The sequence below is a fragment of the Virgisporangium ochraceum genome (assembly GCF_016863655.1).
Lineage (GTDB): Bacteria > Actinomycetota > Actinomycetes > Mycobacteriales > Micromonosporaceae > Virgisporangium > Virgisporangium ochraceum.
The window spans coordinates 1-56,716 of the sequence record NZ_BOPH01000146.1 but is presented as its reverse complement, the minus strand read 5'-3'; the positions used below and the strand labels follow the sequence as shown (position 1 = coordinate 56,716).

General features: G+C 71.1%; 56 protein-coding genes, 1 pseudogene and 1 riboswitch (1 of these 58 cut by a window edge). Of the genes and pseudogenes, 21 read left to right on the top strand and 36 right to left on the bottom strand.

Features of this window, described 5'->3' with window-relative positions:
* Both Voc01_RS49430 and Voc01_RS49425 read left to right on the top strand, forming a co-directional pair.
* Positions 1-552, top strand: partial view of a CHAD domain-containing protein gene (locus tag Voc01_RS49430; protein WP_203934754.1) — the 3' portion only. The gene continues 318 nt to the left of window position 1, outside the view; the window shows 552 of its 870 coding nt (coding positions 319-870); its start codon lies off the left edge, out of view; it ends in the stop codon at positions 550-552.
* Positions 553-574: 22 nt separating this feature from the next.
* Entirely contained in the window at positions 575-1,330 is a 756-nt protein-coding gene (locus Voc01_RS49425; protein WP_203934753.1) for an SDR family oxidoreductase, read from the top strand.
* Here Voc01_RS49425 and Voc01_RS49420 read toward each other — a convergent pair.
* From Voc01_RS49420 to Voc01_RS49405, 4 genes are all read right to left on the bottom strand, one after another.
* Positions 1,295-3,229: an ABC transporter ATP-binding protein gene (locus tag Voc01_RS49420; RefSeq protein WP_203934752.1), complete on the bottom strand. Its 1,935-nt coding sequence runs from the start codon at positions 3,227-3,229 to the stop codon at positions 1,295-1,297. The genes Voc01_RS49425 and Voc01_RS49420 overlap by 36 nt on opposite strands.
* 64 nt (positions 3,230-3,293) lie before the next feature.
* Positions 3,294-4,058, bottom strand: coding sequence for an enoyl-CoA hydratase/isomerase family protein (locus Voc01_RS49415; RefSeq protein ID WP_203934751.1), 765 nt, complete (start codon positions 4,056-4,058; stop codon positions 3,294-3,296).
* A 20-nt stretch (positions 4,059-4,078) separates the two neighbouring features.
* On the bottom strand, positions 4,079-4,303 hold the full coding sequence (locus Voc01_RS49410; protein ID WP_203934750.1) for a helix-turn-helix domain-containing protein: 225 nt from the start codon (positions 4,301-4,303) through the stop codon (positions 4,079-4,081).
* A gap of 260 nt (positions 4,304-4,563) precedes the next feature.
* Positions 4,564-6,168 carry an ABC-F family ATP-binding cassette domain-containing protein gene (locus tag Voc01_RS49405; protein ID WP_203934749.1) on the bottom strand — a complete coding sequence of 535 codons (1,605 nt, stop codon included), beginning with the start codon at positions 6,166-6,168 and terminating at the stop codon, positions 4,564-4,566.
* A 238-nt stretch (positions 6,169-6,406) separates the two neighbouring features.
* On the opposite strand from Voc01_RS49405, the gene ypfJ reads away from it, so the two are divergent.
* A complete protein-coding gene (gene ypfJ, locus Voc01_RS49400; protein WP_203934748.1) occupies positions 6,407-7,342 on the top strand; it encodes a KPN_02809 family neutral zinc metallopeptidase in 936 nt (311 codons plus the stop codon).
* On the opposite strand, the gene Voc01_RS49395 is transcribed toward ypfJ, so the two are convergent.
* Positions 7,339-8,025: a DNA alkylation repair protein gene (locus Voc01_RS49395; protein ID WP_239161051.1), complete on the bottom strand. Its 687-nt coding sequence runs from the start codon at positions 8,023-8,025 to the stop codon at positions 7,339-7,341. The two genes, ypfJ and Voc01_RS49395, sit on opposite strands and share 4 nt — an antisense overlap.
* Before the next feature lie 141 nt (positions 8,026-8,166).
* Positions 8,167-8,277: riboswitch (TPP riboswitch) on the top strand.
* On the opposite strand from Voc01_RS49395, the gene thiE reads away from it, so the two are divergent.
* The 6 genes from thiE to thiD all read left to right on the top strand — a co-directional run bounded on the left by thiE (position 8,272) and on the right by thiD (position 12,227).
* The gene (gene thiE / locus Voc01_RS49390) at positions 8,272-8,892 is read left to right on the top strand and encodes a thiamine phosphate synthase (protein WP_203934747.1); all 621 of its coding nucleotides are present in this window, start codon (positions 8,272-8,274) and stop codon (positions 8,890-8,892) included. It overlaps the preceding riboswitch by 6 nt.
* Before the next feature lie 34 nt (positions 8,893-8,926).
* Entirely contained in the window at positions 8,927-9,964 is a 1,038-nt protein-coding gene (gene thiO, locus Voc01_RS49385; protein WP_203934746.1) for a glycine oxidase ThiO, read from the top strand.
* Positions 9,961-10,164 (top strand): sulfur carrier protein ThiS, encoded by a 204-nt coding sequence (gene thiS, locus Voc01_RS49380; RefSeq protein WP_203934745.1) that lies wholly within the window; start codon positions 9,961-9,963, stop codon positions 10,162-10,164. The genes thiO and thiS overlap by 4 nt, the downstream gene beginning before the upstream one ends.
* The gene (locus Voc01_RS49375) at positions 10,157-10,927 is read left to right on the top strand and encodes a thiazole synthase (RefSeq protein ID WP_203934744.1); all 771 of its coding nucleotides are present in this window, start codon (positions 10,157-10,159) and stop codon (positions 10,925-10,927) included. Before thiS ends, Voc01_RS49375 begins: the two co-directional genes overlap by 8 nt.
* Positions 10,921-11,466, top strand: coding sequence for a thiamine phosphate synthase (locus Voc01_RS49370; RefSeq protein WP_203934743.1), 546 nt, complete (start codon positions 10,921-10,923; stop codon positions 11,464-11,466). Before Voc01_RS49375 ends, Voc01_RS49370 begins: the two co-directional genes overlap by 7 nt.
* Positions 11,442-12,227 (top strand): bifunctional hydroxymethylpyrimidine kinase/phosphomethylpyrimidine kinase, encoded by a 786-nt coding sequence (gene thiD / locus Voc01_RS49365; protein WP_203934742.1) that lies wholly within the window; start codon positions 11,442-11,444, stop codon positions 12,225-12,227. Before Voc01_RS49370 ends, thiD begins: the two co-directional genes overlap by 25 nt.
* A gap of 77 nt (positions 12,228-12,304) precedes the next feature.
* Here thiD and Voc01_RS49360 read toward each other — a convergent pair whose 3' ends face one another.
* The 3 genes from Voc01_RS49360 to Voc01_RS49350 form a co-directional block, all read right to left on the bottom strand.
* Positions 12,305-13,198 carry a diacylglycerol/lipid kinase family protein gene (locus Voc01_RS49360; RefSeq protein ID WP_239161057.1) on the bottom strand — a complete coding sequence of 298 codons (894 nt, stop codon included), beginning with the start codon at positions 13,196-13,198 and terminating at the stop codon, positions 12,305-12,307.
* Positions 13,199-13,292: 94 nt separating this feature from the next.
* Positions 13,293-14,297, bottom strand: a complete 1,005-nt coding sequence (locus Voc01_RS49355) for a phosphatase domain-containing protein (protein ID WP_203934740.1) — start codon at positions 14,295-14,297, stop codon at positions 13,293-13,295.
* Between the two features lie 156 nt (positions 14,298-14,453).
* On the bottom strand, positions 14,454-16,505 hold the full coding sequence (locus Voc01_RS49350; protein ID WP_203934739.1) for a glycerophosphodiester phosphodiesterase family protein: 2,052 nt from the start codon (positions 16,503-16,505) through the stop codon (positions 14,454-14,456).
* Between the two features lie 113 nt (positions 16,506-16,618).
* On the opposite strand from Voc01_RS49350, the gene Voc01_RS49345 reads away from it, so the two are divergent.
* Positions 16,619-17,011, top strand: a complete 393-nt coding sequence (locus Voc01_RS49345) for an ArsR/SmtB family transcription factor (protein ID WP_203934738.1) — start codon at positions 16,619-16,621, stop codon at positions 17,009-17,011.
* Positions 17,001-17,423: an SRPBCC family protein gene (locus Voc01_RS49340; RefSeq protein WP_203934737.1), complete on the top strand. Its 423-nt coding sequence runs from the start codon at positions 17,001-17,003 to the stop codon at positions 17,421-17,423. Before Voc01_RS49345 ends, Voc01_RS49340 begins: the two co-directional genes overlap by 11 nt.
* Here Voc01_RS49340 and Voc01_RS49335 read toward each other — a convergent pair.
* From Voc01_RS49335 to Voc01_RS49300, 8 genes are read right to left on the bottom strand one after another with little or no spacing between them, the layout of a single operon-like run.
* The gene (locus Voc01_RS49335) at positions 17,413-17,805 is read right to left on the bottom strand and encodes a metal-sulfur cluster assembly factor (RefSeq protein WP_373873975.1); all 393 of its coding nucleotides are present in this window, start codon (positions 17,803-17,805) and stop codon (positions 17,413-17,415) included. The two genes, Voc01_RS49340 and Voc01_RS49335, sit on opposite strands and share 11 nt — an antisense overlap.
* Entirely contained in the window at positions 17,748-18,197 is a 450-nt protein-coding gene (sufU, locus tag Voc01_RS49330; RefSeq protein WP_203934735.1) for a Fe-S cluster assembly sulfur transfer protein SufU, read from the bottom strand. The genes Voc01_RS49335 and sufU overlap by 58 nt, the downstream gene beginning before the upstream one ends.
* Positions 18,197-19,435, bottom strand: coding sequence for a cysteine desulfurase (locus tag Voc01_RS49325; protein WP_203934734.1), 1,239 nt, complete (start codon positions 19,433-19,435; stop codon positions 18,197-18,199). Before Voc01_RS49325 ends, sufU begins: the two co-directional genes overlap by 1 nt.
* A gap of 5 nt (positions 19,436-19,440) precedes the next feature.
* Positions 19,441-20,214 (bottom strand): Fe-S cluster assembly ATPase SufC, encoded by a 774-nt coding sequence (sufC, locus tag Voc01_RS49320; protein ID WP_203934733.1) that lies wholly within the window; start codon positions 20,212-20,214, stop codon positions 19,441-19,443.
* A complete protein-coding gene (locus tag Voc01_RS49315; RefSeq protein ID WP_203934732.1) occupies positions 20,211-20,546 on the bottom strand; it encodes a non-heme iron oxygenase ferredoxin subunit in 336 nt (111 codons plus the stop codon). The genes sufC and Voc01_RS49315 overlap by 4 nt, the downstream gene beginning before the upstream one ends.
* Complete coding sequence (sufD, locus tag Voc01_RS49310; RefSeq protein WP_203934731.1) at positions 20,547-21,680, bottom strand: Fe-S cluster assembly protein SufD; 1,134 nt, start codon at positions 21,678-21,680, stop codon at positions 20,547-20,549. It lies immediately after the preceding gene.
* Positions 21,680-23,104 carry a Fe-S cluster assembly protein SufB gene (gene sufB / locus Voc01_RS49305; protein ID WP_203934730.1) on the bottom strand — a complete coding sequence of 475 codons (1,425 nt, stop codon included), beginning with the start codon at positions 23,102-23,104 and terminating at the stop codon, positions 21,680-21,682. Before sufB ends, sufD begins: the two co-directional genes overlap by 1 nt.
* On the bottom strand, positions 23,101-23,835 hold the full coding sequence (locus Voc01_RS49300; RefSeq protein WP_203934729.1) for a helix-turn-helix transcriptional regulator: 735 nt from the start codon (positions 23,833-23,835) through the stop codon (positions 23,101-23,103). Before Voc01_RS49300 ends, sufB begins: the two co-directional genes overlap by 4 nt.
* A 91-nt stretch (positions 23,836-23,926) precedes the next feature.
* On the opposite strand from Voc01_RS49300, the gene Voc01_RS49295 reads away from it, so the two are divergent.
* Complete coding sequence (locus Voc01_RS49295) at positions 23,927-24,946, top strand: COX15/CtaA family protein (protein WP_203934728.1); 1,020 nt, start codon at positions 23,927-23,929, stop codon at positions 24,944-24,946.
* A complete protein-coding gene (locus Voc01_RS49290) occupies positions 24,943-25,875 on the top strand; it encodes a ribose-phosphate diphosphokinase (RefSeq protein ID WP_203934727.1) in 933 nt (310 codons plus the stop codon). Before Voc01_RS49295 ends, Voc01_RS49290 begins: the two co-directional genes overlap by 4 nt.
* On the opposite strand, the gene Voc01_RS49285 is transcribed toward Voc01_RS49290, so the two are convergent.
* From Voc01_RS49285 to Voc01_RS49270, 4 genes are all read right to left on the bottom strand, one after another.
* Positions 25,856-26,659 (bottom strand): hypothetical protein, encoded by an 804-nt coding sequence (locus tag Voc01_RS49285; RefSeq protein WP_203934726.1) that lies wholly within the window; start codon positions 26,657-26,659, stop codon positions 25,856-25,858. The genes Voc01_RS49290 and Voc01_RS49285 overlap by 20 nt on opposite strands.
* An 8-nt stretch (positions 26,660-26,667) precedes the next feature.
* A complete protein-coding gene (locus tag Voc01_RS49280) occupies positions 26,668-27,582 on the bottom strand; it encodes an ATP-grasp domain-containing protein (protein WP_373873974.1) in 915 nt (304 codons plus the stop codon).
* Positions 27,566-27,889, bottom strand: a complete 324-nt coding sequence (locus tag Voc01_RS49275) for a hypothetical protein (RefSeq protein WP_203934725.1) — start codon at positions 27,887-27,889, stop codon at positions 27,566-27,568. The genes Voc01_RS49280 and Voc01_RS49275 overlap by 17 nt, the downstream gene beginning before the upstream one ends.
* A gap of 253 nt (positions 27,890-28,142) precedes the next feature.
* Positions 28,143-29,081 carry a heme o synthase gene (locus Voc01_RS49270; protein WP_373873976.1) on the bottom strand — a complete coding sequence of 313 codons (939 nt, stop codon included), beginning with the start codon at positions 29,079-29,081 and terminating at the stop codon, positions 28,143-28,145.
* A gap of 376 nt (positions 29,082-29,457) precedes the next feature.
* Here Voc01_RS49270 and tkt point away from each other — a divergent pair, with 376 nt between their 5' ends.
* From tkt to pgl, 6 genes are read left to right on the top strand one after another with little or no spacing between them, the layout of a single operon-like run.
* Positions 29,458-31,584 (top strand): transketolase, encoded by a 2,127-nt coding sequence (tkt, locus tag Voc01_RS49265; RefSeq protein ID WP_203934768.1) that lies wholly within the window; start codon positions 29,458-29,460, stop codon positions 31,582-31,584.
* Positions 31,585-31,600: 16 nt separating this feature from the next.
* A complete protein-coding gene (tal, locus tag Voc01_RS49260; protein ID WP_203934723.1) occupies positions 31,601-32,734 on the top strand; it encodes a transaldolase in 1,134 nt (377 codons plus the stop codon).
* Complete coding sequence (locus tag Voc01_RS49255; RefSeq protein WP_203934722.1) at positions 32,731-34,350, top strand: phosphoglucose isomerase-related protein; 1,620 nt, start codon at positions 32,731-32,733, stop codon at positions 34,348-34,350. The genes tal and Voc01_RS49255 overlap by 4 nt, the downstream gene beginning before the upstream one ends.
* 4 nt (positions 34,351-34,354) lie before the next feature.
* Complete coding sequence (gene zwf, locus Voc01_RS49250) at positions 34,355-35,881, top strand: glucose-6-phosphate dehydrogenase (RefSeq protein ID WP_203934721.1); 1,527 nt, start codon at positions 34,355-34,357, stop codon at positions 35,879-35,881.
* On the top strand, positions 35,878-36,864 hold the full coding sequence (locus tag Voc01_RS49245) for a glucose-6-phosphate dehydrogenase assembly protein OpcA (protein WP_203934720.1): 987 nt from the start codon (positions 35,878-35,880) through the stop codon (positions 36,862-36,864). Before zwf ends, Voc01_RS49245 begins: the two co-directional genes overlap by 4 nt.
* Positions 36,861-37,637, top strand: coding sequence for a 6-phosphogluconolactonase (pgl, locus tag Voc01_RS49240; protein WP_203934719.1), 777 nt, complete (start codon positions 36,861-36,863; stop codon positions 37,635-37,637). Before Voc01_RS49245 ends, pgl begins: the two co-directional genes overlap by 4 nt.
* Before the next feature lie 452 nt (positions 37,638-38,089).
* Here pgl and Voc01_RS49235 read toward each other — a convergent pair whose 3' ends face one another.
* The 12 genes and pseudogenes from Voc01_RS49235 to rsgA all read right to left on the bottom strand — a co-directional run bounded on the left by Voc01_RS49235 (position 38,090) and on the right by rsgA (position 52,604).
* The gene (locus Voc01_RS49235; RefSeq protein WP_203934718.1) at positions 38,090-38,428 is read right to left on the bottom strand and encodes an RNA polymerase-binding protein RbpA; all 339 of its coding nucleotides are present in this window, start codon (positions 38,426-38,428) and stop codon (positions 38,090-38,092) included.
* Positions 38,429-38,528: 100 nt separating this feature from the next.
* Positions 38,529-38,789, bottom strand: a complete 261-nt coding sequence (secG, locus tag Voc01_RS49230) for a preprotein translocase subunit SecG (protein WP_203934717.1) — start codon at positions 38,787-38,789, stop codon at positions 38,529-38,531.
* Positions 38,790-38,904: 115 nt separating this feature from the next.
* Entirely contained in the window at positions 38,905-39,684 is a 780-nt protein-coding gene (gene tpiA, locus Voc01_RS49225; protein ID WP_203934716.1) for a triose-phosphate isomerase, read from the bottom strand.
* A complete protein-coding gene (locus Voc01_RS49220) occupies positions 39,677-40,882 on the bottom strand; it encodes a phosphoglycerate kinase (protein ID WP_203934715.1) in 1,206 nt (401 codons plus the stop codon). Before Voc01_RS49220 ends, tpiA begins: the two co-directional genes overlap by 8 nt.
* Positions 40,882-41,886, bottom strand: a complete 1,005-nt coding sequence (gene gap / locus Voc01_RS49215; protein ID WP_203934714.1) for a type I glyceraldehyde-3-phosphate dehydrogenase — start codon at positions 41,884-41,886, stop codon at positions 40,882-40,884. The genes Voc01_RS49220 and gap overlap by 1 nt, the downstream gene beginning before the upstream one ends.
* Before the next feature lie 116 nt (positions 41,887-42,002).
* Positions 42,003-42,992, bottom strand: a complete 990-nt coding sequence (whiA, locus tag Voc01_RS49210; protein WP_203934713.1) for a DNA-binding protein WhiA — start codon at positions 42,990-42,992, stop codon at positions 42,003-42,005.
* Between the two features lie 75 nt (positions 42,993-43,067).
* Positions 43,068-44,033, bottom strand: coding sequence for a gluconeogenesis factor YvcK family protein (locus Voc01_RS49205; RefSeq protein ID WP_203934712.1), 966 nt, complete (start codon positions 44,031-44,033; stop codon positions 43,068-43,070).
* Positions 44,030-44,953 (bottom strand): RNase adapter RapZ, encoded by a 924-nt coding sequence (gene rapZ / locus Voc01_RS49200; protein WP_203934767.1) that lies wholly within the window; start codon positions 44,951-44,953, stop codon positions 44,030-44,032. The genes Voc01_RS49205 and rapZ overlap by 4 nt, the downstream gene beginning before the upstream one ends.
* A 33-nt stretch (positions 44,954-44,986) precedes the next feature.
* Positions 44,987-46,918: an excinuclease ABC subunit UvrC gene (uvrC, locus tag Voc01_RS49195; protein WP_203934711.1), complete on the bottom strand. Its 1,932-nt coding sequence runs from the start codon at positions 46,916-46,918 to the stop codon at positions 44,987-44,989.
* A gap of 75 nt (positions 46,919-46,993) precedes the next feature.
* Positions 46,994-47,452 carry a Rieske (2Fe-2S) protein gene (locus tag Voc01_RS49190; RefSeq protein WP_203934710.1) on the bottom strand — a complete coding sequence of 153 codons (459 nt, stop codon included), beginning with the start codon at positions 47,450-47,452 and terminating at the stop codon, positions 46,994-46,996.
* 1,037 nt (positions 47,453-48,489) lie between these two features.
* Positions 48,490-51,417 (bottom strand): annotated as a pseudogene (gene uvrA / locus Voc01_RS49185) (excinuclease ABC subunit UvrA); the annotation flags it as partial.
* A 128-nt stretch (positions 51,418-51,545) separates the two neighbouring features.
* Positions 51,546-52,604 carry a ribosome small subunit-dependent GTPase A gene (gene rsgA / locus Voc01_RS49180; RefSeq protein ID WP_203934709.1) on the bottom strand — a complete coding sequence of 353 codons (1,059 nt, stop codon included), beginning with the start codon at positions 52,602-52,604 and terminating at the stop codon, positions 51,546-51,548.
* Positions 52,605-52,779: 175 nt separating this feature from the next.
* Here rsgA and Voc01_RS49175 point away from each other — a divergent pair, with 175 nt between their 5' ends.
* Together Voc01_RS49175 and Voc01_RS49170 are read left to right on the top strand one after the other, a co-directional pair.
* Entirely contained in the window at positions 52,780-53,484 is a 705-nt protein-coding gene (locus Voc01_RS49175; protein ID WP_203934708.1) for a maleylpyruvate isomerase family mycothiol-dependent enzyme, read from the top strand.
* 10 nt (positions 53,485-53,494) lie between these two features.
* Positions 53,495-54,148: an MBL fold metallo-hydrolase gene (locus Voc01_RS49170; RefSeq protein ID WP_203934707.1), complete on the top strand. Its 654-nt coding sequence runs from the start codon at positions 53,495-53,497 to the stop codon at positions 54,146-54,148.
* A 39-nt stretch (positions 54,149-54,187) separates the two neighbouring features.
* On the opposite strand, the gene Voc01_RS49165 is transcribed toward Voc01_RS49170, so the two are convergent.
* The 4 genes from Voc01_RS49165 to Voc01_RS49150 all read right to left on the bottom strand — a co-directional run bounded on the left by Voc01_RS49165 (position 54,188) and on the right by Voc01_RS49150 (position 56,659).
* Positions 54,188-55,195 (bottom strand): HNH endonuclease, encoded by a 1,008-nt coding sequence (locus tag Voc01_RS49165; RefSeq protein WP_203934706.1) that lies wholly within the window; start codon positions 55,193-55,195, stop codon positions 54,188-54,190.
* A gap of 60 nt (positions 55,196-55,255) precedes the next feature.
* On the bottom strand, positions 55,256-55,714 hold the full coding sequence (locus tag Voc01_RS49160) for an excalibur calcium-binding domain-containing protein (RefSeq protein WP_203934705.1): 459 nt from the start codon (positions 55,712-55,714) through the stop codon (positions 55,256-55,258).
* Between the two features lie 157 nt (positions 55,715-55,871).
* The gene (locus Voc01_RS49155) at positions 55,872-56,339 is read right to left on the bottom strand and encodes an SRPBCC family protein (protein ID WP_203934704.1); all 468 of its coding nucleotides are present in this window, start codon (positions 56,337-56,339) and stop codon (positions 55,872-55,874) included.
* Positions 56,336-56,659 carry an ArsR/SmtB family transcription factor gene (locus Voc01_RS49150; protein ID WP_203934703.1) on the bottom strand — a complete coding sequence of 108 codons (324 nt, stop codon included), beginning with the start codon at positions 56,657-56,659 and terminating at the stop codon, positions 56,336-56,338. The genes Voc01_RS49155 and Voc01_RS49150 overlap by 4 nt, the downstream gene beginning before the upstream one ends.
* Between the last annotated feature and the right edge of the window lie 57 nt (positions 56,660-56,716).

The window sequence follows — 56,716 nt, the reverse complement described above, 5'->3', positions numbered from 1 at the left end:
ATCGGCCGGGTACGCAACCGCCTCCGGCTCACCCCCGGCCTCGCCCGGGCCCGCCACGCCCTGGTCGGCACGCTCGACTCGCCCCGCTACGGGAAGCTCCTCGCCGCCCTCGACGACCTGGTGGCGACCGGCCCGTCGCGCACCCTCGGCAAGCGCGCGCTGCGCAAGGCGGCCCGCAGGGACCTGCGCCGCGCCGACAAGCGGCTCGACCGGGCCCGCCGCTCGAACCGCGACGGGGACCTGCACGACGCCCGCAAGGCCTACAAGCGGGCCCGGTACGCCGTCGAGGTGCTCCGCCCGGTCGACGGCCGGCCCGCGCAACGGTTGCGCAGGCGCCTCGGCGACCTGCAGGACGCGCTCGGCGCCCACCAGGACGCGGTGGTGACCGCCGACCTGCTGCGCCGGCAGGCGATGCGCGCCTACACCGACGGCGAGAACACGTTCACGTACGGGCTGCTCGCGGCCCGCCAGCAGCAGGCCGCGGCACGCAGCCGCACCCGGGTCGACCGGGTGCGCAGGGCCGCCCGCAAGCCCCGTCGCTGGCTCGGCTGATCCGGATTTGTAGGGTCGGACCATGGAACTGGGGCTCAGCGACCGGGTGTACGTGCTCACCGGGGCAACCAAGGGGCTGGGGTTCGCCACCGCCCGTTGCCTCGTCGCCGACGGTGCACGGGTCGTGGTGTCGTCACGAAGTCGGGAGTCGGTCGACCGGGCCGTCGCCGAACTCGGGTCGAACGCCACGGGCATCGTCGCCGACCTCGCCGACCCCGGGACCCCCGATGCCCTCGTCGCCGCGGCCCGCGACCGCTTCGGCCGCCTCGACGGCGCGCTGGTCTCGGTGGGCGGCCCGCCCGGCGGTGGACCGCTCGACGGCACCGACGAGCAGTGGACCGAGTCGTTCCGGTCGGTCTTCCTCGGCACCGTGCGCACGACCCGCACGATCGCCGGCCAGCTCGGCGAGGGCGGCGTGATCGCCCTGGTGCTGTCGACCTCGGTCCGCACCCCGCTGAGCGGCCTGTCCATCTCCAACGGCCTGCGCCCCGGCCTGGCCATGTGGGCCAAGGACCTGGCCGACGCCGTGGGCCCGCGCGGCGTGCGCGTCGTGAGCCTGCTGCCCGGCAGCATCCTCACCGACCGCGGCCGGGACCTGCTCGCCCGCAACCCCGACCCCGAGCAGGCCAGGGCCGACACCGAGGCCCGCATCCCGCTGCGCCGGATGGGCCAGCCCGCCGAGTTCGGCCGGGTGGCGGCGTTCGTCCTCTCCCCGGCCGCGAGCTACCTGACCGGCATCGCCCTACCGGTCGACGGCGGAATCCTTCGGGCGCTCTAGCGGCTCCCGCGGCGGGAGCGGCGAGTCGGCGAACTGGGTGCGGTACAGCTCCGCGTACAGCCCCGCCGCCGTCACGAGCTCTTCGTGGGTGCCGCGCTCGACGATGCGGCCCTCGTCGAGCACCAGGATCTGGTCGGCGTCGCGCACCGTCGACAGGCGGTGGGCGATCACCAGGGCCGTGCGGCCGCTCAGCGCCTCGGCGAGCGCCCGCTGCACGGCGGCCTCGGACTCGGAGTCGAGGTGCGCGGTGGCCTCGTCCATGATGACGATCGACGGCGCCTTCAGCAGCAGCCGGGCGATCGCGATGCGCTGCTTCTCGCCGCCGGAGAACCGGTAGCCGCGCTCGCCGACCACCGTGTCGAGCCCGTCGGGAAGGCTGCGCACGAGGTCGCCGATCTGGGCACGGTCGAGGGCGGCCCAGATCTCGTCGTCGGTGGCGTCGGGACGCGCGTAGCGCAGGTTCTCGAGGATCGTCTCGTGGAACAGGTGCGAGTCCTGCGAGACGACGCCGATCGTGTCACGCAGGCTCTGCAGGGACGCCTCCCGCACGTCGACGTCGCCGACGAGCACCGCCCCACCGGTGACGTCGTAGATCCGGGGCAGCAGCATCGCGGTGGTCGACTTCCCCGCGCCGGACGGGCCGACCAGCGCCACCATCTGTCCAGGGTGGACGGTGAACGAGACCCCGCGGAGCACCTCGGCCGACACGGTGCGGTCGAGCGTCGCGACGTCCTCCAGCGACGCCAGCGACACCTCGGCCGCGCTCGGGTACCGGAACCGCACGTCGCGGAACTCGACCCGGCCGGTGCCCGGTGGCACCCGCCTCGGGTCCGCCGGCTCGGCGATCGACGGCCGCAGGTCGAGGACCTCGAAGACCCGCTCGAACGACACCAGCGCGCTCATCACGTCGACCCGCACGTTCGACAGTGCGGTCAGCGGGCCGTAGAGCCGGGTGAGCAGCAGCGCCAACGTGACGACCGTGCCGGCGCTGATGGAGCCGCGCACCGCGAACCACCCGCCCAGCCCGTACGTCAACGCCTGTGCGAGCGACGCGACGAGCAGCATCGCCACGAAGAACGTGCGCGAGTACATCGCCGACTGGACGCCGATGTCACGCACCCGCTCGGCGCGCTCGCTGAACCGTTGCGCCTCCTTCTCGGGACGCGCGAACAGCTTCACCAGCATCGCGCCGGAGACGCCGAACCGCTCGGTCATCGTGGCGTTCATCTTCGCGTCGAGCCCGTACGCCTCCCGGGTGATGTCGGCCAGCCGGCGGCCCACCCGGCGCGCCGGCAGGATGAACACCGGCAGCAGCACCAGCGACAGCGCGGTGATCTGCCACGACAACGTGAGCATCACCGCCGCGGTGAGCACGAGCTGGATGACGTTGCTGACGACCCCGCTGAGCGTGCTCGTGAACGCCCGCTGCGCACCCAGCACGTCGTTGTTCAACCGGCTCACCAGCGCACCGGTCTGCGTGCGGGTGAAGAACTGCACCGGCATGCGCTGCACGTGGTCGTAGACCCTCGTGCGGAGGTCGAAGATGATGCCCTCGCCGATGCGGGCGGAGTACCACCGCTGGACGAGCGACAGCAGCGCGTCGGCCACGGCCAGCCCGGCGATGAACAACGCGATGCGCACCACCGTGCCGCCCGCCTCGGGCCCGCCCCTGGTGATGGCGTTGATGACGTCGCCGGCGAGCACCGGGGTGGCCACCCCGATGACGGCACCGACGACGACGGTGAGCAGGAACACGGCGATGGCGCGGCGGTACGGACGGGCGAACGCGGCCACCCGCTTCGCCGTGGCCCAGCCGACGCGTCTGTCGCCGAGTTCGCCCTCGCGGCGCAGCGAACTCAGCATCGACCAGTTACCGCCGCCCCCGGAATGGAGACTCATGAACAGTTACCTAACCCCGACGGTGTGACACTTCCTGGCCGGATCAACCGCCGGGCGTCAGGAATTATTCGCCGAGACCCGCCAGGTCGCGCAGACGACGCAGCTGCGCCTCGCGCTCGTACCTCCGCTGGGTGTCGAGGTCGCGACCGCCGGCACCGGCGACGAGCGCCTTGGTCTCGACGACAGCGTCGCGGTTACCGGCGACGATGGCCGCCGCCAGGTCCGCCACGGCGGCATCGAGCTCGGCCGCCGGCACGAGCCGGTTCACGAGGCCCATCCGCTCGGCCTCGGCCGCGCCCACGCGGCGACCGGTGACGCACAGCTCGAGGGCGCGGGCCGGACCGACGAGGTCGTACAGGGGTTTCGTGCCACCGAGATCGGGCACGAGACCGAGCGAGATCTCGGCCATGGAGAACTTCGCATCATCAGCAACAACACGCAGATCACACGCGAGGGCGAGCTGGAACCCCGCACCGATCGCGTGACCGTGAACCGCCGCGATCGACACGAGGTCGGGCCGCCGGAGCCACGTGAACGCCTCCTGATAGCCCTCGATGCGGGCCAGGGCGACCTCGTCGGCGGAGCTGGCGAGCAGGTGGAACTCGCCATCCCCGGCAACCTTGAGATCGATACCCGCCGAGAACGAGCGGCCCTCGCCACGCACGACGACCACCCGGACGTCTCCGGACAGCTCCTTGCCGAACCGGCGCAGCGCGTCCCACATCTGGGGGGTCTGTGCGTTCAGCACTTCGGGCCGGGACAACGAGATCGTTGCCACCGGCCCGTCGCGGTGTAGCTGAACCCCCGGGTCGTTCTCGGTTGTGCTCATTGTGCTCACGGTCGCGGCGCTCAGGCCTTCTTGCGCCGCCGAGCGCCGCCGCGCTGCCGGAGCTGGACCCCGGACTCGGTGAGCACCCGGTGGACGAACCCGTAGGAGCGACCCGTCGAAGCGGCGAGAGCACGGATGCTCTCTCCACCCGTGTACCGCTTCACAAGGTCCTTCGCGAGCGTCTGCCGTTCCGCTCCGACGATGCGGCGGCCCTTCTCCGTGCTGGTGGTGGCGGTGGCTGCCATGCTGATCCCTCACGTCCCAGGCTGGCGGTGATGGTGCGGTCCTCACTCATTAGACCGTCTAGTTGGATCATGCGCTAGATATCGACCGGGCGCCAACCGACACGCAGTGCATTGTCATCAACCCGATACCGTCACCATCACGAGGGATGGAAGCGTTTCTACGGGCGGATGAATCCGGGCAATGTACGAATTGTCTTTTATTGCACTCCGTGCATGATCGGCAACAAGTCCTATGTGGACACCCCGTGGGAGGCGGGGGCTCAGGCCAGCTCGACCAACTCGAGAAGGTCGTCGCTCCACGCGTCCTCGACACCATCGGGCAACAGGATCGCCCGATCGGGCTTGAGCGCCGCCACCGCGCCCGGGTCGTGGGTCACGAGCACGATCGCGCCCGGGTAGCGGGCGATCGCGTCGAGCACCTGCTCGCGACTCACCGGATCGAGGTTGTTCGTCGGCTCGTCGAGCAGCAGCACGTTGGCTCCCGAACACACCAGGGTCGCCAACGCGAGCCGGGTCTTCTCGCCACCCGACAGCACGCCCGCCGGCTTGCTCACGTCGTCTCCGGAGAAGAGAAACGCTCCGAGAATGCGCCGCAGGTCGCCGTCGGTCTGGTCGGGCGCGGCCGATCGCATGTGCTCGAGCACCGTGCGGTCGACGTCGAGCGTCTCGTGCTCCTGGGCGTAGTAGCCGAGCCGCAGCCCGTGCCCGGGAACGACCTCACCGGTGTCGGACGGCAGGATGCCGGCGAGGACGCGGAGCAGTGTCGTCTTTCCGGCTCCGTTGAGACCCAGCACCGCGACGCGCGAGCCGCGGTCGACCGCCACGTCGACGTCCACGAAAATTTCGAGGGATCCGTAGGACTTGCTCAGCTCGCGCGCGGTGAGCGGGGTCTTTCCGCAGGGGGCCGGCGCGGGGAAGCGCACCTTCGCCACCCTGTCGCCGCTGCGCTCGGCTTCGAGACCCGACAGCAGCCGCTCGGCCCGCTTCGCCATGTTCTGGGCGGCAACCGCCTTGGTGGCCTTCGCGCGCATCTTGTCGGCCTGCGCGAGGAGTGCGCCGGCCTTCTTCTCGGCGTTGGCCCGCTCGCGGCGGCGGCGGCGCTCGTCGGCCTCACGCTGTTCGAGGTACTTCGCCCAGCCGACGTTGTAGGTGTCGACCGTGGCCCGGTTCGCGTCGAGGTACCAGACCTTGTTGACGGTGGCCTCGAGCAGCCCGGCGTCGTGGCTGATGACGATGAGACCGCCCTTGTGCCCGCCGAGGAACCCGCGGAGCCAGCCGATCGAGTCGGCGTCGAGGTGGTTGGTCGGCTCGTCGAGCAGGAGCGTGCCGCCGCCCTGCGCCGCCGCGTCGGCGAACAGGATGCGGGCCAGCTCGATCCGGCGCCGCTGGCCGCCGGACAGGGTGCCGATCTGCTGGGCGAGCACCCGGTCGGGCAGGCCCAGGTTGGAGCAGATGCGGGCGGCCTCGGCCTCGGCGGCGTAGCCGCCCAGCGCAGCGAAGCGCTCCTCGACCTGGCCGTAGCGACGCACCAGCCGGTCGTCTCCCCCGCTCTGCAGCTCGACCTCGAGCTTGGCCATCTCGGCCAGCAGGCTGTCGAGGCCGCGCGCGGAGAGCACCCGGTCGCGGGCGGTGACGTGCAGGTCGCCGGTGCGCGGGTCCTGCGGGAGGTAGCCGACGGCGCCGCGCCGCTCGACGTGACCCGCGAACGGCTGGCCTTCGCCCGCCATGACCTTGAGCGTGGTGGTCTTGCCGGCGCCGTTGCGGCCGACGAGGCCGATGCGGTCGCCGGGCTGGACCCGGAGGTTGATGTCCGAGAGGAGGATGCGTGATCCGGCGCGCAGTTCCAGGCCGGTGACGGAGATCATCTAAAGGGCTCGCTTCCGAGTTTCAAGGGGCGCTGATGGCATGAAGAAGCACCGGCGACCCGTCATTCGAGCTGGATAATCAGCCGGGTGGCCGGTGCGGCGAGCCATTCAGGCACAGCGTGCGAGCACGTGGACCATGATACCCGCCGCCGACCGGCACCCGCGACGCGATTACCTGTCAAGATCATCGGGTATCGAACGCGGGCAGGCGTCTTCACCAAGGCAGGAGTACCCCGGGATGGAGCTCAACGAGAACGCCAACCTCGACACCAGCCAGGTGGAGGACCTGCGCGGGTCGGGAGGAGGCGGCGGCGGTCGCGGCGGCGGGATCCCGATCCCCCTCCCGAGCGGCGGTGGCGGCTGGGTTGGTCTCGTGCTCACCGCGATCGTCGTGATCGGCGGTGCGATCTTCGGCGGCGTCAACGTCCTCGGCGGCGACGGCGGCGGCAGCCAGACCGGCGACAACACCAACCTCGAGCAGAAGTGCGCCACCTCGAACCCCAACCGGTTCCAGGAGGTCGACTGCCGGAACCTGCTCTACGTCAACTCGGTGCAGGCCTACTGGCGGGTGGCCCTGCCGCAGGTCTTCGGCAAGCAGTACCAGGCGGCCGAGACCAACTTCTTCTCCGGCCAGGTGAGCACCGGCTGCGGCGCGGCCGACTCCGGTGTGGGTCCGTTCTACTGCCCTCCCGACCGTGAGGTCTACATCGACCTGACCTTCTACCAGGAGCTGGCCAACCGCTTCGGCGCCGAGGGCGAGTTCGCCGCCCCGTACGTGGTCGCCCACGAGTACGGCCACCACGTGCAGACCCTGCTGGGCACGTCCGACCAGGTCAACCGCCAGCAGCAGCGCGACCCGAACAACGCCAACCGGTACTCGGTGATGCTGGAGCTGCAGGCCGACTGCTACGCCGGCAGCTGGGCCAAGTTCGCCACGACCACCACCGACGCCGGCGGGCAGGCCCTCTTCACGAGCATCACCGACGCCGACATCGAGCAGGCCGTCGAGACCGCGGAAGCCATCGGCGACGACGCCATCCAGAAGAAGGCCGGTGGCGGCGTCAACCCGGACAGCTTCACCCACGGCACGTCGGCCCAGCGCAAGCAGTGGTTCCTGACCGGCTACCAGTCCGGCGACCCGAAACGCTGCGACACGTTCTCCGCCGGCATCTAGAGGTGCTTCGTCGCCTCGCGGACCGACAGGCGTGACAGCGCCGGCGTCTGCGCCACGTACGCCCGCACGGCCTCCGGGTCGGTGCGGGCGTACTGCCGTAGTGCCCAGCCGATCGCCTTGCGGATGAAGAAGTCGGTGTTCCCGGCGAGCGCCGTGCAGTAACCGAACAGCCGCGTGGTGTCGGTGTTCTCCTTGTAGTGCAACTGGTGCAGCACCGCGGTGCGGGCGAGCCACAGGTTGTCGTCGGCGGCCCATTTGTCCATTGTGGACACGGCGGCCGGGTGGTTGGTGACGATCGCGCCGACCACCCGGGTCGCGAGCGGGTCGACCGTGTCCCACCACGACCGGGTGGTCACCAGGGTCTCGACCGTGGGGAGGAAGCCCGGCCCGGGCCGGGCGGCGTGCCTGACCAACCAGTCGACCGCGAAGTACTGGTACTCCCGGGCCGGCTGCGCCCAGCAGGCCAGCGCCACCGCCCTGAGGTCGGCCTCCACCGGCGCCGGCAGGCCGCGCAGGATCTGCCTGGCCAGCTCGCGCCGGCGGGGCGTCTTGATGCCGAGGAACGGGAACGCGTCGCGCATGTAGGCGCGCATCGGACCGGCGTCGACCGGATCGGCGGCGCCGCCGTAGACCAGCACCAGCCGGTCGAGCACCGTGCGGGACAGCGGGGTGTCGGACGCCACCAACCCAGCCTACGGTCGCCGGGAAGGGCCGGGCCCGGCCCGCCGGGAAGGGCCGGGCCCGGCCGTCGGGCGGCGGGCCGGGGCTCCCGCGGCGTGGGCAGGCCTGGCGATCCCCGGCGGCGCGGCGTTAGGGTCGTCGGGAACCCAACCCGCGGGAGTCCGGTGCACCGGGCTGAGAGGGGGGCTGTGAGCCCCCGACCGCTGAACCTGATCCGGGTCATGCCGGCGCAGGAAGAGGAGTGTCTGATGCCTCGAATCGGCCGGCTGCACCTCGTCACCGACGCCACCGCGGGCCGCGACGTGCCCGGCACGGTGGCCGCCGCCCTGGCCGGCGGCGTCGACACGGTCCAGGTGCGGGTGGGGTCCGCGGTCAGCGACCGCGAGGCGTTCGAGCTGGCCGGGGTCGTGCTCGGGCTGTGCCGCGCGGCCGGGGCGACGTGCCTGGTCAACGACCGGCTCCACGTCGCCCTCGCGGTCGGCGCCGACGGTGGGCACGTGGGCGGCACCGACCTGCCGGTGGAGGCGGCCCGCCGGGTCCTCGGTCCGCGCGCCGTGCTCGGCGCGACCGCCCGCGACCCCGACGCCGCCCGCCTGGCCGTGGCCGCCGGCGCCGACTACCTCGGCACCGGTCCCGCGTACGTGAGCACCACGAAGACCACGCTGCCACCGCCGATCGGGCCCGCCGGGGTCGCGGCGGTCGCGGACGCGGTGGAGGTCCCGGTGATCGCGATCGGCGGCGTCACGGAGGAGACCGCCGGAGCGCTGCTCGCCGCTGGTGCGCACGGGGTGGCGGTGGTGGCCGCGATCTGCTCGGCCGACGACCCGAGGGGGGCCGCCGCCCGGCTCGCGACGCTGGTGGCGGGATGAGACGCGGGCACGGCACCACGCCGGGCGGTGCGCCGTGAGCCGGGTCGCGGTCGTCGGTGGCGGCGTGATCGGGCTCGCGATCGCGTGGCGGTGCGCGGAACGCGGTCACGAGGTGCGGGTGTACGACCCGGCACCGGGCAGCGGCGCCACCGGGGTGGCCGCCGGCATGCTCGCGCCCACCGGTGAGGCCCGCTTCGGGGAAGAGCCGCTGCACCGGCTGCTGCTCGCCGCCGCGGCCCGATGGCCCGCGTTCGCGGCGGAGCTCGCATCCGCGTCCCGTATCGATCTTTCCTACCGCAACGACGGCACGGTGCTGGTGGCCGGCACCGACGACGACCTCCGCGCCGTGCGGCGGCTGGTCGACTTCCACCGGCGCAGCGGGCTGCCGGTGCGACCGCTCACCGCGGCGGAGGTGCGTGACCGGGAGCCGCTGCTGTCGCCGCGCGTGCGCGGGGGCGCGTTCCTGCCCGGCGACGGGCAGGTCGATCCGCGGCGGGTGGCCCGTGCGCTGCTCGCCGCCCTGCCGGAGGGAACGGTTGTCACCGGAGGCGAATGGCCGGCCGACCTCACCGTGCTCGCCGCCGGCCACGCCACCGCCGACCTCGTGCCCGGCCTGCCGGTGCGGCCGGTGAAGGGTCAGATCGCCCGGCTCCGGGGCGACGGCCTCACCCACGTCATCCGCGGCCAGGTCGCCAACCGCTCGGTCTACATCGTGCCGCGCGCCGACGGCGAGGTCGTCGTCGGCGCCACCGAGGAGGAGCGCGGCACCGACACCACGGTGACCGCCGGCGGCGTGCTCGACCTGCTGCGTCCGGCCGTCGCGCTCGTACCCGCGCTCGCCGAGTACGAACTGGTGGAGACCTCGGCCGGGCTGCGGCCGGGTACGCCCGACAACGCGCCGCTGGTCGGCGAGGTCGCGCCCGGCACCGTCGTCGCGACCGGGCACTACCGCGACGGGGTGCTGCTGGCGCCGGTGACCGCCGACGCGATCGTCACGCTGCTCGACACCGGCGAGCTGCCCGAGCTGTTCCGACCATTCAGCCCCGACCGGTTCGCGGAGGTCGCCCCATGAACCTGACCGTCAATGGAAAAGCCAGCGAGGCCCCCGCCGGGTCCACTGTGGACGATGTGGTCCGGCAGCTGGCGCCCGACACCGACCGGGGGCTGGCGGTGGCGGTCAACAGCGAGGTGGTGCCGCGGTACCGGTGGCCGGTGACCCCGCTGCGCGACGGCGACGCGATCGAGATACTCACGGCGGTGCAAGGTGGATGACGCATTTCTCATCGGCGGCGACGAGCTGCCGTCACGGCTGATCCTGGGCACCGGCGGGGCGTCCAGCCACACGGCGCTGGCCGACGCGATCAGGGCCAGCGGCACCGCGCTCGTCACGGTGGCGTTGCGGCGCCTCGATCCCGCGGCCAAGGGCTCGGTGCTCGACGTCATCGAGCGGTGCGGGGTGCGGGTGCTGCCGAACACCGCCGGCTGCTACACCGCCACCGAGGCGGTGAAGCTCGCACACCTGGCCCGCGAGGCGTTCGACACCACGTGGGTCAAGCTCGAGGTGATCGGCGACGAGGGGACCCTGCTGCCCGACCCGGTCGAAACCCTTGCGGCGGCACGGCTCCTGGTCGACGACGGGTTCACCGTGCTGCCCTACACCAACGACGACCCGATCCTCGCCCGCCGCCTGGCCGACGCGGGCTGCGCGGCCGTGATGCCGCTCGGCGCGCCGATCGGGTCGGGCCTGGGCATCCGCAACCCGCACAACATCACGCTGATCCGGCAGGCGGTCAGCGTCCCGGTCATCCTCGACGCCGGCATCGGTACGGCGTCCGACGCCGCGTTGGCGATGGAACTGGGCTGCGACGGCGTGCTGCTCGCCACCGCTGTGACGCGTGCGGAGCACCCGGCGCGCATGGCGGCCGCGATGCGGCTCGCGGTCGAGGCCGGCCGGCTCGCGTACGGCGCCGGCCGCATCCCGCGGGCCGAGTACGCCACCGCCTCGAGCCCGTTGGACGGCCTGCCGCAGTGGTGATCGTCTACACCGACCGGACGCTCTCCGGCCCGCGGCCGTTGGCCACCGTCGCGGCCGAGGCGGTCGCGGGCGGCGCCGACCGCGTCGTGCTCCGGGAGAAGGACCTGCCACCGGACGCGCGCGGCGCGCTCGCCGGTGAGCTGAGCGAACGGATCGGTGACCGGCTGCTGGTGTCCGATGTGGACGGTGCGCACCGCGACGCGCTCGGACGCGTGGTCGGCCGGGCCTGCCACCGCGCCGCCGACGTGGTGGCCGCCACGCGGCTGGCGTACGTCACGGTGTCGCCGGTGTTCCCGACGGCGTCGAAGCCGGGCTACGGACCGGCGTTGGGCCTGTCGACGCTGCGGAACTGGTGCGCCGCGTGCGCGGTACCGGTGCTGGCGCTCGGCGGCGTCGACTCGCCGGAGCGGGCCGGTGCGTGCGTGCGGGCCGGTGCGGCGGGGGTTGCGGTGATGGGCGCGGTGATGACCGCCGCCGACCCGGCGGCGGTGGTGCGAGCGATGGTGGAGGCGGTATGCGCGAACCTCAGGTGGCACTGACGATCGCGGGGTCGGACTCCGGTGGCGGGGCCGGCATCCAGGCGGATCTGCGTGCGTTCACGATGCACGGCGTCTTCGGCGCGAGCGTCGTCACGGCGCTGACGGCGCAGAACACGGTGGGCGTGCACGGCGTCGCCGCCACGGCGACCGAGTTCGTCGCCGCGCAGCTCGACGCCGTGCTGAACGACCTGCCGGTGGTGGCGGTGAAGACCGGGATGCTCGCCACACCATCCACCGTGGAGCTCGTGGCGGCCTACGCGCCCCGGCTGCCCGGTCTCGTGGTCGATCCGGTGCTCGTGGCCACGAGCGGCGACCCGCTGTTCACCGGCGACGTGGCGACCGCGTACCGCGAGAAGCTGTTCCCGCACGCGACCGTGGTGACCCCGAACCTGCACGAGGCCGGCGTCCTCCTCGACCGCAAGGTGTCCACAGTGGACGACATGCGGGCCGCCGCGGAGGACCTCGCCGCCACGGGTGCCCGGTGCGTGGTGGTCAAGGGCGGCCACCTCCCCGGCACCGACGCGGTCGACGTCGTCTGGCTCGACGGCGTCGTCTCCGAGCTGACCGCGCCGTGGGTCAACACCCGGAACACCCACGGCACCGGCTGCACGTTCGCGTCGGCGACCGCGGCACTCCTCGCGAAGGGCGCCTCGGTGCGGGAGGCCCTGACGGGCGCGAAGACGTACGTGAACGAGTCGCTCCGCCGGTCTGCGGCCTGGCGCCTCGGCGCGGGTTCCGGCCCGGTGGGCTGGCCCGACTGACCCGCCGGCGCGCTGGCCGGCGCGGACCGAGGCGGCCCGGCGCGGACCGAGGCGGCCCGGCTGGAGGCCGCGGCCGGCTAGGGGTGCCCCTCGGCCAGGTCGGGGGCGTCCTCGGGTTGCGGCACGCACAGCCACAGCGCCTCGTGCTCCAGGTACACCGACAGCTTCTCCGCCGGTTCGATGACGTCGCCGTCGAGCTGGCGGGGTTGCGGACGGTCGCTGACCACCTCGACCCGGCGGGCCCGGTACACCTCCATCCGGGGCGTCTTGTCGCGGCGGGTGATCACCGCGAACGCCAGCACCGCCCAGTGGCGGAGCTTGCGCGGCGTGATCAGCGCGACGTCGAAGAGGCCGTCGTCGGGTTCGGCGTCGGTCAGCAGCCGGATGCCGGCCTGCAGCCGGCCTACGTTGGCGATCAGCACCGAGCGGGCGCGCCGGCGCATCGGTGGCCGGTTGTCGAGCGTCACCTCGACCCGCATCGGACCGGCGCGCAGGTTCTTCGCCGCCGACACGGCGTACGCCGGCCACCCCAGGATGCGCTTGAGCCGCTCCGGCGCCTCGCCCACCATCGCCGCGTCGAAGCCCATGCCGGCCATCACGGCGAACGCCCGGTCACCCACGATTCCCACGTCGATCTTGCGGCGGCCCATCTTCACCGCCACCTCGACGCCGGCCGCCGGGTCGTCGGGCAGGCCCAGGTTCGCGGCGAGCAGGTTGCCGGTGCCCGCCGGCAGCACGGCCAGCGCCACGTCGGTGCCGACCAGCGCCGACAGGCACGCCATCACGGTGCCGTCGCCGCCGCAGGCGAACACCACCTCGGCGCCCTCGGCGACGGCCTGCTTGGTCTGGCCGAAGCCGCCGTCGTCGCGGGTGGTCTCGAACCAGGCCGGCTCGGGCCAGCCGGCCCCGGCCAGGGCGTCGATGATGCGCCGGCGACGGTCGACCAGGTCGACCACCTTGGTGGGATTGATCACCACGGCCGACCGCGGTTTGTCCGTCGCCCGTTTCGACGGCAGACCACCTGTTTCCGTACCGGTCACGGTTAGCAGCATCCCACCAGGAGGGTCACCGGGTCAGGCCGGCCCGTACCAGGTCGGCTCCGGCGGCCGCCGCCATCAGCTCGGAAGGCTCCCCCACGCACAACGTCACCCCGGCCGCTCGGGCCCGTTCGAAGTCCGGGCCATGGTCCTTCGGTACCAGTCCCGGTACCTCGCGGATGAGAACTGCCCGAACCCGCCCGGGATATGCCTCGGCGATCGCGAGATATGCCGCCAGATCGTGCTGGCCGCTGTCGCCCACCAGCACGACGTGGCGGCCCGGGAAGTCGTCGAGCACCCCGCTGATCGTCTCGACCTTGTACTCCAGCGCCGGGCGCACCAGCATCTGCTTGCTGCCGAACCCCCAGTCGGTGAGCAGCATCGGCCCCGGCGGCACGTCGTGGTAGGCCAGGGTGTCGGCGAGCCGCTGGTAGAGGTTCCACGGGCTGGTCGACACGAAGAACACCGGTGAGTCCCGCCCGGCGAGGGCGCGCAGCAGGTCGGGCATGCCGTCGACCACCTCGCGGTCGGTCGGGTCGCCGATCAGCGTGCGGCCGACCATCTTGAGGCGCTCCTTCACGCCGGTGATGAGCACGGTGTCGTCGATGTCGCTCACCACCAGGGGACGCCCGTCGGCCGGCACGACGTACGCGGCCGCCACGGTGTCGGGGGCGCGCCGCGCGGTCAGCTTCACACCGACCCGGCTCTCGGTGGGCGGGCTGACCCGCACCCGGGCCTCGATGTAGCCCTCCTCGTCGCTCACCGCGTGCGCGCTGCCCACGTCGCTGATCGCCTCGACCGGCACCCCGGGGACCTCGGACGTCGTGAACCACGCCACGGTCTCCATGAACGTGCGCCAGCCGCGCACCGGGCCGGCGAGCGCCACCACGGTCTTGCGCAGCACGCGGCCCCGCACCCGCGCCTCCGGCCCGCCGGCCGGCAGCGCCACATATCCCACGTAGGTGACCACGACGACGGGCTCGCCGGGCACCCAGCGTCGCAGCGTCGACCGGATCCACCGGCGTACTGGCATCTCCCACCTCCGGTGACCGTGTTCCCGTCGGGGTTCCCCGGCATGCATGTTCACTATGCCGGAGGAGCCCCAGCGGGTGATCGCGAAGGCCGCACGGCGCGGCGGCGGGCACCGGCCATGCCGGTGCCCGCCGCCACCTACCGTTCGAGCGCGCCGTCAGCGGAGTCCGTTGCGGCGGGCGACAGCGACCGCCAGGTCGGGGTCGTCGGAGATGATGCCGTCGACGTTCAGGTCGATCAGACGCTGCATGGTCGCGGCGTCGTTGACGGTGTACGGGACCACCTTGAGCCCGTCCCGCTTCCGCAGGGTCTCCACCTCCGGCCCGTGGAAGTAGGCCGGGTTCGTGCGCAGGTACCAGTCGGTGTCGGCCTTCACGGGCTGCCGCGGGTCGTGCACCTGCCAGTTCGCCGAGACCGTCGACGCGCCGGCCGCCTTCACCAGCCTGCCGAGGTCGCGGTACCGCCACCAGTCCAGCCCACCGGTCCACGGGCTCTTCACGGACGGGTCGCCGTACACCGCCCGCAGGGAGCACTCGTCGGCGAGGGTCGCGCACTCCGCCGGTCCGTACTGCCACACCAGCGCGACGGTCTCGACCTTCCGGTCGAGGACGCGGGCGAGGCGGATCGTGCGCCAGTCGAACGACTGGATCGTGGCCCGCTCGCGCAGGCCCGCCGCCCTGAGCGCGTACACCAGCTTCACCGTGAAGAGCGCGTAGTTCTCGGTGTCGTCGACGGTCGGGCTGATCTTCGTCTCGATGTTGAGCCGGACGTCGTCGCGTCCGCTCGCCTTCACCAGCGCGAAGACCTCCTTGAGCGTCGGGATCCGCTCGCCCGGCGCCGCCACCTGACGCGGGAACTCGGGCAGTGTCTTCGAGCCGCAGTCGATCGTCTTCAGCTGGGCGAGCGTGAGGTCGTGCACGCGCTTGCCGACGTACGGGAACAGCGGGTCGCCGGCCCGCACGGGCGCGGTGTCGACGCAGTGGCTGCCGTTGACCGTGCGGTCGTGGATCACCACGAGCACGCCGTCCTTCGTCACGCCGGTGTCGAGCTCGAGCGTGGAGATGTCGCGGTTGCCGAGCGCGTAGCGGAACGCCGCGAGCGTGTTCTCCGGACGCACCGCCCGCGCTCCCCGGTGCCCCTGGATGTCCAGCGGCGACGCGTACCCGCGCGGCAGCGTGAAGCCCTTCGCGGCGGCCACGGTACGGAGGCGGTCGGGATAGTCGGTGATGATGCCGTCGACGCCGTCGTCGATGAGCTTGGACATCGTGGCCGGGTCGTCGACCGTCCAGGGGACCACCTTGATGCCGTTGCGGTGGGCGTGCCGCACCATCGCCTTCGTGACGTACGGCTCGTAGTTGGCATCGGTCACCGTGCCGTTCTGCGGGAATCCGTGAACGGGCGAGAACGCCGACACACCGAGCGTCTTCACGGCCTTGATGGGGTCGCCCCCGAAGTCGTCGATGTCGATGCCGCCCAGCCACGGCGACGCGCCCGGCTGGCCGGTCTGCAGGAAGTCGCGGTTGGTCAGCGCGACCAGCGGCAGCCGCGGCTCGACCTCGCGCATCCGCTTGAGCGCACCCCAGTCGAAGCTCTGGACGGTGACCCGCTTCAGGACGCCCGCGTTCCGCACCTCGCGGGCGACCACCTGCACGAACTGCTCACGCGGGGCGGTCTCGGCGGGCGCGCCGGCCTCCACCTTGGTTTCGATGTTGAACTTCACGTCATCGGCGCCGTAGCGCTCGGCGAGGTCGAACACCTCGCGCAGCAGCGGCATCCGCGAGCCGGGCGACAGCACCTGGTTCGGGTGGTCGGCCAGCCGCAGCGAGCCGCAGTCGAGCGTGCGCACCTGGGCCAGCGTGAGCGTGTTGAGGTACCTGCCGACGTACGGGAACTCCGGGTCGCCGGGCTTCGCCGGCGCGGTGTCGAGGCACTTGGTCGCCGCGACGCGGCGGTCGTGGGTCACCACCGCCTGCCCGTCCTCGGTGATCTGGATGTCGAGCTCGATGGTCGTCACCCCGAGCCGCAGCGCGTTGCCGAACGAGTTGAGGGTGCTCTCCGACCGGAGCCCGAGCCCGCCGCGGTGGGCCTGCAGGTCGAATCCGGTCGTGGGGCCGCCTCTGGCCGCCGGCTCCGCGGCGGCCGGGCTCCCCGGCAGGGTGACCGCGAGCAGCACGGCCGTTCCCGCGCCGATCCATGGACGCATTCGCATGCGCGGACCCTCACACGCGAAGGCGACCGCGGGGTTACGCGCGTCCAGACCCCGGATAACCGATCTCCAACGGACCCGTTGACAACATTCAACGTTAACCATAAGTTTTGAGCGTGCCCAGACCCGCCGCTGACGACGACGTCTTCCGGGCCGTCGCCGACCCCACCCGACGGGCGCTGATCGAGGCGTTGGGGCGCGGCGGCGAGCAGACCGTGGGAGCGCTGGCCGAAGCGGTCGGGCAGTCGGTGCCGCTGGTCTCCCGTCACCTGGCCGTTCTCCGTTCGGCCGGCCTGGTCGAGGAGCGCCGCGCCGGCCGGCACCGCATCTACCGCCTCGACCCCGCACCGCTGCGCGACCTCTTCGACTGGGCCGGCCTGTTCGCCGGTTTCTGGACCGAACGGGTCGCGAACCTCCGCGACTACCTCGACCGGCAGAACCTCGACCGGCAGAACCTCGACCGACAGAACCTCGACCGACAGAACGGAGAACGCCGGGATGCGACGTGACCTCACGGTCGAAACCGACCTGCCCCACCCCGTCGACCAGGTGTGGGCGGCCCTGACCGATCCGGCGGCGCTCGCCGAGTGGGTGATGCCGGTCGAGGGCTTCGCACCGGCGCCCGGCACGACGTTCCGCTTCCGCGCGAAGCCCATGCCGGGCTGGGACGGCGTCATCGACTGTGAGGTGCTGGAGGTCGAGCCCCCGCACCGGATGGTGCTCCGGTGGCAGGGCAGCCGCATGCGGTCTCCGACCACGCTCACCTGGCGGCTCACCGCGATCCCCGAGGGCACCCGGTTCCGCATCGACCATCAGGGCTTCAGCGGCCCGGCCGGCGTGATCTCCGCCCTGATGCACCGGGGCGGCTGGCGCCGCATGGCCGCCAACCGCCTCCCGTCGTACCTCGGTGTCAGACGTTGAAGCCCAGCGACCTCAGCTGGTCGCGGCCCTCGTCGGTGATCTTGTCGGGGCCCCACGGCGGCAGCCACACCCAGTTGATGCGGAAGTCGCTCACCAGGCCGCCGCCGGGGCCGCCGGTCAACGCCTGCCGCGCCTGGTCTTCGATCACGTCGGTCAGCGGGCACGCGGCCGAGGTCAGCGTCATGTCGATCGAGGCGACGTTCTCGTCGTCGATGTGCACGCCGTAGACGAGGCCCAGGTCGACCACGTTGATGCCCAGCTCGGGGTCGACGACGTCCTTCATCGCCTCTTCGACGTCGTCGACGCTTGCCTTGGTGGTCTCACTCATGACTCTGCCTTCCCGTCGGCGGCCCGGGCCACCGCGTCCTTGAACGCCATCCACGCCAGCAGCGCGCACTTCACCCGGGCCGGGTACTTCGCCACGCCGGCGAACGCGATGCCGTCGCCGAGGATGTCCTCGTCGGGCTCGACCTCGCCGCGGCCGGTCATCACCTCGGTGAACGCGTCACCGGTCGACAACGCCTCGGTGACCTTGCGACCGCGCACCAGCTCGTACAGCACGCTCGCCGAGGCCTGGCTGATCGAACAGCCCATGCCCTGGTACGAGACGTCGTCGACCACCTCGTCGTCGACCCGCACGCGCAACGTGATCTCGTCACCGCAGGTCGGGTTGACGTGGTGCGCCTCGGCGTCGAACGGCTCCCGCAGGCCGCGGCCGTGCGGGTGCTTGTAGTGGTCGAGGATGATCTCCTGGTAGAGCTGGTCGAGTCGCATCAACCGAACACCTTCCGCACCGTGTACAACCCCCGCACCAGCGCGTCGATGTCTCCGGTGGTGGTGTAGAGGTACGGCGACACCCGCGTGGTGGCGGGGACCCCGTACCGGACGCACACCGGCCTCGCGCAGTGATGGCCCACGCGAACCTCAACACCCTCGGCGTCGAGAATCTGCCCGACATCGTGGGGGTGGATGCCCTCGACCACGAGCGAAATCGTAGCGGCCCGCTCGGTGAGGTCGGAAGGACCGATCACCCGCACGTCGGGCACCGTGGCCAACGCGTCGAGCGCGTACCGCGTGATCGCCCGCTCGTGCTCGGCGATCGCCGCCATGCCGATCCCGGACAGGTAGTCGACGGCCGCGCCCAGCCCGACGACCTCGGCGATCGGCGGCGTGCCCGCCTCGAACCGGGCCGGCGGCGCCATGTACGTCGAGCCGGCCAGCGTCACCGTCTCGATCATCGAGCCGCCACCGAGGAACGGCGGCATCGCGTCGAGCAGCTCGTACCGGCCCCAGAGCACGCCGGCGCCGGTGGGCCCGCACATCTTGTGGCTGGTGAACGCCAGGAAGTCGGCGCCCAGCGCGGCCACGTCGACCGGCGAGTGCGGCACCGACTGCGACCCGTCCACGAGCATGAGCGCGCCGACCGCATGGGCCTTCGCCGCCAGCTCGGCCACCGGGTTGATCGTCCCGATGATGTTGGAGTAGTGCACGATCGACACCAGCTTGGTGCGCTCGTTGATCAGGTCGTCGGCGAGGTCGAGCCGGCCGTCGTCGGTGAGCCCGAACCAGCGCAGGGTCGCGCCGGTGCGCTCGCAGAGCAACTGCCACGGGACGATGTTGGAGTGGTGCTCCATCTCGGAGATCACGATCTCGTCGCCCGGACCGAGGCGGAACCGCTCGTCCTTCGCGCGCCCGGAGAACGCGTGCGCCACCAGGTTGATCGCCTCGGTGGAGTTCTTCGTGAAGACGATCTCCGTCTCGGACGCGGCGCCGATGAACGCGGCGACCTTCGCCCGCGCGCCCTCGTAGGCGAGCGTCGCCTCCGTACCGAGGGTGTGCACCGACCGCGCCACGTTGCCGTTGTGCCACCGGTAGTGGCGGCTGATCGCGTCGATCACCTGCCGCGGCTTCTGCGACGTGTTGCCGGAGTCGAGGTACACCAGCGGATGGTCGTTGATCTCCCGCTCGAAGATCGGGAAGTCGGCGCGGACCGCCACCGGATCCAGAGTCATGGTGGTTACGCCTTCGCCGGTCCGGCACCCGCCAGGTAACGCTCGTAGCCCTCGTCCTCGAGCTTGTCGGCAAGCTCGGAGCCGCCCTCCTCGACGATCTTCCCGCCGACGAAGACGTGCACGAAGTCGGGCTTCACGTACCGGAGGATCCGGGTGTAGTGGGTGATCAGGAGCAGGCCGGTGTCGCCGGCCTCGCGGACCCGGCTGATGCCGCCGCTCACCACGCGCAACGCGTCGATGTCGAGGCCGGAGTCGGTCTCGTCGAGGATCGCGATCTTCGGCTTGAGCAGCTCCATCTGGACGATCTCGTGGCGCTTCTTCTCACCGCCGGAGAAGCCCTCGTTGACGTTGCGCTGGGCGAACGCCGGGTCCATCTGCAGCTTCTCCATCGAGGACTTCAGCTCGCCGACCCAGGTGCGCAGCTTCGGCGCCTCGCCGTCGATCGCGGTCTTCGCGGTGCGCAGGAAGTTCGCCACCGACACACCCGGAACCTCGACCGGGTACTGCATCGCGAGGAACAGCCCGGCGCGGGCCCGCTCGTCGACCGACATCGCGAGGACGTCCTCGCCGTCGAGCGTCACCGTTCCGCCGGTGACCTCGTAGCGCGGGTGACCCGCGATCGAGTACGCCAGCGTCGACTTGCCCGACCCGTTGGGGCCCATGATGGCGTGCGTCTCGCCGGCCCGGACGGTGAGGTCGACCCCGGCGAGGATCGGCTTCAGGTCGCCCTCGGGCAGCTTGACGCTGACCTGCAGGCCGCGGATCTCCAAGGTGCTCACAGCTCTACTCCGTTACTGGGTTCAAGAGTCACGTAGACGTCGCCATCGCGGACCTCGACCGGGAAGACCGGCACCGGCTCGGTGGCGGGAAGGCCGCTGGGCTCGCCGGTGCGCAGGTCGAAGCGCGACCCGTGCAGCCAGCACTCGAGGGTGCAGCCGTCGATCTCGCCCTCGCTGAGCGCGATGTTGGCGTGCGAGCACTCGTCGCGGATGGCGTAAAAGGTGTCGTCGTCGGCGTGCACGACGGCGAGCTCCAGCTCACCGACCTTGACCGCGATCACCTCGCCCTTGGCGACGTCACCCGTGCCGCACACCCGTACCTGGACGCTCATCTAGGCCCCCACCTCGTCCAGGCGGGCCTCGATGGTCGCCGCCAGCCGCTCGCGCAACTCGTCGGCCGGCACCTTCCCGAGCAGTTCGTTGAAGAAACCGCGGACGACCAGCTTCCGCGCCTCGTCGGGGTGAATTCCGCGCGACATCAGGTAGAACAGCTGCTCGTCGTCGAACCGGCCGGTGGCGCTCGCGTGGCCGGCGCCGGCGATCTCGCCGGTCTCGATCTCCAGGTTGGGCACCGAGTGGGCGACCGCGCCGTCGGTGAGCACCAGGTTCCGGTTGATCTCGTACGTGTCGGTGCCGGTGGCCTCGGCCCGGATCAGCACGTCGCCGACCCACACCGTGGTGGTCTTGTCGCCCTGCAGCGCGCCCCGGTAGTTGACGTTGCTGCGGCAGTCGGGGACCGAGTGGTCGATCAGCTGGCGGTGCTCCAGGTGCTGCCCGGCGGTGCCGAAGTAGAGGCCGAAGACCTCGCAGTCGCCACCGCGGCCGGCGTACTCGACGCTGGTGTACTGGCGTACCAGGTCACCACCGAGCGTGACCTGCACGTGCACGACCCGCGCGTCGCGGCCGAGCCGGAACTTCACATGCTGCGCCTGCACCGCGTCGCGGGCCCAGTCGGCGACCGTCACCAGCGTGAGCTGCGCCCCGTCGGCGACGCTCACCTCGACGTTGTCGGCCAGCGTCACGCTGCCCTGCTGGTCGAGGATGACCGTCGCCTCCGCCAGCTCGCCCACCTCGACGAACGTGTGCGCGAACGCGGTCCCCCCGGAACCGTTGACCCGGACGGTGGCCGCGCCGCCCGGCGTGGCCCGACGGGCGACGGCGATGAGCAGCGCCTCGGTGACCCCACCCTGCGCGAGCGCGCTGACGCGGTCGAACGGGGTGAGCACACTGCCGAGGCGCGGGTCGGACCGGTCGACGGTCGACACGGAGACGCCCGCGGGCAGCTCGCCGAACTCGTAGCCGAGCTTGCCGGTGGCCTCGGCTGTCGTCGCCGAAGCGAGCCCGCGCAGGCGCTTGAGCGGCGTGAACCGCCACTCCTCCTCGCGACCGTTGAGAACCGGGTAGTCGTTGACGTCAGCCGAGCGCAGCTGGTGTGCGCGGGTCTTCGGCGGCAGAACTGCCGTCATCAGCCGACGGCTCCTTCCATCTGAAGCTCGATGAGCCGGTTCAGCTCGAGCGCGTACTCCATCGGCAGTTCCTTGGCGATCGGCTCGATGAAGCCGCGCACGATCATCGCCATCGCCTCGTCCTCGGTGAGGCCGCGGCTCATCAGGTAGAAGAGCTGGTCGTCGCTGATCTTCGAGACCGTGGCCTCGTGACCCATCGACACGTCGTCCTCGCGGATGTCGACGTACGGGTAGGTGTCGGACCGCGAGATCGTGTCGACCAGCAGCGCGTCGCACTTCACCGTCGACTTCGAGTTCGTGGAGCCCTCGAGCACCTGCACCAGGCCCCGGTAGCTCGTACGGCCGCCGCCACGCGCGATCGACTTCGAGATGATCGTGCTCGACGTGTGCGGCGCGGCGTGCACCATCTTGGCGCCGGCGTCCTGGTGCTGACCCTCGCCGGCCATCGCCACGCTGAGCACCTCGCCGTGGGCGTGTGCGCCGGTCATGTAGACGGCCGGGTACTTCATGGTGATCTTGGAGCCGAGGTTGCCGTCGACCCACTCCATCGTGGCGCCCTCGTGGCACACGGCCCGCTTCGTGACCAGGTTGTACACGTTGGTCGACCAGTTCTGGATCGTCGTGTACCGGCAGCGGGCGTTCTTCTTCACCACGATCTCGACGACCGCCGAGTGCAGCGAGTCGGACGAGTAGATCGGCGCGGTGCAGCCCTCGACGTAGTGCACGTAGGCACCCTCGTCGACCAGGATCAGCGTGCGCTCGAACTGGCCCATGTTCTCGGTGTTGATCCGGAAGTAGGCCTGCAGCGGGATCTCGACGTTGACGCCCTTGGGCACGTAGATGAAGGAGCCACCCGACCACACGGCGGTGTTCAGCGCGGCGAACTTGTTGTCGCCGACCGGGATCACCGTGCCGAAGTACTCCTTGAACAGGTCCTCGTACTCCCGGAGGCCCGAGTCGGTGTCGAGGAACACCACGCCCTGCCGCTCCAGGTCCTCCTGGATCTGGTGGTAGACGACCTCGGACTCGTACTGGGCCGCGACGCCGGCGACCAGCCGCTGCTTCTCCGCCTCGGGGATGCCCAGCCGGTCGTAGGTGTTCTTGATGTCGTCGGGCAGGTCCTCCCACGAGGCCGCCTGCTTCTCCGTCGACCGCACGAAGTACTTGATGTTGTCGAAGTCGATCGTGGTGAGGTCGGCGCCCCAGTTCGGCAGCGGCTTGCGGTCGAACAGGCGCAGGCCCTTCAGGCGCAGGTCGAGCATCCACTGCGGCTCGTTCTTCTTCGCCGAGATGTCGCGCACGACCTCCTCGTTCAGACCGCGCCGCGCCGAGGCGCCGGCCACGTCCGAGTCGGCCCAGCCGTACTCGTAGCGACCGAGTCCGGCCAGCGGATCGGCTGTTGTCGGAGTGATCTGCTCAGTCACGAGTTGGTCCTCACGGTTCGGTTACTCAGGTTCCGACGCGGGATGTGCGTGGTGCACACACCGTCGCCGTTGGCGATCGTGGCCAGGCGCTGGACATGCGTGCCGACCAGCCGCGAGATCACCCGCGTCTCGGCCTCGCAGAGCTGGGGGAACTCGGCGGCCACGTGGGCCACCGGGCAGTGGTGCTGGCAGAGCTGACCGCCGGTGGCGATCGTGGTGGCGCCGGCAGCGTACCCCTCGGCCGTGAGCGCCCTGGCCAATGCTTCGGCGCGGGCGATCGGGTCGGCGCCGGCCTCGGCCATGGCCGTGCGGCACCGCTCCTCCAGGCCGGCCACCTGGCTTGCGGCGAACGCGGCGACCGCTTCGGGACCGCTGCGGCTGGCGATCCAGCGCAGCGCCGCCGACGCCAGGTCGTCGTAGGTGTGCGGCAGCCCTTCGCGGCCCGCGTCGGTGAGCGCGAAGACCTTCGCGGGACGGCCGCGGCCGCGCGGCGCCGTGCTGGCCTGCTCGCGGGCGACGACCAGGCCGTCGGCGAGCATCGCGTCGAGGTGACGGCGGATGCCCGCCGCGCTGAGCCCCAGCGCGCACCCCAGCTCGGTGGCCGTGGCGGCACCCCGCTCGAGCAGCAGCTCGGTGAGCCGGTCGCGGGTGCGCCGGTCGGCACCACCCGGGTTCCCGGGCGGCGCGGGGTCGGCCAGGTCCGACCCGGACAGCAGCGCCGCGTTTTTCACAACACGAACGTTACGTAAATCCGGGGAGATCGGCAAATCCGTCCGGAGGTCACCGGGAGTGATCCAGGCCACCCCCGTACCCTTTGTTCACGTGGACCGGATTCGCGCGCTGCTGGGTACGCCGGCCGCACTGCGGCGACTCGCCGTCGCCTCGATCATCGCCAACGTCGGAATCGTGATCACCGGTGGGGCCGTGCGGCTCACCGGCTCCGGTCTCGGCTGCCCCACCTGGCCCCGCTGCACCGAGGACTCCTTCGTCACCACACCGGAGATGGGCATCTACGGGGTGATCGAGTTCGGCAACCGGCTGCTCACGTACGTGGTGGGCCTGATCGCACTGCTCGGGCTCGTCTCGGCGCTGCTGCAGCGCCGGCGCAGCCGCCGCACGGTGCTCCTGGCCGGCGCGGTGCTCGCACAGATCCCCGCCCAGGCGGTGGTCGGCGGCATCACGGTGCTCACCGACCTCAACCCGTGGGTGGTCGGCTGCCACTTCCTGGTGTCCATGGTGATCATCGGGTTCACGTACGCGTTGTGGCGCTCGGCGATCGCCGACACCGCGCCCCTCGACCGACCCACCTGGGCCGCACCCCGCGCGTTGCGGCACCTCGGGCTGGCGGTGCTCGCGGCCACCGCCGTGACCCTGCTCCTCGGCGTGGTGGTCACCGGCAGCGGTCCGCACGCCGGTGACGCCGACGCCCGCCGCAACGGCCTCGACCCCGAAGCGGTGACCCAGCTGCACGCCGACGGCGTGTTCCTGCTGGTCGGGCTGTCGCTCGGCGTGCTCTTCGCCGTGTGGGCGGTCGACGCGCCGCGGGTGGTGCGACGGGCCGCGGCCGTACTGCTGCTCGTGGAGCTGGCACAGGGCCTCGTCGGGCTGGTGCAGTACGTCACCGACCTGCCCCGGCTCCTTGTCGCCGCGCACATGGCCGGCTCGTGCGCGGTGCTGCTGGCCGCGCTCGCCGTCTACGCGAACCTGCGACGGGCGTACCGGACGCCGCTCACGCCGGTCCACGCGCAGTTGCCCGACGCCCTGACACGGCCGCAACCACCGACCGAACCCAGAACCCGGCCCAGAACCCAGCCCAGGAAGGCCAAGGCCAAGACGAAGTGAAAGAGATCGTCGTCTTCAGCGGAAGTGCCCACCCCGACCTGGCCGACGAGATCTGTGCCCACCTCGGGCAGCCGCGGCAGCCCGTGCGCACCATCCGGTTCTCCAACGACTGCCTCGAGGTGCAGCTGCAGGCCAACTGCCGCGACCGCGACGTGTACATCGTGCAGCCGCTGGTGAAGCCGGTGCAGGACAACCTCGTCGAGCTGCTGCTCATGCTCGACGCGGCGCGCGGCGCCTCGGCCGCCCGCGTCACCGTGGTGATGCCGCACTTCGCCTACGCGCGCTCGGACAAGAAGACCGCACCGCGCATCTCCATCGGCGCCCGGCTGGTGGCCGACCTGCTGGTGACCGCCGGCGCCTCCCGGGTCCTGACGATGACCCTGCACGCGCCGCAGGTGCACGGGTTCTTCAGCGTGCCGGTCGACCACCTGCACGCGCTGCGCGAGCTGGCCGGTCACTTCCGCCAGTACGACCTCGACAACGCGGTCGTGGTGTCGCCCGACCTCGGCAACGCCAAGCCGGCGGCGGCGTTCGCCCGCATGCTGGGCGTCCCGGTGGCCGCCGGTGCCAAGGAGCGCATCAACGACGACAAGGTGCAGATCGCGGCCGTGATCGGCGACGTCGACGACCGCGACGTGATCGTGCTCGACGACGAGATCGCCAAGGGCACCACGATCCTCGAGCTGCTGCACCGGCTGCGCGAGCGCAAGGTCCGCTCGATCCGCACCGCGTTCACCCATGGTCTGTTCGCGGGCGGGTCGCTCGACCGCCTCGCCGCCCAGGACGACGTGCTCGAGATCGTGTGCACGAACACGGTGCCGGTGGCGGCGACCTCGCCCAAGCTGCGGGTCCTGTCGGTGGCACCGGCGCTGGCCGAGGCGATCCGCCGGATCCACCACGGCGAGTCGGTCAGCGCCCTGTTCGACTGAGCTCCGCCTCGGCGGCGGCGATCGCCTCCCGGTCGAGCCGCCGCAGATGCCAGCTCTGGTTCCGGCGGATCGCGACCGCCTCGGCGAGGAGGTCGGGAACGCCCCGGCCGAGCAGCCCCCGGATCAGCGCTCCACCGGCGCCCGGCCAGGGAAACCACTCGTTCCGCGCCCGGGCTGCGCGCCACAGCGCGCCCGCCGCGGCGGCGCCCTCGTGCTCGGCCGCATCGGCGATGAGGGCCGTCCAGGCATACGTGATCGCGTAGACGCCCGACCCTCCCAGCGCCTGGGCATCGGCGGCGGCGAGGTCGCGGTACCGCGCCAGCGCGCCGGCCCGGTCGCCCTCCGCGTAGGCGGCGTCGGCGGCAGCCAGGAGGTCGGACACCCCGGGTCTCCCGTCGTCGCCGGCTGTGTCGTCCCCGTCCGGCCAGATCTCCTCGAGCTCTTCCGTCGCCGCGCGGAGCGGCTCGACCTCGTCCTCGTCGATGCCGTTCGCGACCGCGAGGTCGCACAGCCCGAGGATCTCCGCGGTCCGCTCCTCGAGCCGGTCGAGGACGGTCACGGCCCGGTCGATGCGGCCGTACGCGGTCATCAACGCGAGGACGCCGCGCAGTGACGGGTCCGCGGAGTCGCCGTACGCCTCGATCGTGTCGGCGATGTCGGCCCAGTCGGGAAACGGCGAGAGCGTCTGCGCCGGGTCGAAACCCGCGGCGAGCCAGGCCGGCATCCGGCGCGACGCGATCAGCGCGGCGGCGGTCGGTGGCACCTCGACCTCGATGAGCGGCACCGGACCGGCTACATCGACCCGACGATGGCGTCGGCCAGCCGCGCCGGGGCGCGCTCGTCGTGGGCGAGGAACAGGGACGGCTCGGTCAGCTCGACCTCCAGGAGCACCGGCTCACCCGCCGCGTCGGGGATGAGGTCGACGCGCACGTAGAGCAGGTCGGCGCGGTCGAAGGGCAGGGCGTCGAGGACCCGCTGCGCCACGTCCCGCTCGGCGTCCGACGGCTCGCGGGGCGAGATGTCCTCCTCGCGGTACAGGCCGTCGACCCCCGTGTCGGGGCCGGTGAGCAGGGCGCCCTTGCGGATGGCGTGGGAGTAGGTACCGCGGAGGTGTACGAGCGCGGTCTCGCCGGCCGTGTCGACGGCCGTCAGGTACGGCTGCACCATCACCGTGCGGCCGGCGTCGGTCAGGCGCCGCACGTGGGCGGCCGCCAGGTCGCGCTCGTCGGGACCGTAGCGGCCGGAGTCGATGCTGCCCGCGCTGACCGAGGGCTTCACCACGATGGGACCGTCGTCGGCCGGCTCCCAGGTGCCGCCCGGCTCCACCCAGGTGGTGGGCGTGGTGGGGACGCCCGCGGCGGCGAGTTCGCGGAGGTAGCGCTTGTCGGTGTTCCACTCGACGGCGGCGACCGGGTTCGCCAGCCGCGGCACGCGGCGGGCCCAGGCGAGGAACTCGCCGAGCCTGGTGGCGTAGTCCCAGGTGGAGCGCAGGACGGCGAGGTCGTACCCGGCCCAGTCGACGGCGGGGTCGTCCCAGGCGGCCGCCTCGGCCCGGACGCCGCGTTCCTTCAGGGGACGCAGGAGCAGTTCGTCGTCGGGGTCCAGCCCGTTCAGGGCCCCGCATGTGACGAGCGCGACCCGGGACGCCTCCCGGGCCGCGCTGGCGGTGATGTTGGTCTGGTGAACGGGACTACCTCGCGAGGGCACGGCGGGCCATGGACCGCCAGAGGTCGTTGCTGGGACGCATGTTGTCCATCAGCTCCCGCTCCCACTCATTCTCGACGACGACGCCGGCCCTGGCGCACGCCTCCCGGGCGACATCGGTGGCCGGGGCGAACTGGTCGCCCCACGCGCCGTCCTCCCCGACGAGCACGATCCGGCAACCCCGCCGCCCGACATATTCGATGACAGCTTTCGCGCCGCCGTGGTCGCCGGCGAAGGACCGGAGACCGGCGATGAGGCCACCGTCAACCGGCGCCTCAAGCGTCATCGTCGTATGGGAACCATCTGCCATGACGGCCACGATAGGCACATCGCGCCCGTGTGCGGGGGGTTTCAAAAGAGGTTTGTGACCCTGGACACTGCCAGTTTAGAACGATCGCTGCCCAGTTTGTCCCGATTCATCGGGACAAATGCCTGCTAAGCAGCCCTGCGGCCTCTACCCCTCGAAAGGGTTTCGCATACACACCGTAATGGCATATCAAAAGCGGCGTGTCGCGGACATTTCAGGCAGAAAACCGGCCCTCGACCGAACGTCCGATCCGGCCTCAGCCGAATAGCGAATCGACGCCCACCGCGACGAACAACAGTGTCAGATAAGTGATCGACCAGTGGAACAGTCGCATCGGCCGGGTCGGCTGTCCACGGAACGCACGGCCGGCCAATCGATGCGCCTCCATCACGAAGAGTGCACCGACGATGATCGCCGTCAATCCGTAGATCGGGCTCATCCCCAGCGGCCAGACCGCCAGGCTGGCCGCCACCGTCAGCCAGCTGTAGACGACGACCTCGATGCCGACCCGGCGCATGCTCGCCACCACCGGCAGCATCGGGATACCGGCCCGGGCGTAGTCGTCCTTGAACTTGATGGCCAGCGCGTAGAAGTGCGGCGGCTGCCAGAGGAAGACCACCGCGAACAGCGCCCAGGCCCGCGCGTCGAGGCTGCCCGTGACCGCCGCCCACCCGATGAGCACCGGCGCGGCGCCGCAGGCACCGCCCCACACGGTGTTGGCCGGCGTGGTGCGCTTCAGCCACATCGTGTAGACGAGGTCGTAGTAGGCGATCGCCCCGACCGTCAGCGCCGTGGCCAGCGGGTTGGTGAACACCGCCATCAGCGTGGTCGAGATGATCCCCAGCACCAGGCCGAACACCAGCGCGCTGCGCGGCGACACGGTGTGGGTCACCAGCGGCCGGCGGGCCGTGCGCTTCATCAACGGGTCGATGTCGCGGTCGATGTAGCAGTTCAACGCGTTCGCCGACCCGGCCGCGAGCGCGCCACCGACGAGCACCACGACCAGCGTGGAGATCGGCGGCAGGCCACCCGCGGCGAGGAACATCGTCGGCAGCGTGGTGACCAGGAGCAGTTCGACGATCCGCGGTTTGGTGAGGGTCAGGTACGCCTTGGCGACAGCGCCGTAACGCGGCTTCGCGGCCGCGCGGGCCTGCCGGCGCGCGGCGGCCACGGCGCCCGGCGACACCGGACGCAGCGGAAGATCGGTAGCAGCGGGGCGTGACCGGCCGGACTGCTCGGTAACCGCCGTCACACACCCACCCCTGAATCGCTTGGCTTGTCGACGTCCCGCCATACGGACGCCCTTGCGCATCCTAGAACAGCGCAAACGCGCGTCGGGCCGCGGCCCGGAAGATCCGCGAGGGACCGCAACCGGGGTCGCCATCCGTATCCAGAACGTCAGGAGAAAGACGACCGTCCGCCATCCACGCAGGTGTTGAATGAAGGCGGTGCCCGGCATGCGGGCAATGGCGAGATCCGAAGGGTTCTCGGCCCAGGTGGTGGGTAGGGTCACGAGTGAGACATCAAATCGTTATTGAGGAGCAGCGAGCGCCGTGTCCACTGAAGTAAGTGTGTCCGCCGACCTGCCCGGATCCGGCGAGCTGACCTGGTCGGATCTCGACCGCCGGGCGACCGACACGGTCCGGGTCCTCGCGATGGACGCCGTGGAGAAGTCCGGAAACGGCCACCCCGGTACCGCGATGAGCCTGGCACCGGCCGCGTACCTGTTGTTCAACCGGGTGCTGCGGCACGATCCGACCGACCCCACCTGGATCGGGCGCGACCGGTTCGTCCTGTCGGCCGGACACTCCAGCCTGACCCTGTACATCCAGCTCTACCTCAGCGGCTACGGCCTGTCGCTCGACGACCTGAAGTCGCTGCGGCAGTGGGACTCGCTGACACCGGGCCACCCCGAGTACGGGCACACGGTCGGCGTCGAGACCACCACCGGCCCGCTCGGGCAGGGCCTGGGCAACGCGGTCGGCATGGCCATGGCCTCCCGCCGCGAGCGCGGCCTCTACGACCCCGACGCCGCGCCCGGTGAGAGCCCCTTCGACCACTTCGTCTACGCGATCTGCTCCGACGGCGACATCGAAGAGGGCATCAGCCACGAGGTCAGCGCGCTCGCCGGTCACCAGCAACTGGGCAACCTCGTCTTCATCTGGGACGACAACGAGATCTCGATCGAAGACGACACCCGCATCGCGAAGAGCGAGGACGTCGCCGCCCGGTACGAGGCGTACGGCTGGCACGTGCAGACCGTCGACTGGCGCGGTGAGAAGGGCTATACCGAAGACGTGGAGGCGCTGTTCGAGGCGCTGCAGGCCGCGAAGGCCGAGACGTCGAAGCCGTCGTTCATCGCGCTGCGCACGGTCATCGGCTGGCCGGCGCCGAACAAGCAGAACACCGGCAAGATCCACGGCTCGGCGCTCGGCAAGGACGAGGTCGCCGCCACCAAGAAGGTGCTCGGCTTCGACGCCGAGAAGTCGTTCGAGGTCGCCGACGAGGTTCTGCAGCACGCGCGTCAGGTCGTCCAGCGCGGGCGTGCCCTGCACGCCGAGTGGAACAAGGGCTACGAGGCCTGGCGCTCGGCCAACCCCGAGCGCGCGGCGCTGCTGGACCGGCTGAGCACCCGCACCCTTCCCGACGGCTGGACGAACGCGCTGCCGACGTGGGAGGCCGACACCAAGGGCATCGCCACCCGGGCCGCGTCCGGCAAGGTGCTCGGCGCGCTCGCATCGGTGCTGCCGGAACTGTGGGGCGGCTCGGCCGACCTCGCCGAGAGCAACAACACTACGATGGAGGGCGAGCCGTCGTTCGTCCCGTCGGAGTTCGCCACCAAGGCGTTCCCGGGTCACGAGTACGGCCGCACGCTGCACTTCGGCATCCGCGAGCACGGCATGGGCGCGATCCTCAACGGCATCGTGCTGCACGGTGGGACCCGGCCGTACGGCGGCACGTTCCTGGTCTTCAGCGACTACATGCGTCCGGCGGTGCGGCTCGCCGCGCTCATGAAGATCCCGGTGATCTTCGTGTGGACGCACGACTCGATCGGCCTCGGTGAGGACGGCCCGACGCACCAGCCGATCGAGCACCTCACCGCGCTGCGGGCGATCCCCGGGCTCGACGTGGTGCGGCCGGGCGACGCCAACGAGACGGCGCAGGCCTGGAAGAACGCGCTGGAGCACACCGACCGGCCCACCGCGCTGGTGCTCACCCGGCAGAACCTGCCGATCGTCGACCGTGGCGAGTTCGCGAACGCCGACGAGACGGCCAAGGGCGGCTACATCCTCAAGGACGCGTCGAACGGCCAGCCCGAGGTGATCCTGATCGCCACCGGCTCCGAGGTGCCGCTCGCCGTGGCCGCGCAGGAGCAGCTGGAGGCCGCGGGCACGCCCACGCGCGTCGTCTCGATGCCGTGCCAGGAGTGGTTCCGGGCACAGGACCAGGCCTATCAGGCCCGGGTGCTGCCGCCCGACGTGCTGGCCCGGGTGAGCGTCGAGGCCGGCATCGCGATGTCGTGGCGCGACCTCGTCGGCCCGTACGGCGAGTGCGTGAGCATCGAGCACTACGGCGCCAGCGCGCCGTACCAGGTCCTGTTCGAGCAGTTCGGCTTCACCCCCGACCGGGTGGTCGCGTCGGCGCGGGCGTCGCTGTCGCGCGCCGGCGTCATCAAGGGCTCCACCACCGGTAGCTGAAGGAGAGAGACGACAAATGACGGACAGACTGGCTCAGCTGAGCGCCGCCGGCGTGGCGGTATGGCTCGACGATCTCTCCCGGCAGCGCCTCGAGAGCGGCACCCTCGCCGACCTGCACCGCGACAGGCACGTCGTCGGCGTCACCACGAACCCCACGATCTTCGCCAAGGCGCTGTCCGCCGCCGACGACTACGCCTGGCAGGTCAAGGACCTGGCCGCGCGCGAGGTCACGGTCGACGAGGCCACCCGCATGCTCACCACGTACGACGTGCGCTGGGCGTGCGACGTCATGAAGCCGGCGTACGACGCGTCCAACGGGGCCGACGGGCGGGTGTCGATCGAGGTCGACCCGCGGCTGGCCCACGACACCGACAAGACCATCGCCGAGGCGAAGGCGCTGTGGTGGCTGGTCGACCGGCCCAACCTGTTCATCAAGATCCCTGCCACGAGGGCGGGCATTCCGGCGATCACCGCGGTGCTCGCCGAGGGCATCTCGGTGAACGTGACGCTGATCTTCAGCCTCGAGCGCTACGGCGCGGTGATCGACGCGTTCCACGCCGGCGTCGAGCAGGCCAAGGCCAACGGCAAGGACGTCAGCGACCTGCAGTCGGTCGCGAGCTTCTTCGTCTCGCGGGTCGACAGCGAGATCGACAAGCGGCTCGACAAGATCGGCTCACCCGAGGCGAACGCCTTGAAGGGCAAGGCCGCCGTCGCCAACGCCCGCCTCGCCTACAAGCTGTACGAGGAGAAGTTCTCCAGCGACCGGTGGAAGGCGCTCTCCGGCGCCAACCCGCAGCGGCCGCTGTGGGCGTCGACCTCGACGAAGAACCCCGAGTACCGCGACGTCATCTACGTCGAGGAGCTCATCGCGCCCGGCACCGTCAACACGATGCCCGAGCCGGTGATCCACGCGTTCGCCGACCACGGCGAGACCAAGGACTCGATCCGACCGTTCTACGAGCAGGCCGAGCGCGAGTTCGCCCAGCTCTCCGAGGTCGGCATCGACCTGGACGACGTGTTCGAGACGCTGGAGCGCGAGGGCGTCGAGAAGTTCGAGGCGTCGTGGAACGAGCTGCTCGACGGGGTCCAGAAGTCGCTGGACGCGGCGCGCGAGGGTGCCGACAAGCCCAACAAGGCGGCCGGGAAGTGAACCAGCTCGACATCGAGGGAGCCGCCGGGCTCTCCGTGCGGGGCGCCCGGCAGGTGCCGGGCGCCACCCAGGCCTACGACAAGCTCGTCGACGACGGCGTCGCGGCCAAGCTGGTGGACAAGGACCCCACGCTGTGGGGTCCCGCCGCCGAGGCGGAGTCGAAGATCCGGCTGGGCTGGGTCGACACCCACCGCCGCGGCCGCGAGCTGCTCCCCCAGCTCGCCGAGCTGCGCAAGGAGCTCACCGCGCGCGGGCTCGACCACGTGGTGCTCGCCGGCATGGGCGGCTCGTCGCTGGCACCCGAGGTCATCACCGCCACGCTCGGCAAAGAGCTGACGATCCTCGACACCACCGACCCGCACCAGATCCGCCGGGCCCTGGGCGACCGGCTGTCCCGCACGGTCGTGGTCGTGGCGAGCAAGTCCGGCTCGACGGTCGAGACCGACAGCCACCGCCGGGCGTACCTGGCGGCCTTCGAGGAGGCCGGCCTGGACGACATCGGTGGGCGATTTGTGGTCGTCACCGACCCGGGGTCACCTTTCGAGGGCACCGCCCGCGAGATGGGTGCGCACGTGGTGCTCGCCGACCCCGAGGTGGGCGGGCGGTACAGCGCGCTCACCGCGTTCGGGCTGGTGCCGAGCGCGCTGGCCGGCGTCGACGTCGCGGAGCTGCTCGACCAGGCCGACGAGTTCCACGCGTCCCTCGCCGGCGACACCGGCAACCCGGCGCTCGCCCTCGGCGCGGCGCTCGGCGCGGCGGCGCTCTCCGGCCGCGACAAGGTCGCGCTGATCTCCGACGGCACCGGCATCATCGGCCTCGGCGACTGGGCCGAGCAGCTGCTCGCCGAGTCGACCGGCAAGGAGGGCCGCGGCATCCTGCCGGTCGTCGTCGAGACGCCCACCAGCCCCGGCGCCATCGGCTCCGACGTGCTCACCGTCACCTACGGGGGCGCGCTCGGGCCCGACGCGGTGCCCGGCGCCGGCGTCGACCCGCACCTGTCGGTCAACGGCCCGCTGGGTGCGCAGTTCCTGGCGTGGGAGTTCGCCACGGCTATCGCCGGCCGGGTGATCGGCATCAACCCGTTCGACCAGCCCAACGTCGCGGAGAGCAAGGAGAACACCAACCGCATCCTCGACAGCGGGCTCCCGTCGGCGTCGCCGTCGTTCGTCGACGGCGCGATCGAGGTCTATGGCACCGGATCTTCTCTGGCCGAAGCCGTGCATCACATGTTGAGCGCCGCCGAGCCCGGAGGCTATGTCGCGGTGATGGCCTACCTCGACCGGTTCGGCGACGCCGCGGTCGCGGAGGTCCGCTCCCTGCTGGCCGCGCAGACCGGCCGGGCCGTGACGTTCGGCTGGGGGCCGCGGTTCCTGCACTCCACCGGCCAGTACCACAAGGGTGGGCCGCAGGAGGGCGCGTTCCTGCAGATCACCGGCGCGGTCACCGACGACTCGCCGGTGCCCGGCAAGCCGTACACGTTCGGCGAGCTGATCGCCGCGCAGGCCGGTGGTGACCGGCAGGCACTCTCCGGGCGGCACCGGCCGCTGCTGCATCTGCACCTCACCGACCGCAAGGCCGGTATCGCCCAGCTGCTCGAGGCATTGCGCAAAGGCTGAGTAGATGAACATCTCCACGAACCCGCTCCGGGACCCGCAGGACCGTCGGCTCCCGCGGATCCCGGAGCCGTGCGCCCTCGTGATCTTCGGCGTCACCGGCGACCTCGCCCGGAAGAAGCTGATTCCGGCGGTCTACGACCTCGCGAACCGCGGCCTGCTGCCGCCCGGCTTCGTCGTGCTGGGCTTCGCGCGTCGCGACTGGGGTGACGGCGACTTCGAGACGATCGCCAAGGCGGCCGCCCAGAAGCACGCCCGCACGCCGTGGAGCGAGGACGTCTGGGCCCGCGTGCACGGCAACATCAAGTTCGTGCCCGGGTCGTTCGAGGACGACACCGCGTTCGACCAGCTCGCCCAGACGCTCGACGAGCTGCACAAGACGCACGGCATCCCGGGCAACGCGGCGTTCTACCTGTCGATCCCGCCGGCGGCGTTCCCGATCGTGCTCAAGCAGCTCGGGCGCACCGGCATGGCCGACAACAAGCGCAGCGGCGGCTGGCGCCGGGTCATCGTGGAGAAGCCGTTCGGCAACGACCTGCAGTCGGCCAAGGAGCTCGACGCGCTGGTCGACGACGTGTTCACGCCGCGCGACGTGTTCCGCATCGACCACTACCTGGGCAAGGAGACGGTTCAGAACATCCTCGCCCTGCGGTTCGCGAACGCGTTGTTCGAGCCGGTGTGGAACTCGCACCACGTCGACTCGGTGCAGATCACGATGGCGGAGGACGTCGGCATCGGTACGCGGGCCGCGTTCTACGACTCCGTCGGCACCGCCCGCGACGTGGTGCAGAACCACCTTCTGCAGCTGCTCTCGCTGATCGCGATGGAGGAGCCGACCAGCTTCTCCCCGAACCAGATCCGCGCCGAGAAGCTCAAGGTGCTCCGGGCGATCGCCCCGCCGAAGGACGTGGCGGCCGACACCGTGCGCGGGCAGTACCTGCCCGGCTGGGTCGCCGGCGAGCGGGTCAAGGGCTACCTCGAGGAAGAGGGCGTGCCGGCCGACTCGAAGACCGAGACCTACGTGGCGATCAAGCTGGGCATCCAGAACCGTCGCTGGGCCGGGGTGCCGTTCTACGTGCGGGCCGCCAAGCGGCTGCCGCGGCGCGTCACCGAGATCGCGATGCTGTTCAAGAGGGCGCCGCACCTGCCGTTCGACGCCGACGACGTCGAGATGCTCGGCAACAACCAGCTGGTCATCCGGGTGCAGCCCGACGAGGGTGTGGTGCTGAAGTTCGGCTCCAAGGTGCCCGGCACCGCGATGGAGCTGCGCGACATCGCGATGGACTTCTCCTACGGCGAGGCGTTCACCGACTCGAGCCCCGAGGCGTACGAACGGCTCGTGCTCGACGTCCTCATCGGCGACAAGACGCTGTTCCCCGATGCCGCCGAGGTCGAGGCGAGCTGGGCGGTGATCGATCCGCTGGAGGAGGCGTGGGCGGGCACGACGCCCGAGACGTACCGGTCCGGTGAGTGGGGGCCGCGCGCGGCCGACGAGATGCTCGGCCGCGACGGCCGGGCCTGGAGGCGGGCATGATCTCTCTGTGGGACACCGACGGCGAGTCGGTCGCGCACGCGCTCGCCGCCGAGCGCCGCAGCGCCGGCGGCGTCGCGAGCGGCATCGCGTTGACGCTCGTCGTGGTCGTCGACGAGAAGAGAATCCGGGACGCGGAGGCGGCGGCCACGGTCGCGGCGGCCGCCCACCCCTGCCGGATCATCATCGTCGCCCGGTACGACGTGAAGATCGAACAGTCGCGGCTCGACGCGGAGATCGTGGTCGGCGGGCGGCTCGGCCCGTGCGAGGCGGTCGTGATGCGCATGCGCGGCCGGCTGGCCCTGCACGCCGAGTCGGTGGTCATGCCGCTGCTGGCGCCCGACGTGCCGGTGGTCACCTGGTGGCACATGGTGCCGCCGGACCGCATCGCGCACGACCCGCTGGGGGTGGTGGCCGACCGCCGGATCACCGACGCGTCCCAGTCACCCGATCCGGTGGCCGCGCTGCGGACCCGCGCCGACGACTACGCCCCCGGCGACACCGACCTCTCCTGGACCCGCACCACCCCGTGGCGCACGCTGATCGCCGGCGCGTTCGACGCGTTGCAGGGCCCGATCGAGGGCGTGTGCGTGCGCGCGCCGGAGAACGACCCGTCGGGTGCCCTGCTCCGCGGCTGGCTGCAGGCCCGGTTGGGGGTCGTTCCGACCCTGGAGACCGCGCCGACGCTGGCCGGGGTGCGGGTGACCCTCGGCGGTGGCGTCGACGTCGAGCTGGAGGCCCAGCGCGACAACACGTGCATCCTGCGGCGGCCGGGGCTGCCCGAGCGGGTGCTGCCCCTGGTCGGCCGGGCGTTGGGTGACGAGCTGGCCGAGGAGCTGCGCCGGCTCGACCCCGACCAGCCGTACGCGGCGGCCCTCGGCGCCGTCACCGGTACCACCGGGCTCGACGGTCGCTCGCCGGTGCGGGTCCACGTCTGGCACGATCCGGCCCTGGCCGAGCGTCCCGAGGCTGTGTATGCCGCGTGACGTCTGAATCTTCGGTGGTGGTCCACTCGGACCCGGATGTCCTCGCCCATGCTGCCGCCGCCCGCCTGGCGATCAAGCTGCTCGACGCCCAGACGGTGCGCGGCACCGCCTCGGTGGTGCTGACCGGTGGCACGATCGCCGCGAAGATGTACCGTGCGCTGGCCGAGGCGCCGGTGAGCGACGCGGTCGACTGGTCCCATGTCCATTTCTGGTGGGGCGACGAGCGCTTCGTGCCGGCCGACAGCGACGACCGCAACGAGAAGCAGGCCCGCTCCTCCTTGTTGGACCACATCCCGGTCGATCCGGCTCTGGTCCACCCGATGCCCGCCTCCGACGGCGCCGACGGCGACGACCCGGAGGCGGCGGCGGAGAGATACGCCTCGATGCTCGCCGACGCGGCGAAGCCCGGTACGGCCCGGCTGCCCCATTTCGACGTGGTACTCCTCGGCGTCGGCGAGGACGGGCATGTGGCCTCGGTCTTCCCGGAGCACCCGGTGGCGTACGAGACCCGCCCGGTGTCGGCGGTGCGGGGCAGCCCGAAGCCCCCGCCCGTCCGCACCACCCTGACCCTCCCCACCATCAACACGGCCGAGGAGGTCTGGCTGATAGCGGCCGGCCCCGGCAAGGCCGACGCGGTGGGTTTGGCACTGAGCGGCGCCGGCCCGGTACAGATCCCGGCGGCGGGGGTGCGGGGCCTGGAACGGACGTTCTGGCTCCTGGACCGAGCGGCAGCCGCCCACGTGGCCCCCAAGTTCCGCAGCCTCCGCCGCTGACCCTCTGCCCGCCTCGCCCTCCGCCGCCCTGCCGCGCCCGCATCGCCCTCGGCCTGCCCCGCCCTGCCGCCCGCGGCTGGGCCCGTGCCCGGCGCTTGCCCGACGCCGGCCCGTGCGCCGCTGGCCCGTGCCCGACGCTCGCCCGTGGCTAGCCTGTGCCCCGGCGCTGGCCCGTGCGCCGCTGGCGCACGCTCGCCGCCCCCGCCCGGTGCGCCCGCGCCCGCCGCACCGCGCCCGCCGCCCTTCTCCCGCCGATCTTGCAGTTGTGGCCCCGGATAAGCCCGGACATAGCGCGAGATAGGGGCGGCCATGACTGCAAGATCGGCGCAGGAAAGAGGGGTGCGCGGCCAGGCCAGGGAGCAGAGGCGGCGGGCGGCCGGTGGCTAGGGTCAGCCGCAGCCAGGGCCAGCCGCAGCCAAGGGCAGCCCGCGGCCGGAGTCAGTGGCTGGGGGTTAGCGGCGGCGTTGCCTTAGAGCGGCCAAGGCCTCGTCGAGGATGGCTTGGCCGTCGGCCTCGGAGCGGCGTTCCTTTACGTACGCGAGGTGGCTCTTGTACGGCTCGGCGCGGCGTGGGGTGGGCGGGTTCTCCTCGTCCTGGCCGGCGGGCCAGCCGCAGTGGGGGCAGTCCCAGTTCAGCGGGGGCTCGATGTCGGCCGCGAAGGATGGGTCGGTGCTGTGCCCGTTGGCGCAAAAGTAGCGGATCGTGCGGCGGGGCACCTGCTCGGACCTCTCGGTCCACCGGATCGGGCCGGCACCCACCCGGGTGCCTCGGATCGCGTTGCCACCGCCCATTGCCTGCTCCCAGGGTCTGCGCCTGAGACCGCTGCCTGAAATGCGACTCGTGCGCGGCCCGTCATCGGACCGCGCACGAGTTTATGCGCAGATGGGGTACTTACGACGTACCCGTCGCCATGGCAACCTTCAGCCACAAGCCCAAACCGACAATGCACGCGAACCAGATAATGCCGACAAGGACCGTGTAGCGGTCGAGGTTCTTCTCCGCCACGGAGGAGCCGGCCAGGCTCGAGGAGACGCCGCCACCGAACATGCTGGACAGGCCACCACCCTTGCCCCGGTGCAGGAGCACGAGCCCTGTCAGCAGAACGCTCGTGAGCACGAGGAGCACGATCAGCGTGTACGCGAACGCCATCATCGCGAGTAGTTCCTTTCCTGGCATGCGGCGTCGCCGGCAGCATCGGCCGGACGACGTACACAGGATAGCCGGACGACGATAGTTCGGCTCGCCCGGCCACCCTGGGTGAGTTCTTCTACACGCCCAACCGACAGATCAGCGTGAAGTCCTTCGGGTCGAGGCTGGCGCCGCCGACCAGGGCACCGTCGATGTCGGGCTGGGCCATGATCGCTGCGACGTTGCTGCCCTTCACCGAACCGCCGTACAGGATACGCACGCGGTCGGCCGTGTTGCCGAACTTGTCGGCCAGCCGGTTACGCAGCGCGCCGATGACCTCCTGCGCATCCTCCGGCGTGGCCGTCTTGCCGGTGCCGATCGCCCACACCGGCTCGTAGGCGATGACGACCTTCTCGACGTCGTCGGCCTTGAACTTGGCCAACGCGCCGTCGAGCTGGTTCACCGTGTAGGCCACGTGCTCGCCCGACTCACGGATGTCGAGACCCTCGCCCACGCAGATGATCGGCGTGATCTCGTTCGCCAGAGCCGCGCGGGCCTTGGCGTTGACCAGGTCGTCGCCCTCGTCGTGGTACTGGCGGCGCTCGGAGTGGCCGACCACCACGTACGTGCAGCCCAGCTTCGCCAGCATCGGGCCGGAAATCTCACCGGTGTAGGCGCCCTTCGGGTGCACCGAAAGGTCCTGCGCGCCGTAGCCGATCAGCAGCTTGTCGCCGTCGACCAGCGTCTGCACCGACCGGATCGCGGTGAACGGCGGCAGCACCACCACCTCGACGTCGGTCAGCTGCTTCTCGGTGAGCGAGAACGCCAGCTTCTGGGTGAGCCCGATGGCCTCCAGGTGGTTGCCGTTCATCTTCCAGTTACCCGCCATGAGCGGGCGGCGCAGCGACTTGTCAGCCATCCGCGGACTCCAATGCCGAGACGCCGGGTAGGTCCTTGCCCTCGAGGAACTCCAGCGACGCACCGCCGCCGGTGGAGATGTGCCCGAACGCCGCCTCGTCGAGGCCGAGCGCGCGCACCGCGGCCGCCGAGTCGCCACCGCCGACGACGGTGAACCCGTCGACCCTGGTGATCGCCTCGGCCACGCCGCGCGTGCCGGCGGCGAACGGCGCCAGCTCGAACACGCCCATCGGGCCGTTCCAGAAGACGGTCTTCGCGCCGTTCAACGCCTCGGCGAACTGCTTCGTCGACTCCGGGCCGATGTCGAGCCCGAGCCGGTCGGCCGGAATCGCGTCGGCGGCAACCACGTCGTGGTCGGCGTCGGCCGCGAAGGCGGTGGCCGCCACCACGTCGACGGGCAGCACCAGCTTGTCGCCGGCCTCGTCGAGCAGCTTCCGACACGTGTCGACCATGTCGTCCTCGAGCAGCGACTTCCCGACCTCGTGACCCTGGGCCTTGAGGAACGTGAAGCACATGCCGCCACCGACGAGCAGCTTGTCGACCTTCGGCAGCAGCGCGTTGATGACCGCGAGCTTGTCGGAGACCTTCGAACCACCGAGCACCACGACATACGGGCGCTCCGGCTCGCCGGTGAGCTTGCGCAGCACCTCGACCTCGCGCAGCACCAGCCCACCCGCGTACGCGGGCAGCAGCTTCGCGACGTCGTACACGCTGGCGTGCTTGCGGTGCACCGCGCCGAACGCATCGTCTACATAGGACTGTCCGAACGCCGCCAGCTGCTTGGCGAACTCGGCCCGCTCGGCCTCGTCCTTGCTCGTCTCCCCCGCGTTGAACCGGAGGTTCTCGAGCAGCGCGACGTCGCCGGCGCCCAGCGCGTCCACTGTGGAGCGTGCCGACGGCCCGACGGTGTCGGCGGCGAACGCGACCGGCGAACCCAGCAGCTCGCCGAAGCGCTCGGCCACCGGCGCGAGGCTGAACTTCGGGTCCGGCGCGCCCTTCGGGCGGCCCAGGTGCGAGCACACGACGACCGCCGCGCCGGAGCGCACGAGGGCCTGGATCGTCGGCAGCACCGCGCGGATGCGCCCGTCGTCACTGATGACGCCGGGCTTCTCCTTGTCGAAGGGGACGTTCAGGTCGGCGCGCACGAGGACGCGCCGACCTTCGACCCCCTCGGTGAGCAGGTCGTCGAGAGTCTTCATCAGAGCGACGAACCGACCTTCACGACCAGGTCGACGAGGCGGTTCGAGTAGCCCCACTCGTTGTCGTACCAGCCGACGACCTTCACGAGGTTGCCGGTGGCCTTGGTGAGCGGCGCGTCGAAGATGCAGCTCGCCGGGTCGGTGACGATGTCGGCCGACACGATCGGGTCCTCGGTGTAGCTCAGGATGCCGGCCAGCGGGCCCTCCGCGGCGGCCTTGACCGCGGCGTTGACCTCGTCGGCGGTGACCTCGCGCGACAGCGTGACCGTGAGGTCGGTGGCCGAGCCGGTCGGGATCGGCACGCGCATCGCGAAGCCGTCGAGCTTGCCCTTCAGCTCCGGCAGCACCAGGCCGATCGCCTTCGCGGCACCGGTGGAGGTGGGCACCACGTTCAGGGCGGCGGCGCGGGCGCGGCGCAGATCCTTGTGCGGGCCGTCCTGCAGGTTCTGGTCCTGCGTGTAGGCGTGGATCGTGGTCATGAGACCACGCTCGATGCCGAAGGCGTCGTTGATCGCCTTGGCCATCGGCGCGAGGCAGTTCGTGGTGCAGCTCGCGTTCGAGATGATGGTGTGCTTGGCCGGGTCGTACTGGTCGTCGTTGACGCCGAGCACGACGGTGAAGTCCTCACCCTTGGCCGGAGCCGAGATGATGACCTTCTTGGCGCCGCCGGCGACGTGCGCCTTGGCCTTGCTGGCGTCGGTGAACAGACCGGTCGACTCGATCACCACGTCAGCGCCGAGGTCGCCCCAGGGCAGCTTGCCCGGGTCGCGCTCCTCGAACACCTTGAAGGTCTTGCCACCGACGGTGATGTCGTCGGCCGTGGCCTTCACCTCCGAGCCGAGCCGGCCCAGGATGCTGTCGTACTTGAGCAGGTGCGCCAGCGTGGCGTTGTCGGTGAGGTCGTTGACGGCCACGACTTCGATGTCGGCGCCCTTCGCCTGGGCAGCCCGGAAGAAGTTGCGGCCGATCCGGCCGAAGCCGTTGATACCAACCCGGACGGTCATGAACGTCTCCTAGCATCGTCGCGCTGGCGCCGCTACCGGGCGCCGGACAGGGACCGGCCTCGTCGCCGTAACGGTTAGAACACTATCGCCCGCGCGAGGCACCGCGATGCCCGGGGTTAGACGACTTCCTCCACCAGCATGTCGGGTGTGACCACCGACTCAGTGTCGGGAATCCCCAGGTCACGGGCGCGCTTGTCGGCCAGGGCCAGCAGACGCCTTATACGGCCCGCGATCGCGTCCTTGGTGAGCGGCGGGTCGGCCAGGGCGCCCAGCTCCTCCAGTGACGCCTGCCGATGCTCCAGACGCAGGCGACCCGCACCGATCAGGTGCTGCGGCGCGGCGTCCCCCAGAATTTCCAACGCCCGCGACACGCGCGCGGCCGCGGCCACCGCGGCGCGCGCGGACCGGCGCAGGTTGGCGTCGTCGAAGTTCGCGAGCCGGTTGGCCGTCGCGCGGACCTCGCGGCGCACACGACGCTCCTCCCACTTGAGGACCGTCTGGTGCGCGCCCAGGCGCGTGAGCAGCGCACCGATGGCGTCGCCGTCCTTGACCACGACGCGGTCGACGCCGCGCACCTCGCGCGCCTTGGCGGTGAGCCCGATGCGGCGAGCGGCCCCGACCAGCGCCAACGCGGCCTCCGGCCCCGGGCATGTGATCTCCATCGCGCACGAGCGGCCCGGCTCGGTGAGCGAACCGTGCGCGAGGAACGCGCCACGCCACGCGGCCACCGCGCAGCACACGTTCGCGGCGACCACGTGCGGCGGCAGCCCGCGCACCGGACGGCCACGCACGTCGAGGAGACCGGTCTGCCGCGCCAGCGCCTCGCCGTCCTTCACCACGCGGACGATGAAGTGGCTGCCCTTGCGCAGCCCGCCGGACGCGAGCACGTGCGTCTCGCACTGGTACCCGTAGACGTCGGAGATCTCGCGCAGCAGCCGCCGCGCGGTCTTGTTCGCGTCGAGCTCGGCCTCGACGACCACCCGGCCCGACACGATGTGCAGGCCACCGGCGAACCGCAGCAGCGCGGCCATCTCCGCCCGCCGGCAGCACGGCTTGGCCACATCGACCAGAGCTAGCTCTTCCTTGACCTCGGCGGTCATCGCCATCGTGATCTCACCTCGGAAAGTCTTCGACGGACTGAAACCGTTGGCCTGTCGCCGGGTGGGGCGACCGCGGAAAGACTACGCGCTCGGGGGGCTCCAACGCTCGGCACTCAGAATGGGCTCCAGTGCGGCCGCCAGAGCGACCGGGTCGTGACGGGTCGTGGCGCCGCGAACGGCGACCGGCGCGAGCACCAGTTCGGCACCCAGCGATTCTGCCGCACGACGCACCGGCTCGGGGGCGCCGATCGCGTTCCCGTCGGCAAGAACTACATCGACTCGCAGGCCCGGTAGGTAACGGGTGAGCGCCGCCAGGTGATCGGGCAGCGACAGCCCCGACGTCTCCTGCTCCACCGCGAGATTCAACGTGATCAGGCGCCGCGCCGCGCTGTGCGCGATCGCGTCGGCCAGTTCGGGGACCAGCAGGTGCGGGATCACGCTGGTGTACCAGGACCCGGGCCCGAAGATCAGCCAGTCGGCCGCCTTGGTGGCGGCGACCGCCTCCGCGCACGGCGCCGGCCTAGACGGGTTCAGCCGCAGGGTGCGCACGACCCCCTTCGCGACCGCGACGTTGTGCTGGCCGCGGACGGTGGTCTCCACCCCGTCGGCACCGCTGACGTCGGCCTCGATCCACACCGGGTCGCACGACATCGGCAGCACCCGGCCGGTCGCACCGACCATGGCGGCGACGTGGTCGATCGCCTGCACCGGGTCGCCGAGCAGCTCCATCAGTCCGCACAGCATCAGGTTCCCGACCGGATGACCGGTGAGCGGGTCGGACCCGGCGAACCGGTGCTGCAGCAGCGCCACGGTCTGTCCGGCGGCCGGGTCGTTCTCGTCGGCCAGGGCCGCCAGCGCCTGCCGGATGTCGCCGGGCGGCACGATTCCGCGGTCAGCGCGCAGGCGTCCACTCGAACCGCCGTCGTCGCCGACGGTGACGACGGCGGTGATATCGAGGTCTTCTCGCTTTTTCCGCTGCAACGCGCGGAGGGCCCGCAGCGACGCTGCGAGCCCGTGACCACCACCGAATGCGACGATCTTCGTCATTCACGCCCCAGATCGCGGTGCTGCGCCGTGGCGCTCAGCCGGACCTCGCGCAGGCGGCGCGCCAGTTCCTCCACGATGGCGACACTACGGTGTTTGCCGCCCGTACACCCAACGGCGACGGTGAGGTACCGCTTGCCCTCGCGTTCGAAGCCGGGCGCGGTGGCGTTGATGAGCCGGGCGTAGGTCTCGACGAAGCTGCGCGCACCGTGCTGACCCAGCACGTACTTGCTGACGTCCTCGTCGCGCCCGGTCAGCTCCTTGAGCTCCGGGACCCAGTACGGGTTGGGGAGGAAGCGCGCGTCGAGCACGAAGTCGGCGTCGGGCGGCAGGCCGTACTTGAAACCGAAGGACAGCGCGGTGACCTTCAACCGCCGCGCGTCCTCGCCCGCGAACATCTCCTCGACCCGGGAGCGAAGCTGATTCACGTTCAGGTGGGTGGTGTCGATCAGCACGTCGGCCTGCTCACGCGCGTCGAGCAGCAGGTCGCGCTCGGCGGCGATGCCGTCGGAGAGCCGTCCGTCGCCCTGCAGCGGGTGAGCCCGCCGCACGCTCTCGAACCGGCGGATCAGCGCCTTGTCCTCGGCGTCGACGAACACGATCCGCGGGTGGAAGCCCCGGTCGCGCAACGCCTTCACCGCACCGGTGAGGTCGGTGGAGAAGGCCCGGCTGCGCACGTCGAGGACCATGGCGGTCTTGCGCGCCGTGCCACCGGCCGCGTAGGCGAGCTCGGCCATCTCGATCAGCAACGTCTGCGGCAGGTTGTCGACCACGTAGTAGCCGACGTTCTCCAACGCACGGGCCACCGTGCTGCGGCCGCCACCGGACAGGCCGGTGACGATCACGAGATCGGTGTCGGCCCGGTCGGGTTCCGCCGTCGGCCCGGCCGGCTGGTCGACTGGCTGTTCCTGCTCGCTTACCAACGCCTCGCTGGTATCACTCACCACGCGACGATCCTAGGCGCCTTGTTTGACAGATCCGTTGCCGTTGGGAGTACTCCCACCTTCGGCGTTGAGAGCACCGAGGATCGCCTCCGCCGTCCGACGGCCGATACCCGGCACTTCCACGATCTCCTCGACGGTGGCCGCTTTGAGTCTTTTCAGCGAACCGAACTTCTTGAGCAGCGCCTTGCGCCGCACCTCGCCCAGCCCGGGCACCTCGTCGAGCGACGACGTGATCATCCGCTTGGAGCGCTTCTGCCGGTGGTAGGTGATCGCGAACCGGTGCGCCTCGTCGCGGACCCGTTGCAGCAGGTACAGCCCCTCCGACTGGCGCGGCAGGATCACCGGGAACTCCTCGGCCGGGAGCCACACCTCCTCGAGCCGCTTGGCGAGGCCGCACACCGCGACATCGGTGATGCCCATCCCGGAGAGCACCTGCCCGGCGGCGTTGACCTGCGGCGCACCGCCGTCGACCACCACCAGCTGGGGCGGGTAGACGAACTTGCGGGGCCGGCCGGTCTCCGGGTCGAGCGGCTGGGCGGTGGCGTCGGCGGTCTCGGTCTTGAACCGCGCGAACCGCCGCCTGAGGACCTCGGAGATCGCCGACACGTCGTCGGTGGCGCCGGTGATCGCGAACCGGCGGTACTCGCTCTTGCGGGGCAGGCCGTCTTCGAAGACGACCATGCTCGCCACCACGTCGGTGCCCTGGATCTGGCTCACGTCGTAGCACTCGACCCGCAGCGGCGCCGTCTCCAGCGCCAGCGCGTCGGCGATCTCGTCGAGCGCCTTGCTCCGGGCGGAGAGATCACCGGACCGGCGCAGCTTGTGCTGCACGAGCGCCTGCTCCGCGTTGCGCTTCACCGTTTCGGCGAGCGCCTTCTTGTCGCCGCGCTGCGGCACCCGGATCGTGACCCGGCTGCCCCGCCGCTGGGACAGCCAGTCGGCCAGCGCGTCGACGTCGGTGGGCAGCTCGGGTACCAGCAGCTCACGCGGGATGTCGGTCTCCCCGTTCTCGCCGCCGTAGACCTGGCTCGCGAAGTGGTGCACCAGGTCGCCGGGCGTGAGGTCCTCGGTCTTCTCGACCACCCAGCCGCGCTGGCCGCGCACCCGACCGTCGCGCACGGTGAACACCTGCACGGCCGCCTCGAGCGGATCGTCGGCGAACGCCACCACGTCGGCGTCGGTGCCGTCGCTGAAGACGATCGCCTGCTTCTCCATCGCCCGCCGGATCGCCGCGAGGTCGTCGCGGAGGCGGGCGGCCTTCTCGAACTCCAGCTCCTCGGAGGCCTCGTTCATCTCCTTGGTCAGCCGCTTGACCATGGTGTCGGTGCGGCCGGCCATGAAGTCGCAGAAGTCGAGGGCGATCTGACGGTGCTCGTCCTGCGTGACCCGGCCGACGCACGGCGCCGAGCACTTGCCGATGTACCCGAGCAGGCACGGCCGCCCGGAGATGCGGGCGCTCTTGAACACGCCCTTCGAGCACGTGCGGGCCGGGAAGATGCGCAGCAGCAGGTCGAGCGTCTCGCGGATCGCCCAGGCGTGGGAGTAGGGACCGAAGTACCGGACGCCCTTGCGCTTCTCGCCGCGCATCACCTGCAGCCGCGGGTACTCCTCGTCGAGCGTGACGGCGAGGTAGGGGTAGCTCTTGTCGTCGCGGTACCGGACGTTGAACCGCGGGTCGTACTCCTTGATCCAGGCGTACTCGAGCTGCAGCGCCTCGACCTCGGTGTTGACCGTGACCCAGTCGACCGCGGCCGCCGTGGTGACCATCTGCTGGGTACGCGGATGCATCGACCAGGTGTCGGCGAAGTAGGAGTTCAGCCGCTGGCGGAGGCTGCGCGCCTTACCGACGTAGATGACCCGCCCGGACGGATCGCGGAACCGGTAGACGCCGGGCTCTTCGGGAATCGAGCCTGTCGGCGGACGGTAGGTGGACGGGTCGGGCACGTGTTCGAGATTAGTCCGGGGGTACGTCAAAACGCGGCGGCGGGCTCCCGGAGGAACCCGCCACCGCGCGGATGCTCAGCTGAGGACGATCTGCCCGCCCTCGACCTTGACCGACTTGCTCTGCAACGGCTTGGTGGCCGGACCGCCGGTCGGCGTCCCATCGGAGATCTTGAACTTGCTGTCGTGGCAGGGGCAGACGATGAGACCGTTCTCCACCTTGGAGACCGCGCACCCCTGGTGGGTGCAGGTCGTCGAGAACGCCTTCACCTCACCGGCCGTCGGCTGCGTGACCACGACCTTCTCGGCCGCGAAGATCTTCCCACCGTTCACCGGGATGTCGGCGAGGGCGGCCAGCCCGGCCGCGGCACCACCGTTGGCGGTGGACGTGCCGGTCGGGGTCGCCTGATCGGCGGGCTGCCCCGCGGCGTCACCCGTGTCGGTGTCGGCGGTGTCGTCGCCGCACGCCGTCAGCGCAACTGTCGCCGATAGGCCAGCGGCGCCCGCGATCACGGTGCGTCGGGTCGTCTCGGTCATCTTCGCTCCTCACGGTGTTCCAATGTTCCGATCTCCAGTACATACGTTGTTGACTCAGCAAGTGTTCAGAAATGGAGATCACGAGTTGGTTACCGGACCCTGGTAGGAACCTGTGTAAACCGCCCCAGAAGACTCCACGGTCGACTACCAACGGTGTGGCTGCCGTGGAGATCAAGGCTGGTCGCCGAACCCCTATCGGCACGCTGCGAGAACCCTAAGCCCCGGTTAATACCCACGCCCTCCCGCCGCGCTCCCGCCGCCCTCCGCCGCCCTCCCGCCGCCCGTACCCCCGTCGATCTTGCAGTTGTGGCCCCTGACAAAGCCCCACGAACCGGGAGGAAAGGGTGGCCACAACTGCAAGATCGGCGCGGAATGGCGGGGCGAGCGGTGGGGAGGTGGCTGGGGGCGCGGGGCACCGGGGCGAGGTGGACCGGACGGGCCAGGGGCGGGCCGACGGGCGGGGCAGCCCTGACCAGGCGGCCCGGACTAGGCGGCCCTGACCAGGCGGGCGGGCGACGGACTGGGCGGGCCGACCCGAGCGGGCCAACCCGAGCGGGCCAACCCGACCCAGCAGACCCGACCCAGCAGACCCGACCCAGCAGGATCAGCCGGGCCGGGCCGGGTCAGCGGGGCCGGGTCAGCGGGGCCGGGTCAGCGGGGCCGGGTCAGCCGCGGGTGCGCTTGGCGGGGGCCTTCTTCGCGGCGGTCGACCTCGCCGTAGCCGTGGCCTTCGCCGCGCCCGTCGTCTTGGTGGCCGCCTTCGTGGGGGTCGTGGACTTGGCCGCACGCGTCGATGTCGCCACCCCGTTGGCCTTCGCGGGAGCCGCCTTCGCGGGGACGGCCTCTGCCGGGGAGGTCTTCGCCGGGGAGGTCTTCGCCGGGGAGGTCTTCGCGGGGACGGATTTGGCCGCCTTTGTAGCCGCCTTTGTGGCCGCCGTCGGGCTGCCGTTGGCACGCGCGGCAGTGCCGTTGGCTGCGGTGCCGTTGGCGCGCGCGGCCGTGCCGTTGGCTGCGGTGCCGTTGGCGCGGGTGCCGGTTGCCCGGCTGCCGTTGCCGGTCGAACCGCCGTTGCCGTTGGCCCGGCGGGCCCTGGCCGTGGCGGGGCCGCCGCCCGCTACCGGGGACTCGCCGAGGATCGGGCGGAGGAAGTCACCGGTGGCGCTCTCGGCTATGTTGGCGATCTCCTCGGGCGTGCCGATGCCGACGACCGTGCCGCCCTTGTGGCCGCCCTCGGGACCCATCTCGATGACCCAGTCGGCGGTCTTGATCACGTCGAGGTTGTGCTCGATGACGATCACCGTGTTGCCCTTGTCCACCAGGCTGTGCAGCACCGCCAGCAGCTTGCGGATGTCTTCGAAGTGCAGGCCGGTGGTGGGCTCGTCGAGCACGTAGATCGTGCGGCCGGTCGAGCGCTTCTGCAGCTCGGAGGCCAGCTTCACGCGCTGGGCCTCGCCACCGCTGAGGGTGGGCGCGGGCTGGCCCAGCCGCACGTACCCGAGGCCGACGTCGACCAGGGTCTTCAGGTGCCGGTGGATCGCGGGGATCGCCGTGAAGAACTGCTCGGCCTCCTCGATCGGCATGTCGAGGATCTCGGCGATCGTGCGGCCCTTGTAGTGGACCTCGAGCGTCTCGCGGTTGTACCGGGCGCCCTTGCAGACCTCGCAGGGCACATACACGTCCGGGAGGAAGTTCATCTCGATCTTGATCGTGCCGTCGCCGGCGCACGCCTCGCAGCGTCCACCCTTGACGTTGAACGAGAACCGGCCGGGACCGTAGCCGCGGACCTTGGCCTCGGTGGTCTCGGCGAACAGCTTGCGGACGTTGTCGAACACGCCGGTGTACGTGGCCGGGTTCGACCGCGGCGTGCGGCCGATCGGGGACTGGTCGACGCCGACCACCTTGTCGACCTGGTCGAGCCCGCTGACCCGCAGGTGCCGCCCGGGCACCAGCCGCGCGCCGTTGATCTGGTTCGCGAGCACCTGGTACAGGATGTCGTTGACCAGCGTCGACTTGCCGGAGCCGGACACGCCCGTGACCGCGACGAACTGCCCCAGCGGGAACGGCACCGTGAGGTTCTTCAGGTTGTGCTCGCGCGCGCCGTGCACGGTGATCTCGCGACCGGGGGTCGCCGGCCGGCGCACCTCGGGCGTGGCGATGCCCCGGCGGCCGCTGAGATACATGCCGGTCATCGACTTCTCGTTGGTGAGCAGCCCGTCGACCGGGCCGCTGTGCACGATCTCGCCACCGTGCTCGCCGGCGCCGGGGCCGATGTCGACCACCCAGTCGGCGGTGCGGATGGTGTCTTCGTCGTGCTCCACCACGATGAGCGTGTTGCCGAGCTTGCGCAGCCGCAGCAGGGTCTCGATGAGGCGGTGGTTGTCGCGCTGGTGCAGCCCGATGCTGGGCTCGTCGAGCACGTAGAGCACACCGACCAGGCCGGACCCGATCTGGGTGGCCAGCCGGATGCGCTGCGCCTCGCCGCCGGACAGCGTGCCGGCGGCCCGGTTCAGCGACAGGTAGTCGAGGCCGACGTCGACGAGGAACCGCAGGCGGGCGTTGATCTCCTTGAGCACCCGCTCGGCGATCAGCTTCTGGCGGGCGGTGAGCGTCATCGCACCGAGCAGGTCGGCGCACTCGCCCACCGACAGGGCGCACACCTCGGCGATGTTGCGGCCGTCGATGGTGACCGCGAGCACCTCGGGCTTGAGTCGCGTGCCGCCGCAGCGGGGGCACGGGACGTCGCGCATGTAGCCCTCGTACTTCTCGCGCGACCAGTCGCTGTCGGTGTCGTTGTGCCGCCGCTCGATCCACTGCACCACGCCCTCGAAGCCGGTGTAGTAGGACCGCTCGCGACCGTACTTGTTGCGGTAGCGGACGTGGACCTGGTCCTCCGCACCATGCATGATCGACTTCTGGGCACGGGACGACAGCGCGCGCCACGGGGTGTCGAGGCTGAAGCCCTCGTCGTTGCCGAGCGCCTCCAACAGCCGCAGGAAGTACTCGAGCGTGGTGCCGGTGGCCCACGGCGCGATCGCGCCCTCGCGCAGCGTGCGCTCCGGGTCGGGCACGATGAGCTCGGGGTCGACCTCCTTCTTCGTGCCGATACCGGTGCACTCGGGGCAGGCGCCGTACGGCGAGTTGAACGAGAACGACCGCGGCTCGAGGTCCTCGATCGCCAGCGGGTGGTCGTTGGGGCACGCCAGGTGCTCGGAGAACTTGCGCTCGCGGTCGGGGTCGTCCTCCGGGAGGTCGACGAAGTCGAGCACCACGATGCCGTTCGCCAGGCCCAGCGCCGACTCGATGGAGTCGGTGAGGCGCTGCTTGCCCGACGGCTTCACCGTGAGCCGGTCGACCACGACCTCGACGGTGTGCTTCTCCTGCTTCTTCAGCTTCGGCACGTCGGTGAGCGGGTGGACGACGCCGTCGACCCGGGCCCGGGCGTAGCCCTTGGACTGCAGGTCGGCGAACAGGTCGAGGTACTCGCCCTTGCGGCCGCGCACCACCGGCGCCAGCACCTGGAACCGGGTGCCCTCGGCCATCGCCAGCACCCGGTCGACGATCTGCTGCGGCGTCTGCCGCGAGATCGACTCGCCGCAGACCGGACAGTGCGGTTCACCCACCCGGGCGAACAGCAGACGGAGGTAGTCGTAGACCTCGGTGATCGTGCCGACCGTCGACCGGGGGTTACGGGAGGTGGACTTCTGGTCGATCGACACCGCCGGGGACAGGCCCTCGATGAAGTCGACGTCGGGCTTGTCCATCTGTCCGAGGAACTGCCGGGCGTACGACGACAGCGACTCGACGTACCGCCGCTGACCCTCCGCGAAGATCGTGTCGAACGCGAGGCTGGACTTGCCCGAGCCGGACAGCCCGGTGAACACGATCATCGCGTCGCGGGGCAGGTCAAGGCTGACGTCACGCAAGTTGTGCTCGCGCGCGCCCCGGATGATCAGTTGGTCGGCCACGTCACCCTCTGTAACTGGAGTTGAGGTCGGGTATCAGCGGGGCCACTGTAGCGAGGCCCTATGACAAAAACGCTGACCCAGCGAAATAGCTCGGCCCCGAACGGGTGTGCGAGCCCCCTCAACCAACCTTACGGTCTTGCGCGCCTCCTCTGCTCGCTGCGTCGGTGCCGGAACAGCTCCGCCTTCGTGACCCGCGCCTCACGCCGCCGCGTCGCGAAGGACAACTCACGTTTCAGCTTGCGCCAACTGGCCAACCGCCGCGGCGCCAGCGCCCCCGACTCCACCGCCGCCAGCACGGCACACCCCGGTTCGTGTTCGTGTGAACACCGTTTGAAGCGGCACTGTTCCGCCAACGCGGTGATGTCGTCGAACGCGCCGTCGAGCCCGTCGGCCGCGTCGAACAAGCCGATCTGGCGCAGACCGGGCGTGTCGAGCACCGCTCCCCCGCCGGGCACGCAGACGAGGGCCCGGAACGTGGTCGTGTGGCGCCCGCGGCCATCGGCGCGCTGCTCCTGCGTCCCCATGACGGTCGTGCCGACGATGGCATTGACCAGGCTCGACTTGCCCGCGCCCGACGGACCCAGCAGCCCCAACGTGCGGCCCGGCCGCACGTGGGGAGCCAGCAGGTCGAGCCCCGCGCCGGTTCGTGTACTCACGGTGATCACCGGAACGCCCGGCGCGGCCAGGCCCACCGACGCCGCGACCGCCGCCGGGTCACGCAGGAGGTCGGCCTTCGTGAGAATGATCAGAGGGGACGCGCCGCAGGCGTACGCCAACGCGAGCAGCCTTTCGACGCGGCCGAGGTCGGGATCGGGGTCGAGCGGCTCGACCACGGCCGCGGTATCGAGGTTCGCGGCGAGCACCTGCCCACCGGAGTCATTGGCGACGGTCGCGCGCACCACGGCCGTGCGGCGGGCCAGCACCGCCTCGATCGTGACGCGGTCGTCGGGCCACTCGCGGACCGCCACCCAGTCGCCGGCGCAGGGGAAAGCGGACGGGTCGGAGGCGGCCCGGTCGAGCACGGACCCGCCGAGGCTCGCCCGGACGGGACCATGGGCCGTCAACGCCGAACACACGCCACGGTCGACCCGGGTGACCCGGGCCGGGTATTGGTCGGGTCGGTTGAACGGTGAGTATGCGGCTTTGAAGCCGTCGTCCCAGCCAAGGGACGACAGGTCGACTCTCATCGGAGGTCCTTAGGGGAGGGAGGTCAGCGCCGGCTGGAGGCGGTGACCCCGTGACAGTTACGCATGTTGAAGCACCCTCCTCCCCCGGTGTTGCCAATGGCTGGCCAGCCCTGTTGCGACGACGTTAGGCACCGGGCGCCACCCTGCGAAACCGAATATCCGCTAGGTTCGAGGCGTGACCACCGATCCGCTGCTCCTCGCCGCCGAGGTGGCCCGGTCCGACGAGCGGCTGCTCGCCACCGCCCGCGAGCTCGATGTCGTTGCGCCGTCGCTCCTTCCCGGCTGGACGCGGGGCCACGTGCTCACCCACCTCGCCCGCAACGCCGACGGCTGCGTGAACCTGCTCACGTGGGCCCGCACCGGCGTCGAGACGCCGATGTACGCCTCCCCGGAGAGCCGCGAGGCCGACATCGGGGCCGGCGCCGGTCGCGCCCTCCCCGAGCAGCTCGAGGACCTGGAGCGGTCCGCCGCCCGTCTCGTCGAAGCCGTCGACGCGATGACGCCGGCCGCCTGGGGCGCGGAGGTCCGGCACCGCTCCGGCCGGACGATGACGCCGCAACAGGTGGTGTGGAGCCGCTGGTGCGAGCTCGAGGTGCACCACGTCGACCTCAACGCCAGCTACCGCCCCGCCGACTGGCCCGAGGCGTTCACCCTGCACCTGCTCCGCCAGGTCACCGCCGATCTGGCCGGCTGGAGCGGCGGGCTCACCGCGTCCGCCGACGATCTCGCCTTTGACACGACGATCGGCGCGGCGCCCGCGCCGATCACCGTCCGCGGGCCGGCGCGCGCCATTCTGGCGTGGTTGATCGGACGATCGACGGGTGACGCGCTGCGCACCGAACCCGCGGGCCAGCTCCCCGCGGTACCCACGTGGAAATGAGGAGGCTGACGTGACATACACCGGAGCGGTCACCCCCGGCGGACCCGCCGACGTTCGCGACCTCGCCGCCCTGACCATCACGAAGGTGTCGGTCGGCCCGATGGACAACAACGCCTATCTGTTGCGCTGCAAGCAGACCGGCGCCCAGCTGCTGATCGACGCCGCCAACGACGCGCCGACCCTGCTCGACCTGGTCGGCGACGCCGGACTGTCCACTGTGGTCACCACCCACCAGCACGGCGACCACTGGCAGGCCCTGCTCGCCGTCCTCAAGGCCACCGGCGCCACGTCGGTGTCCCACGCCGCCGACGCCGACGGCATCCCCGACGTCGACGAGACCGTCGCGGACGGCGACACGGTACGCGTGGGCGACGTGGCACTCGAGGTGATCCACCTGGTGGGTCACACGCCGGGCTCGATCTGTCTGCTGTACCGCGACCCGTCGGGCACGCCGCACCTGTTCACGGGCGACTCGCTGTTCCCCGGTGGGGTGGGGAACACGTTCGGCTCCAAGGAGAACTTCGCCTCCCTGATCGACGACGTCGAGCGGAAGGTGTTCGGGCAACTGCCGGACGAGACGTGGTTCTACCCGGGCCACGGCAAGGACTCGACGCTGGGCGCGGAGCGGCCGTCCCTCCCGGAATGGCGCGCCCGCGGCTGGTGACCGCACGGCCCGGACGGGCGTTGCGGGTGCGTCGCGGGTTCACCGGGACGTCGCCGGCAGTTCCGACCGGTAGACGTTCTCGTGGTGCCAGCGGAGGTATGCGGCGTGCGGCTTGCTCGCCCCGTCCGGGATCAGGAGGCGCTCGTCGAGAGGTGGGCGGCCGAAGACCGCACGCATCGCGGGGCTCTGGCCAACGGAGTGGAGAACATCCGGGGCGATGTGGATTCGCAGGCCACCGTTGACGGTCATGAGGCCGGTGTCGAACGCCACATCGTGGGTGGGGCACGCTGTCAGACCGTTGCGGACGTCGAGACGTTCCGTCGGGGTGCACACGCGCCACGGTTTGATGTGACTCGCGACCAGCATGCGCGGCGCTCTCTCCCCCGCCGACCGAACACTCAACCCGCAGAACACGCAGCGATGCCGGTGATTGTGCAAGACCTCGTGCGCGAACCGGTGCTGACCGATCCGGGCGGTTGCGACGAGCAGGCGCTCCGTGATCAGCTCGTCAAGGTCCGCGCGTTCCCGCAGCCACCGCTCGCTCGCGTCCTGTACGGCCGCCTCGACGTCGGACTCCGGTAGCTCCTCCTGCCCGAGCAGCAGCACCTCGGCGTCGCTGCCTTCGAGGTCGAGGAAGTCGGGCAGGTCGGCGGCCTGGATCCCGCTGTCACGTGCCGCTTGGAGGATGAGCCGATACCGCAGCGCGAGCTCGGCCGGCTCCCCGAGAAGGCGCGCCGCCACCTCCACCTCGTGCCGCGCGCCGTTACGGCGGCTGCCGTCGAGGTTCGCCATCTTCGCCAGAATGCTGCTGTTCCGGCGCCGGAACAGCACGGCGAGCGCGGGCACCGGCGCCGGCGCCAGGTGGCTGGTGCCGCCCCCGAACCTGCGGTGGTTCACCACGAGACTCGCGGCGAGGCAGAGCAACGTCTCGACGGGAGTGAAGTCGACCTGCCGCCCCTGCGTCACCAAAGTCCGCTCCAGGATGGACGACCACTGGGAGCGGGCGGCAGCCGGTGACAACTCCAGGTAGTCACGAGGCGTGAGCACGCGTCCAGTATTCAGCACACGGGCGGACGTGGGGATCCGACGGCACGCGGCGCGCCGGTGTCACGTCTCGCAGGCGACGCCGTCGTTGTCGCCGTCGAGTTCCGACCGGTAGCCGGGCTCGCCGCGGTACAGCGGGGCGGCACCCGCGGCCTTCGCCGCCGCGCAGTTCTTGTAATACACCGAACTCGGCGGCTTCGTGGTCGTCGTGCGGGTGGTAGGTGGGGCGGCCGGGCGGGTGGTGGTTGTGGTGGTTCTGGTCGCGGGTGGGCTCGTCGTCGCCGGGGCCGCGGTGGTCGGGTCGGCGACCGCGGGAGGGGTGGTCGTCGGTGGGGCGGCGGGGGTCGGGCTGCCGATGCTGGCGACCGGCTGCGGGGTGCCGGCCGGTTCCTCGTCGTCTTCGAGGGCGGCGCCGATGCCGATGCACAGGGCGAACAACGCGAAGATCGGCAACGAGATCCACAGAGCGAGATACTTCGACGGCGGCCGGCGTGGGGGTGGTGGCGGCGGCGGGTAAGTCACGACGGGACGGTAGACCCGCCGGACCCGCCCGCGTTGTCTTCCGCGGCGGGAATGTCCGAACGGCCAGCGTATTCAGGAACAGTGGTCACGCGCCCCTGGGCCCGGCGGCGGGTCCAGGGGCGCGGGTCGGGCGGTGGGTCCGGAGCGGCGATGCCGATCAGCCGAGGACGGCGACGAAGTTGTCTAGGTACAGCGGCCATCCGTCATCGGCGGCGACGCCGTTGCGCATGGCCTGCCAGCCGGGGCCGTGGCGGTCGAGGTGGCGGTGTTCGAGCTCGACCCGCGTGCGTCCCGGTGCCTCTTCCACGAACCTCACCTCGACCTCGCTGGTGTTCTCCGGCTCGGTCTCGATCTGCCACTCGGGATCGATGTCCCAGCTGAACACCACCCGGTTCGGAGGTTCGTACACGAGGACGCGCGCCCACCGGCACTCGCTGCCGTCCTCGCCCCGGTCGACGATGTGACCGCCGACCTTCGGCTCGAACACGGTCTCCACCACGGGGGACGCGAGGAGGGTGTGCTCGCGTGGCTTGAAGTCCCCGAACCGCTTGGTAAACGCGTCGAACGCCGCCTCCACCGGCACCTGCACGACCACCTGCCGGCGTATCACCGTGTCCGCTGTCATCGGTCCTCCCGAGGCTCGTTCTCGACGGCCTTGACATAGCCGTCGAGCGCGCGGTTCCAGAACGTCTCCAGCTGGTCCCGCAACGCGGCCACCCCGGCGGGGTTGAGCCGGTAGACGCGCCGCGTGCCGGCGGCCCGGTCGGAGACCAGCCCCGCCTCCTTGAGCACCTTCAGATGCTGCGACACCGCGGGCCGGCTGATCGGCAACGCCTCGGCGAGCTCGCCGACGGCGCGTGGCCGGTCGGCGAGGCACTCGACGATCGCGCGCCTGGTGGGGTCACCGAGCAGGTCCCACGCGTCGCCCGCTTGGTAAGTTGCCACGAACGGTAAGTTACGGCTTACCGATGCCCCAGGTCAAGATCTGGAGTCAAGATACGG

Coding starts and splice junctions, on each gene's coding strand:
- Voc01_RS49425 (WP_203934753.1), top strand. CDS start 575: ATGGAACTGGGGCTCAGCGACCGGGTGTACGTGCTCACCGGGGCAACC.
- Voc01_RS49420 (WP_203934752.1), bottom strand. CDS start 3,229: ATGAGTCTCCATTCCGGGGGCGGCGGTAACTGGTCGATGCTGAGTTCG.
- Voc01_RS49415 (WP_203934751.1), bottom strand. CDS start 4,058: ATGAGCACAACCGAGAACGACCCGGGGGTTCAGCTACACCGCGACGGG.
- Voc01_RS49410 (WP_203934750.1), bottom strand. CDS start 4,303: ATGGCAGCCACCGCCACCACCAGCACGGAGAAGGGCCGCCGCATCGTC.
- Voc01_RS49405 (WP_203934749.1), bottom strand. CDS start 6,168: ATGATCTCCGTCACCGGCCTGGAACTGCGCGCCGGATCACGCATCCTC.
- ypfJ (WP_203934748.1), top strand. CDS start 6,407: ATGGAGCTCAACGAGAACGCCAACCTCGACACCAGCCAGGTGGAGGAC.
- thiE (WP_203934747.1), top strand. CDS start 8,272: ATGCCTCGAATCGGCCGGCTGCACCTCGTCACCGACGCCACCGCGGGC.
- thiS (WP_203934745.1), top strand. CDS start 9,961: ATGAACCTGACCGTCAATGGAAAAGCCAGCGAGGCCCCCGCCGGGTCC.
- thiD (WP_203934742.1), top strand. CDS start 11,442: ATGCGCGAACCTCAGGTGGCACTGACGATCGCGGGGTCGGACTCCGGT.
- Voc01_RS49355 (WP_203934740.1), bottom strand. CDS start 14,297: ATGCCAGTACGCCGGTGGATCCGGTCGACGCTGCGACGCTGGGTGCCC.
- Voc01_RS49350 (WP_203934739.1), bottom strand. CDS start 16,505: ATGCGAATGCGTCCATGGATCGGCGCGGGAACGGCCGTGCTGCTCGCG.
- Voc01_RS49340 (WP_203934737.1), top strand. CDS start 17,001: ATGCGACGTGACCTCACGGTCGAAACCGACCTGCCCCACCCCGTCGAC.
- sufU (WP_203934735.1), bottom strand. CDS start 18,197: ATGCGACTCGACCAGCTCTACCAGGAGATCATCCTCGACCACTACAAG.
- Voc01_RS49325 (WP_203934734.1), bottom strand. CDS start 19,435: ATGACTCTGGATCCGGTGGCGGTCCGCGCCGACTTCCCGATCTTCGAG.
- Voc01_RS49315 (WP_203934732.1), bottom strand. CDS start 20,546: ATGAGCGTCCAGGTACGGGTGTGCGGCACGGGTGACGTCGCCAAGGGC.
- sufD (WP_203934731.1), bottom strand. CDS start 21,680: ATGACGGCAGTTCTGCCGCCGAAGACCCGCGCACACCAGCTGCGCTCG.
- Voc01_RS49275 (WP_203934725.1), bottom strand. CDS start 27,889: ATGGCAGATGGTTCCCATACGACGATGACGCTTGAGGCGCCGGTTGAC.
- tal (WP_203934723.1), top strand. CDS start 31,601: ATGACGGACAGACTGGCTCAGCTGAGCGCCGCCGGCGTGGCGGTATGG.
- zwf (WP_203934721.1), top strand. CDS start 34,355: ATGAACATCTCCACGAACCCGCTCCGGGACCCGCAGGACCGTCGGCTC.
- Voc01_RS49245 (WP_203934720.1), top strand. CDS start 35,878: ATGATCTCTCTGTGGGACACCGACGGCGAGTCGGTCGCGCACGCGCTC.
- Voc01_RS49235 (WP_203934718.1), bottom strand. CDS start 38,428: ATGGGCGGTGGCAACGCGATCCGAGGCACCCGGGTGGGTGCCGGCCCG.
- secG (WP_203934717.1), bottom strand. CDS start 38,789: ATGATGGCGTTCGCGTACACGCTGATCGTGCTCCTCGTGCTCACGAGC.
- tpiA (WP_203934716.1), bottom strand. CDS start 39,684: ATGGCTGACAAGTCGCTGCGCCGCCCGCTCATGGCGGGTAACTGGAAG.
- Voc01_RS49220 (WP_203934715.1), bottom strand. CDS start 40,882: ATGAAGACTCTCGACGACCTGCTCACCGAGGGGGTCGAAGGTCGGCGC.
- gap (WP_203934714.1), bottom strand. CDS start 41,886: ATGACCGTCCGGGTTGGTATCAACGGCTTCGGCCGGATCGGCCGCAAC.
- whiA (WP_203934713.1), bottom strand. CDS start 42,992: ATGGCGATGACCGCCGAGGTCAAGGAAGAGCTAGCTCTGGTCGATGTG.
- Voc01_RS49205 (WP_203934712.1), bottom strand. CDS start 44,033: ATGACGAAGATCGTCGCATTCGGTGGTGGTCACGGGCTCGCAGCGTCG.
- Voc01_RS49190 (WP_203934710.1), bottom strand. CDS start 47,452: ATGACCGAGACGACCCGACGCACCGTGATCGCGGGCGCCGCTGGCCTA.
- rsgA (WP_203934709.1), bottom strand. CDS start 52,604: ATGAGAGTCGACCTGTCGTCCCTTGGCTGGGACGACGGCTTCAAAGCC.
- Voc01_RS49155 (WP_203934704.1), bottom strand. CDS start 56,339: ATGACAGCGGACACGGTGATACGCCGGCAGGTGGTCGTGCAGGTGCCG.